The following is a 57,671-nucleotide window of genomic DNA, read 5'->3' as shown; positions in this document are numbered from 1 at the left end:
TCGAGTTAGCGCGGCACGGCGCCGGTCAGTTCCAGCGGTCGTGCAGTGGGCGGGCGCCCGCTGCCTGCTCAGCCCACGGCACCCATGCCGCAGCGGCACCGGCAGGGGAGGACCACGGCTCGTCCGCGTACACGAGGCGGGTGCCGGGTTGGTCGAGCCAGCGCAGCACCACGCCGGCCTCCTCGGGTGGGGCGCCTCGCAGCGGGCCTGGGGTCGGCACGACGGTTTCCGCTGAGGCGACCAGGGCGTCGACGACCGGCATCGGGCGGGTGCCCCGGCGGGCCACCCCGGCTGAGGCGAGTCGGCCGTAGCGCACCACGGAGAACTCCCAGCCGCCCTCGCGGTCTGGGCGGGCTGCCACGAGCTGGGGGAGTGCGGCCAGGGCTGCCAGGCGTTGGGCGCGGTCCAGCGAGCGGACGAGGCTCGCTAGGCGGTCGCGGCGGTTTGCCGCCTCCTCGAAGCGCTCGGCTGAGGCCAGGTTGCCCAGTTGTGCGATGAGGGTGCGTAAGGGGTCGGCGCTGCGGCCTACGACGAGGTCGTGCACGGCCACGACTGCGGGGGAGTACTCCTCCACGGTCTGGCGGCCGGCGCATGGTGCCTGGCACTTGCCCAGCTCGGCCAGTGCGCACGGGGATGCCCGCTGGTTCGTTGCCGGGATCTTGATCGTGCACGAACGCAGTGGCACGGCGTCGAGCAGTGCGCTCGCCACCGACTCGGCCGCCTGGCGCGTGCGGAACGGGCCCAGCGCGCCGTCGCGTGGGTTGCGGACCAGCGACAAACGGGGGAAGGGCTCGTCGGTCAGCACCAGCCACCATGCGTGGTGCGGGTTCTTCGACCTTCGGTTGTAGGCCGGGCGGTGTGCGCGCAGCAGGCGGAGTTCGCGCACCTCGGCCTCCAGCGGATGCGCGCATTCCACGGCGTCGACGCGCACCGCGAGAGCCACCATCTCGCGGAGCCTGCGGCGGCCTTCGCTGGCCGTGAAGTACTGGCGGACACGGCGGCGCAGGTCGGAGGCCGTGCCGACGTAGAGCACCTCTTCCTTCGGGCCGCGGAACATGTACACGCCCGGCGTGGACGGCAGGTGCGCTGCCAGCGAGCGCTTGCGGCGTTGTTCTGGCGTCACCTCCGGCAGGTACGCCAGCAGTTCCTCCAGCGAGTGCACGCCTACGTTGCCGACGCGCTCCAGCAGCGAGTGCAGCACCTCTACCGTCGCGCGGGCGTCGGCCAGCGCGCGGTGCGTCGGCCGGGTCGAGGTGTGGAAGAGGTCTGCCAGCGCCGACAGCCGGCACGACGGGGCCTCGTCGCGGCTCAGCACGCGCCGCGCGAGTTTCACCGTGCAGACCACAGACGGTTTCGGCCAGCGGTAGCCGTAGCGTTCGCAGGCCGCCTTGATGAACCCGATGTCGAAGCCCGAGTTGTGCGCTACCAGCACCGCTCCGGCCGCGAACTCCAGGAACGCGGGCAGCACCGTCTGCAGCCGCGGCGCGCCCATCACCATCAGCTGCGTGATCCCGGTCAGCTGCGCCACCTGCGGCGGAATGCCCCGCTCGGGGTCGACGAGCGTGGCGAACTCGCCGAGCACCTCGCCGGCGCGCACCTTCACCGCGCCGATCTCGGTGACGGCGTCCTCCTCTGCGCTGCCACCCGTCGTCTCCAGGTCGAAGACGACGAACGTCGTGTCGCGCAGAGGCGTGCCTAGCTCGTCGAAGGTCAGTTGACCGGTCACCGGAGTGACGTTAGCGACGGGGTCTGACAATTTTCGGCGCTAACCTCGCCATCGTGCGGATCACGCTTCTGGGACCTTCCGGGTTGAGCCTCAGCGTTCGGCAGCGTTCGTTGCTCGCTGCGCTGGCATTGCAACCCGGCCATGTGGTGCGTTCGGAACGGCTGATCGAGTCCATGTGGGGTGCGGAGGAGAAGCCCAGGCACCTCAATGCCTTGCATCAGCACGTGTTCCGGTTGCGGCAGGCGCTGGACGGCATCGTCGTCTCGACCCAGGGCGACGGCTACGTGCTCGAAGCAGGGCCGGATGACGTCGATCTGCACCATTTCCGCCAGCTCGTCACGAACGCGCGCGCATTGACCGATGACGCGGCGGCAGCGCGTTTGTTCGAGGCGGCTCTGGCGTTGTGGCAGGAGGAACCGCTCGCAGACTTACCGGCCACGCCGCCGTGGAGCGACGTGCGCGCCGCGTTGGAGGAGGAACGATTAGAGGTCGTCGAGGACCACCTCGAACGCCGGCTGCGCATGGGAGAAGATGTCTCTGTCGCGCTCAACGACCTGATCGACCGGTATCCGCACCGGCAACGCCCGCGCGAGCTGCGAGCCGGTGTCGCGGTTGAGCCGGCGCAACGCGTTGTGCCGCATCAGCTTCCCGCGGGCCTGCCGGACTTCACCGGCCGCGAGTCCGCGTTGGCCGAGCTGGAGGCCATCGGCCGAACGGTCGTCATCACCGCGATCGACGGCGCGGCGGGCGTCGGCAAGACCGCGTTGGCGCTGCATCACGCGCATCGCGTCGTCGAGCAGTTCCCCGACGGTCAGCTGTACGCGAACCTGCGCGGCTTCGACCCGGACACACCGCCGCTGCCGCCCGGTGACGTGCTGACACGGTTCCTGCGAGCACTCGGGATCGCCGGTCCGCGCATCCCGCAGCGGCTGGACCAGCAGACCGAGTTGTACCGGATGTTGTTGCAGGACAGGCGCATGCTGGTCGTGCTGGACAACGCGGCGAGCGCCGGTCAGGTGGCGCCGCTGCTGCCGGAGAGCGACGGCTGCCGAGTGGTGATCACCAGCCGCAACCGGCTCACCGGCCTGGACGCGTGGCCGCTGCTGCTGGACGTGATGGCACCGGAGGAAGCGATCACGTTGCTGCGCGGCATGCTCGGCGACGCGCCCGAGCTGCCCGAACTGGCGCGGCTCTGCGGACATCTGCCGCTCGCGCTGAGGATCGCGGCGGCGAACGTAGCCGGATCGGTCGCGGATCTCGTCGAGGACTTGCGTGAAGAAGGCAGCAGGCTCGCGGCGTTGAGCGTCGACGAAGACGAACGTCTAGCCGTGCGTGCCGCGTTGGACCTCTCGTTCCGTTCGCTTTCCTCTGGCGCACGGGAACTGTTCCGGAAACTCGGTGCCGTTGCCGGGCACGACTTCACCGCCGAGGTTGCGGCGTTGCTCGTCGACGATCCGGAGCTGGACCAGCTGGTCACGGCGAATCTCGTGGAACGCCAAGGTGATCGCTACCACCTGCACGATCTGGTGCGGCTGTACGCGCGTGACTTGCTGACAGAGGAGGAGATCGACGCACTCCGCACACAGCTCGCGTTGTGGCACAGCGCCTCCGCAGCGAACGCCTCGCGCACGTGTTATTCCGCCGACGACGTGTTGATCGAGACGGAGGGTGGGCGGACGTTCGACACGGCCGCGGAGGCCCTGGCCTGGCTGGACGCCGAGAAGGCGAACCTGGTGGCGGTCGCGGCGACCGGCCCTTCGGCGTGGCGGATGGCCGACGCGGTGCACAGCTTCTTCTCCGCGCGCCGTGACCACGCGAGTTGGACCGTTGTCAGGGAAGCCGGTCTTGCCGCGGCACGGCAGGAAGGAACCGTACGCGGTGAGGCGGCGGTGCTCGCGAGTGAGGCGATCGGGCGGATGTACTCGGGCCGGTCGAGCGAGGCGTTGGTGTTCGCACAACAGGCGCTCGAACTGGCAGAACGTGAGAACTGGCTGGCAGGCACGCTGCGCGCCTTGACGGTGCTCGGGCACGTCTGCCGCGAGATCGGGGACATCGACCGCTCCGCCGAGTGCTACCTGCGGGTGGCGCGGCTGAGCGGAGAGGCGGGCCTGCCGCGCCGGGAGGCCCAGGCGTTGTCGCAGATCGGCTCGACGTGCTGGCTGCAGGGCCGGCTCCTGGACGCCGAGGCGCATCACCGGCGGTCGTTCGCGATCTACCAGCGGATCGGCACCAAGACCGGGCGGCCGCTGGGCGAGCTCGCCTGTGCGCTGCGCGACCAGGGCCGGCTGGACGAGGCGCTGGTGGCGGTGGAGCAGTCGCTGCGGGAGATCAGGGAGCTCGGGCAGCGCGGCCTGGAGTCCTATCTGCTCGACGACCTGTCGGCGGTGCACCGGGAGGCCGGGCGGTTCGCCCTCGCGGTGGAGGCGGGGCGTGAGGCGCTGCGGATCGCTCTGGAGGTGAACGACCCCGGCGGTGAGGTCGACGCGCGGCACAGCATCGGTGCGGTGCTGCTGAGGCTGGGGGATCCGGCGGCAGAGGAGGAGTACCGCCGCGCGGTGTCCATTGCGCAACGTATTGGATATCGGCACGGAGAAGCGCAGGCGCTCGCGGGGCTCGGGCGGGCGACCGGACGTGCCGAGCACCTCCATCAGGCGTTGGCCATGGCGCGTCAGCACGGATATGGCCTGATCGAGGGCACCGCCCTGACCGCACTGGCTGTTCTACACCTCTCCAGCGACGTCGAACGGGCGCTGAAGTTCGCCCGAGAAGCCGTTGACCTGCATCGACGTAACGGCTGCCGCCTCGGTGAGGCCCGCTCACTGGTGGTGCTCGGACACGGGGTCGAGGGTGCCTGGGAGGAGGCGCTGGCGATCTTCTCCGACATCGGTGTTCCGGAGGTCGGAGATGTCCGTGCGCTGCTCAAGCGCGGGGGCTCTAGCCTGTAGCGGTGCCCGACCCGATGCCCGAGCCCGAGTTCGACCAGCCCGCCGAGGAGGTGGGCGAGTCCACTGTGGACTGGTCGGGCCTGCCGGAGCCGTTGCGGGTGAGGCTGGCGGAGCTCGGAGCAGACGCGCTGGGGGAGATGGCGAAGGTCGACGTGCCCCAGCACCTGCGGCCGGTGGCGAAGTTCGCCCCGACCAAACGGGCCCGGCTGGGTGGCGCGCAGGTCGTCGCGGGACTGCGGGACTCCGCGAACTTCCGCACGGCCGTCGTGGAGTGGTTGCGCAAGAACCGGCCGTCCACGCTGGAGGTGACGTCGCCGGATCCGGTGACGGCCGCCGCCGCGGCCGTGCTGACCGGTGACGAGGTCGCGCTGCACTACGTGGAGCTGGTGTCGCGACGGGTCGGCGACGCGACGTTGCGGGCTGAGCGGGACGCCGCGGTGGTGCGGGCGGAACGGCAGGAAGCCGAGCTGGAGCGGTTGCGGACCGAACGCAGCCAGCTCGACGGCGCCGCCGAACGCGTCCGCGCCGATGCCGAGGTTGAGCTGGAACGCCTGCGCAAGCGGTTGCGCGAGCAGGGCGTGAAGCTGCGTGAGGCCAAGGACGCCGCCGAGGCCGCGGCCGCCGAGGTCGAGAAGATCAAGGAACGCACTGCCGACGAGGTCAAGCGCATCACCGCCGAGCGCGACCGGGAGCGGGAACGGGCCGAGACCGAGCGGGGCAAGGCGCAGCGCGCGATCGCGGACGCCGAGGTCGCGCGGCAGTCCGCGCGGGAGGCCCGGCAGGCGGACGAGGTGCGGCTCGCGTTGCTCGTGGACACGCTCGACGGCGCCGTGACCGGGTTGCGTCGTGAGTTGGCACTGGGTGGCACCGGACCACGTCCTGCCGACCTCGTGCGGGGCGCTAGTGCGTCGCAGGGGGCCGTTGGACGCGTGGAGGACCCGGCGGCCCTGGATCGGCTGTTGGCGTTGCCTGCGGTGCACCTGGTGGTGGACGGCTACAACGTCACGAAGACCGGCTATCCGGAGCTGTCGCTGTCGGATCAACGTGATCGGCTCGTGCACCAGTTGGCTGTTCTGGCGGCGCGCACGGGTGCTGAGGTGACGTTGGTGTTCGACGGCGCTGGGGTGGTGGCCGTGCCCGCGGCGGCTCCTCGCGGCGTGCGCGTGCTCTTCAGTGACCCCGGTGTGCTGGCAGATGACGTGATTCGGGCGTTGGTCACCGCGGAGCCCGAGGGGCGGCCCGTGGTGGTGGTGACGTCGGATCGCGCCGTTGCGGATTCGGTGCGCCGGCGTGGTGCACACCCGGTGCCGTCCGCTGTGTTGCTGGCCCGTCTCGGGCGCGTTTGATCACCCGGTAGCCTGACGCCCGTCGATCTTGACGGTCTTGTTCTCGCGAAGGGGATCGGCGACGTGCTGTCGCGCAAACTCACCCGCGGTGTCCTGGTCACTGCGCTGCTGTTCTCCGTTCTTCCGGCCGTGTCGTTCGCGGCACAGCCGGCTGATCCGGCGCGCGCGTACGCCGATCTGACAGCGCAGGCGACAAAGCTGAACGAGGAAGTCCTGCGCGCGCAGGAGGATCTGGTTCTCCGGAGAGCCGAGCTCGAACGCGCGACCGCGGACGTCGCGTCGGCGCAGCAGATCGAGCGGCAGGCCAAGGCCGACGAGGACGGCTTCCGCGGCCAGGTCGACCTCATCACCCAGGCGTCGTTCGAGGGTGCGCGGTTCAACCAGCTGTCGGCGCTGCTCGTGGCGGACTCGCAGCAGGACTTCCTGAACCGGCTGGAGATGATGCGGGTGCTGGCGGCCGACAAGGCCGACTCGCTGGCCCGCCTGTCCAGTGCGGTCGAGAAGGCCCGCCAGGCGCACCAGGTGGCGGAGAACGCGCGCGCTCGGGCCGCTGAGGCCACGTCGTCGGCCGAGCGGCTGAAGAGCGACCTGGACGCGCGGAACCGGGCGTTGCAGGGGCAGATCGCCGAGGTGCGGGCGGCCTTGACGCGGCTGCCGGCGCCGGTCGTCACGCGGCTGCGTGATCCGGGCGACCGTTCCGCGATCAGCGTGCCCGCCGGGACCGCGGGGGTGGCCCTCGCGTTCGCGTTGGCGCGGCGCGGGGACGACTACCAGTACGGCGCTGCCGGACCGGATCGGTGGGACTGCGCGGGGCTGACCATGAAGGCCTACGCGGCGGCCGGGTTCACGATTCCGCGCACTTCCGGCGGGCAGGCCGGGGTCGGGCGCGCGGTGTCGCGGTCCGAGGTGCGTGCGGGCGACCTGATCATTTACTACGCGAGCCGGTCTCACGTCGCCATGGCGGTCGACAACGCGCGTGCCGTGCACGCCTCCACCGAGGGACAGCCGGTGAAGATCGCGCCGATCGACGCCATCGGGCCCATCGCCGTGATTCGGCGCATCGAGGGCTAGCGTTGCGCCGGTGAAGGCTCTCCGGACGTTGCTGGCGCTCTTGGTCGCCGCGACGTTCGTGGCGGGCCTCGGCGTTGCATTGCGTCCGGCCGGTGAGTTGCCGTCGACCGCAACACCTCATTGCAAAGAGGCTGTGGTTGCTGTGTCCGCGGGCACTGTGACCAGCAGTTCTTGCGATGCCGAGCTGGCGTCGCGGGTGTCGGGCCTGGTGGACGAGTCGGTGAGCGCGGTCGCCGATATATTGGATATCGGCTGGTCGCGGCACGTCGACGTCGTCATCCCGGCGTCGGATGCCGAGCTGGTCTCGCTCGTCGGGCCGGCGTTCGCGGACATGGCCGGGGTCGCGATCCGCGACAGCGCCGGGCAGCGCGTGGTGATCAACCGCGTGCGCGCGGCGCCGTTGTCGTCGCTGGAGTTGCGCGTGTTGCTGCGGCACGAGATCACGCACGTCGCGACGCGCGACCTGACTTCGGACACGGCCCCGCTGTGGCTGGTGGAGGGGTTCGCGGACTGGGTGGCGTTCCACGAGCTCGGGTTGTCGCTCCGCCAGGCCGCACCGCTGCTCACCGCTGACGTGTCCGCGCTGCCGGCCGGTTTCAGCGGTCCCGGACGTGATCTGGCTTACCAGCAGTCGTACTCGATCATGGTCTACCTGGAGTCGCGGCTGGGGGAGCGGGGCGTGGTGGACTTCTTCCTGCGGAACGCGTCGTTGTCCGCTGTGGACCCCGCTGCCGTGGACGTGGCGGGCTGGCGCGAGTTCCTGCGATCGAGCATCGGCTAGCGTTGGTTCCGTGCGTCGAACCTTGCTGGTGACCAACGACTTCCCGCCCCGACCCGGCGGCATCCAGTCCTACCTGCACGCTTTGGCGACACGGCTGCCCGCCGAATCCCTCGTCGTCTACGCCCCGAAGTGGAAGGGCGCCGCGGAGTTCGACGCCCAGCAACCTTTCCCCGTCGTGCGGCATCCCACGTCGTTGATGCTGCCGACGCCGGACGTCCTCGCCCGCGCCCGCGACATCGCCCGCGCCGAGTCCTGCGACGCCGCCTGGTTCGGTGCCGCGGCCCCGCTCGCGTTGCTGGCGCCGTCGCTCGGACTGAGCCGCGCGGTGGCGTGCACCCACGGCCACGAGGTCGGCTGGTCGATGCTGCCGGTGGCGCGGCAGGCGTTGCGGGCCATCGGGTCCGGTGTGGACGTCGTGACTTACGTCAGCCGCTACACCCGCTCGCGGTTCGCGGCGGCGTTCGGTCCGATGGCCGCTCTCGAACATCTGCCGTCCGGTGTGGACACCGAGCTCTACCGCCCGGATTCCTCCGCCCGCGCGGAAATCCGCGCCCGCTACAACCTCGGCGACCGGCCGGTGATCGTGTGCGTGTCCCGGCTCGTGCCGCGCAAGGGCCAGGACGTCCTGATCCGCGCGCTGCCGCTGATCCAGCGCTCGGTGCCGGACGCGGCGCTGCTGATCGTCGGTGGCGGCCCGTACCGGGGCACGCTCGAAAAGATGGCCAGTGCGTCCGTCAGCAGCGGCGACATCGTGCTGACGGGGTCGGTGCCGTGGGAGGAACTGCCCGCGCACTACAACGCCGGAGACGTCTTCGCGATGCCCTGCCGGACGCGTGGCCGCGGCCTTGATGTCGAAGGCCTGGGCATCGTCTACCTCGAAGCCTCGGCGACCGGCCTGCCCGTGGTCGCCGGACGATCCGGTGGCGCCCCGGAGACCGTGCGCGACGGCATCACCGGCAACGTCGTCGACGGCCGCAGCGTCGAGGACGTCGCGGAGCGGGTCGCCGGGCTGCTCGCCGACCCCGAGACGGCGGCCAAGATGGGCCGCGCCGGCCGGGAATGGGTGAGCGACCACTGGCGCTGGGACCAGCTCGCACACCGCCTCGAAGGCCTGATCGGCTGACCCACATCCAATATCCCGTATATCGGTCAGCGTGAGCAGCTAACTGATATGCAATATCCGATATATCAGATGGGTGGCCGGTCAGCTGATATCCGATATATCGGTGGGCGCGGTATCCCATGGCCGGTGTCCGGTATCCGATATATCGCTGCACCGAAGCCAGGACGGGATCGTCGGACCCTGGCAGCGGTCGCCACCGATATCGGTTACCAGATATATCGGATGTTGGATATCGGTGCAGGTCAGACGAGTTCGCGGGCGCGGTTCTCCAGGGCGCGCAAACCCAGTTCGGAGCTGCGCCGCATCGCCTGGCCGGCGGCATCGCGGGCGTCGGAGTCGCGGCCGAGATCGCGCCACACCACCGTCAGCCCGATCAACGCCCGGATCTCACCGGAGGCGTAGCCGATCCGCCGCGCCGTCGTCAGCGCCTGCTCGAACAGCTCAGCGGCGACGTCGAAGTCGAACAGCGCCCGCCGGATCTCACCGAGCGTGATCCGCACGGAAGTCGCGACCTGCTGATCACCTCCGTCGGCCACGAGCGACAGCGCGCGAGAGGCCAGGGACAGGGCGGCCTCGACGTTGCCGCAGGCGTGCTCCAGAGCGGCGAGGTTCTCCAGCGCCTCGGCCTCGCCGGCGGGGACGTTGCCGATCTCCAAGGCGCGTTCGAGATGCGCACGGGCCTCCGCGAAACGCCCCTGCAGCCGCAGCGCCATGCCGAGGTAGGCGTGACTGTCGGCGTTCGGCGCGAGAGCCAGCGCCTGGGAGAAGTGGTCGACGGCGCCGTCGATCTCACCGAGTTCCACGGCGAGCTGGCCGAGGTTGTACAGGCCGGTGCTGACGCTGTCGGCGGACCGCAGCATCTCCAGGCAGCGCACGAGGGCGTCCTTCGCGGCGACCAGCTGACCTGATCGGCGGTAGACCAGGCTCAGGTTGTTCAGCACGCCCGCCTCGGCGTCCTTGTCTCCCAGCGCCCGGTACAGCTCGACGGCGAGGTTGTGGTGCTCCACCGACAGCGCGTACTCGCCGAGCCGCAGGTACAGCGTGCCGAGGTTCGCGTGCATCGCGGCCTCGGCCGGCCGGTGCCCGGACGCCTGAGCGGCCTGCAGGCCGTGGTGCGCCGTCGCCATCCATTCGCCGACGTGCTGGCCGATCCACAGGTAGCCGCGCAGTGCGTCGGCCAACTGCCACGCCATCGGCGCCGGGCCCTGCTGGGCGGCACAGCGGATCGCGGCGGTCAGGTTCGGGCGTTCGGCGTCGAGCCACGCCAGCGCCTCCGCCGAGCTGGAGATCCGCGGCGCGGGGCCTGACGCGGAGGACGGCAGCCGCACGATGCCGGGATACAGCAGTTCGGCACAACGCTCCACACCGCGCGCGTAGTGGTTCAACAGCGCCGTCCACGCCGTCTGCTGCTCAGAGGGGCTGTCCGACTCCTCCCGCAACGTCGCCGCGTAGCGCATCAACTCGTCGTGGAACCGGTAGCGCCCCGGCACCACTGACACGACCAGGTTCGCGATCGCCAGCACCGTCAACAAACCATCGGCGTCCACGTCGGCCAGCGCGGACGCGGCCTCCGCCGTGAAGTCCGGCCCCGGCACCAGCGACAACAGCCGGAACAACCGCTGCGGCGCGGGAGGCAGCGCCGCGTAGGCCAGTTCGATCGGCGAACCGGAGATCGTCACGTCGTCGCGTCCCGCCAGGTAGGCCGCCGCCACCCGCAACGCCAGCGGCAGGTGCCCGCACCGCGCCGCCAGCTCCGCGTGGTCACCCGCCCCGAGCAGCTTCGTCAGCAGCGCTTCCGACTCCAGCGCCGTGAACACGTCCACCGGCACGGTCCGCGCGCCGTTCATCGCGATCAGCCCGCGCAGATCGTCCCGCGACGTCACGATCACCCGGCACGACGCGGTGCCCGGCAGCAGCGGCCGCACCTGGTCCGGTGCGGAGGCGTTGTCCAGCACCAGCAACATCCGCCGTCCGGCCAGCAGCGATCGCAGCATCGTGCTCTGCTCGTCCGCGTCCGGCGGGATCTCGTCCGGCGGCACGCCCAGCGCCCGCAGGAACCGCGACAGCACGTCCACCCCGTCCGCGGGCGGCCCCAGCGCATACCCGCGCAGGTCGACGTACAGCTGCCCGTCCGGGAACCGGTCCCGCAGCAGGTGCGCCACGTGCACCGCCAACGTCGTCTTGCCCACCCCTGGCTGCCCGGCCAGCGTCACGATCGGCACCGACCCACCCGCGATCAGCGCGGCGACCCGCTCCACGTGCCACGCCCGGCCCGTGAAATCCGCGATGTCGTCCGGCAACCGCATCGGCGACGTCGGCGCGCGTTCCGGCTCACGCGCGGCAACGGGCGCGGCCAGCGACGGCTCGCCCACCAGGATCGCCTGGTGCAACGACTGCAGCTCGACGGACGGGTCGATGCCCAGCTGCTCGTCCAAGGTCCGGTCCAGCGACCGGAACGCCTCCAGCGCCTCCGCCTGCCTGCTGCTGCGGTACAGCGCGAGCATCAGCTGCGCCCAGAACCGTTCGCGCAACGGGTGGTCCCGCGTCAGCGCGAACAGCTCCGGCACCAGGTCCGCGTGGTTGCCCAGCGCGAGCTCGACGTCGATCCGCTGTTCGTGCACCGTCATGAGCAGCTCGGTCAGCCGCGGCGCGTGCTCGGAGTGCAGCGTCTCGGAGGGCACGTCCGACAGCACCGGCCCGCGCCACAGCTCCAACGCCTCGGCAAACGCTTTCCGCGCCGTGACCAGGTCATCTCGAGCGGCGGCCGCACGTCCGCGAGCAGCCGCGTCAGCGAATCTGTGCACGTCCACGGCCAGCGGGTCGACGCGCATCCGGTATCCGTCGGCGGCGGTCTGGATCAGCGACGGATCACCCAGAGCGGCCCGCAACCGCATCACGTACGTCTGCAACGTTCCACGCGTGCGCGCAGGCGGTGCGTCACCCCACACGTGCTCGACGAGTTCCGTCACGGGTACTACGCGGTTCGGACGCAGCAACAACGCCGCCAGCAACGCCCTGTGCTTGCCCGCCCGCAGCACCACCGGCGAGCCGTCCAGGCGTACTTCGACCGGGCCGAGCAGCCGGAACTGCGGACCCGAAGCCATTGCCTACCCCTCGTGCCGGCTGGATGATCCCCGTCCACCCGACAGCCTATTAGCGCGCTGTCGCGAAGTGACATCGGCGCGTCAGCGATACGTCAGCGTCGTAAGGCAATCTTCTACACGTCCCGGTCGGGGGGCCGGGGCATCAAACTTCTCGGGTTCCGCGGAAAGATCCGCGGATCACGATCGCTGGGGGTCGAAAGGCCCAGGAGCTCTCTCTCAGCTCCTGGGCCTTTCGCGCATTACACCCTCTTACTTCGCGTAGATGGCGTCGATGTCCGACGCGTACGTCGTCGCCACGACAGAGCGCTTCAGCTTCAGCGACGGCGTCATCTCGCCACCCGCCTCGGTGAAGTCCACCGGCAGCACGCGGAACTTGCGAATCGCCTCGGCCTTGGACACCGACTTGTTCGCGTCGTCCACCACGGCCTGGATCTCGGCGATCAGCTGCGGGTCCTCGATCAGGTCCGCGATCTCGGCCGTCGCCGGCTTGCCGTGCTGGTCCCTCCACGTCGGGAAGAACTCCGGGTCGATCGTGATCAGCGCACCGATGAACGGCTGCTTGTCACCGACGACCATGCACTGCGAGATCAGCGGGTGCGCCCGGATGCGGTCCTCGAGCTGCGCGGGGGAGACGTTCTTGCCACCGGCGGTGACGATGATCTCCTTCTTGCGGCCCGTGATCTTCAGGAACCCGTCGTTGTCGAGCTCGCCGATGTCACCGGTGTGGAACCAGCCGTCCTCAAGGGCTTCCTTGGTGGCGGCCTCGTTGTTCCAGTAGCCGGTGAACACGATGTCGCCCTTGATGAGGATCTCGCCGTCCTCGGCGATCCGCACCGACGTGCCCGGCACCGGCAGGCCGACCGTGCCGACCTTCTCCTGACCGCGGAACGTCACGCACGCCGCCGCCGACGTCTCCGTCAGGCCGTAGCCCTCGTACACCGGGATGCCGGCGCCACGGAAGAAGTGCGACAAACGGTCACCCAGCGGCGCACCACCGGACACCGCCGCGATCGCCCGGCCGCCCAGCGCGCCGCGCAGCTTCGCGAACACCAGCTTGTCGAACACCGCGTGCTTGATCCGCAGGCCGAGGCCCGGACCGCCGTTGTCCAGCGCGCTCGAGTACGCGACCGAGGTGGCCTCGGCGGCGTCGAAGATCTTGCCCTTGCCGGCGGCGTGCGCCTTCTGCTTGGCGCCGTTGTAGACCTTCTCGAACACACGCGGCACCGCGACCACGAACGTCGGGCGGAACTGACCGAGGTCGTCGACGAGGTTCTTCACGTCCGCCGTGTGGCCCAGCGTCACCCGCGAGTACACGCACGCCAACGCCAGGGCACGCGCCAGGATGTGCGCGAGCGGCAGGAACAGCAGCAGCGAGTTGCCCGCCGTCAGGATCTCGGGGAACCGCGACAGCGCCGACCGCACCTCGGAGAGCAGGTTGCGGTGCGTCAGCGTGCAGCCCTTCGGACGGCCCGTGGTGCCGGACGTGTAGACCAGCGTGGCCGTGTGGTCCGCCTTCGCCTGCGCACGGCGTTCGTGCACCTGCTCGTCGGTGACCTCGGCGCCCAGGGCGGTCAGTTCGTCGACCGCGGCCGCCGCGCCCTCGATCTGCCACACGTGGCGCAGCTCGGGGAGCTTCCCGACGACCTCGTCGACCAGCGCGCGGTGCGCCGAAGCCTCGACGAACACCGCCTTCGCGCCGGAGTCGGACAGGATCCACTCGATCTGGTCCGACGACGACGTCTCGTAGATCGGCACGACGACGCCGCCGGCCGCCCAGATGGCGAAGTCGAGCAGGGACCACTCGTAGCGGGTCTTGGAGACCAGGCCTACCCGGTCTCCGAGCTCGAGACCCGCCGCGACCAGGCCCTTGGCCACGGCCATGACCTGTGCGGCGAAGTCGCGCGCGGTGATGTCGATCCAGGTGCCGTCGACCTGCCTGCGGAAGCTGACGGCGTTGCCGAAGCGCTCCGCGTTGGCCCACACCATGTCGGTGAGGTTCTCCTCCGGAGCCACTGCGGCCGTGGCGGGGACGCTGAACTCGCGCACGTCAACCTCCGTACGGTGATTTGTTACTGGTGGGGAAACTTAGCGTGTGATTCCGGCGATACAAAGGCTGGTACGCCCTTCCGTTACCTTTTGACCCCATGGCCAGTGTGGACGTCGTCGACGAGACTTTCCTGGCGGTACCACCCAGCGTGGTCGCCGCCGCCTTCGCCGCGCCATCGTCGTGGGGCGAGTTCTGGCCGGATCTCGAGCTCGACGTGTACGCCAACCGGGGTGACGAGGGCCTGCGCTGGACCGTCGGCGGCGCGCTCGTCGGCACCATGGAGGTCTGGCTCGAGCCGATGCTCGACGGCACCCTGCTGCATTACTTCCTCCGCGCCGATCCGCCCGCAGGCTCGCTCACCCCGCGCAACGCGCGTCGTGAGGTGCAACGCCGTCAGCTCGACGCGAAGTCCGTCGCGCTGGGACTGAAGCTGACTCTGGAGGACGGCCGCCCTGCCGGCTGCCCGCCGCACGGGTGATCTTGCTCGACGTCCGTCTCACAAACCACCCCTCGCGTTGAACTAGGTTGGTAGGCGTGCGGGTTCACGTGGTTTCGGATGTGCACGGCAACGCGGAGGCGCTCGCGCGCGCCGGTGACGGGGCGGACGCACTCGTCGTGCTCGGCGACCTCATCGACTTCGTGGACTACCACGACCATTCCAAGGGGATCCTCGGGCGCGTCTTCGGGCCTGAGAAGGTGGGGATCTTCGCCGAGCTGAGACGCGGCACGAAGCGCGCCGACACGGCGAGCTACATCCGGTCCCTCTGGGACGGTCTCGCGGACGCCCGGACCGTGGTGGAAGAAGCGGTGCTGGAGCAGTACCACGCGTTGTTCTCCGCGATGTCCGCGCCGACGTACGCGACACCGGGCAATGTGGACAGTCCGCACCTGTGGCCGCAGTTCGTGCGCGACGGCGTGCACGTCGTCGACGGCGAAGCGGTGGAGATCGGCGGGCTGCGGTTCGGCTTCGCCGGTGGCGGGCTCCTGCCGGCGGGGCACGTGCGCAACCCCAACGCGCCGTGGTTCCCGTACCTCCGAACGGACGAGGACATGGCGGCGGCGCTGGACCGGATGGGGCCGGTCGACGTGTTGTGCACGCACATCCCACCGGCTGTTCCGGAACTCACCTACGACGTCGTCGCGCGCCGTCCCGAGTGGGGATCGCGGCCGGCTCTGGAGAAGATCGTGCGGGAACGTCCGCGCTGGTCGGTGTTCGGGCACGTGCACCAGCCGTTGGCCCGGCGCGTGCGCGTGGGTTACACCGAGTGCATCAACGTCGGGCACTTCCAGCGCAGCGGCAAGCCTCACGTCCTCAATTGGTAAAGACGCGAGTAACCTGCCCGTCATGGCCGACGAGTCCACTCAGTCCATCGTCATCGACGCGCCGCCTGAGAAGATCATGGCGATCATCGCTGACTTCCCGTCGTACCCGGACTGGGCGAACGGGATGAAAGAGGTCGAGGTCCTCGACACCGGTTCCGACGGTCGTGCGGAGCAGGTGCGGTTCGCGATCGACCAGGGTCCCGTCAAGGACGAGTACACCCTGAAGTACGACTGGGCCGCCGACGGCCTCTCGGTGAAGTGGGAGCTCGTCAAGGGCACCATGCAGAAGGCGCAGCAGGGCAGCTACGTGCTGGCGCCTTCCGGCACCGGGACCAAGGTCACGTACACGCTGTCGGTCCAGCTGGTGATCCCGATGATCGGGCTGTTCCGCCGCAAGGCCGAGAAGCTGATCCTCGACACCGCGCTCAAGGAGCTCAAGAAGCGCGCGGAGAAGGCGGCTTGAGCCGCGTCCTGCTCTTCACCGGCAAGGGCGGGGTCGGCAAGACGACGCTGGCCGCCGCGACGGCGGCCTCCCTCGCGGCGAACGGCCGCAAGGCGCTCGTCGTGTCGACCGATCCCGCTCATTCGCTGGGCGACGCCCTGGACGTTCGCCTGGGCGCTTCACCGTCCGAAGTAGACACTGCGGACGGGCTTTTCGCGTGCCAGATCGATCCTCGCGGTCTCGTCGACGAGGCCTGGGGTGAGCTGCGCGGGCACCTGCGGACCGTGCTGGCGGGCGCCGGTGTCGACGAGCTCGACGCCGAGGAGCTCACCGTGCTGCCCGGTGTCGAGGAGCTCCTCGCGCTGGCGGAGGTGCGGCGGCTGGCTTCCAGCGGCCCGTGGGAGGTCGTGGTCGTCGACTGCGGGCCGACCGCGGAGACGTTGCGGTTGCTGTCGTTGCCCGAAGCGTTCGCGGGTTATCTGGAACGGCTCTTCCCGACGCACCGCCGTGTGGTGCGCGGGTTGCTCGCGGGCGTCGCGGGTACCGGGACCGTGGAGAAGTGGGACTCGACAGCCGACGCGCTGAGCAGGCTCGCGGAGCGGCTGGACGCGTTGCGGGTCATGCTGGCCGATCCGTCTTCGTGCTCGGTGCGGCTCGTGCTGACGCCGGAACGTGTGGTGGCCGCCGAGACGCGGCGAACGCTGACCGCGTTGGCACTGCAGGGAATCCGGGTCGACAGCGTGATCGCGAACCGGCTGGTGCCGTCGCCGGGATCCGCGCGTGGTGCCGCCGCGACCTGGTTGCGGACGCGCCGGCACGAGCAGGACGCGGTGCTGGCCGAGCTGACCGGGATCGGCGAGATCCGCACGGTCGACCACCGCGCGTCCGAGCCCGTCGGGGTGCCGGCGCTGCTGGAGGTCGCCTCGCAGCTCTACGGCTCCGAGGACCCGTTGCCCGGTGCCGCGGTGTCGCAGTCGCTGCTGGAGGTGTCGGGCAGCGGACGTGGGCTCGACGCCCGATACTCGCTGCGTATCGCGTTGCCGCTGGCCGACGACACGGAGCTGGACCTCGCGCGCGTGGGCGACGACCTCGCGTTGACCGTCGATGGCCGTCGCCGGCTGGTGGCGCTGCCGTCGTTGTTGAAGCGCTGCATCGTGACCGGCGCGGAGATGGACTCGGGTGGCGTCACGGTCGGGTTCCGTCCCGACCCCTCGCTGTGGCGTTGATCAGGAGCTTGTGATGACCCAGGAGAACACCGGCAAGCTCGCCGAGGAGCTGCGGCTGCTCATCGACGCGGCCGCCGAGCGCATGGAGCCGTGGCTGCAGCGCGTCGCCGAGACGGGCGACGGCTCGCACACGCCCGAGACGTGCGGCTGGTGCCCGTTGTGCAACGGCGTGGCGCTGCTGCGTGGCGACCGTTCCGAGCTGGCCGCGAAGGCCGCTGAGCACGCCGCTGGGCTGGTCGCGGTGCTGCGTGCCGCACTGCGTGAGCCTGGTGCTCCGCCTTCCGGTCCTGAGCCGTCTGCGCCTGCTGACTCGGGTCAGCGGGTGCAGCACATCAAGGTCGTAAGGAAGACCGACTAGTGCTCACGGTCGGAGTGGACATCGGTGGCACCAGCGTGCGCGCGGGCGTCGTGGACGCGCGTGGCTCGGTGCTGGACACCTCACGCGCGCCAACGCCCGCCGGCGAACGCGCTCTCGAAGACGCCATCGTCGCCGCCGTGGAGGAGGTGGCGGACCGGCACGCCGTGAACGCCGTCGGTCTCGCCGTGGCGGGCTTCATCGCCTCCGACCGCCGCACGGTCCGTTTCGCGCCCCACCTGGCGTGGCGGCAGGCCGACGTCGCGGACCGCATGAGCGACCGGCTGGGTATGCCGGTTGTTTTGGAACACGACGCGAACGCCGCCGCCCTCGCCGAACACCGCTTCGGTGCTGCTCGTGGGGCTTCTACGGCCGTGTTGGTGGCGATTGGCACGGGCATTGGCGCCGCGCTGCTGTTGAACGGCGAGGTCTTCCGAGGTGCTCACGGCGTCGCTCCCGAACTCGGCCACCTGCGTGTGGTTCCGGATGGTCGTCCCTGCCCGTGCGGCAAGAACGGCTGCTGGGAGCGCTACTGCAGCGGCACGGCCCTGTCGGCCACCGCTGTCGAGCTGCTGGCCAAGCACCCCGGTGTCTCGACCGTGCTGGCTCGTGAAGCCGCTGGTGACGCGCGCGCGGTGACCGGACGCCGTGTCGCCGGTGCCGCCCGCGACGGTGACCCGCTGGCCAAGCGCGCGATGGCGGACCTGGCTCGCTGGCTGGGTGAGGGGCTGGCGCTGGTGGCGGACGTCTACGACCCCGAGGTGATCGTCATCGGGGGAGGGGTGTCGGGGTCGGCGCCGCTGTTCCTCGACGACGCCCGCGAGCGCTACTCCGCCGTCGTGACGGGTGCGGGCCATCGCCCACTGGCCCGGATCCGGACCGCGCAGCTCGGTGACGACGCCGGGATCGTGGGAGCGGCGACGCTGGCTCGTGAGATGGCCTCGTCGATGGCCAAGAACCACTCACGCCGCTCCTGACCGCGGTTCAGGCAGCTGTTCGGAGCTTCCGCACGTTCCGGAACAGCGCGTTCCTGAACGGCCAGCCGACGAACCAGACGACCGCGACGCCGATCCAGCCGCTGACTCCCGCGTCGTCCTTGCCGGCCATGCCGACCGTCGCGAGAAGCGCGAACAGGAGCCACGCCACGAACACCGTCCAGGTCAGCACCCGGCCCGTGGTCCGCAGCCAGGAACGCGCGGGCGGCCGGCCGGTGGCGGCCTGAGCAGCTGCTTCCACCTGGATCGGCGGCCTCCAGATCATCACCGAGAACGGCGTACCGGCGTCGATCATCGCGGTCGCCCGTGGATCGATGGCGAAGCGGGACGGGTCGACGGAGACGATCATGCCGTCGGCGCCGACAAGCCGGCGTGCGCCATGTGGCCATGCTTCTGCCGCCACGCACTGGTCGTACCGGACCGTCACGGGCCCGTCAGGCGTGAGCAGGCTGACGCCGCCACCACCGACGACAAGACTCACCTCGGTGGACTCCCGTGAGGCGTACCGGATCCCTTCCACCGCGGACGGGGAGAACATCGGGGCCCGTGCGAACCCGGCCCAGTCCGCCGTGTACCCGTCCGGGAGTTGCAGCAGCGCCGACGCCATCGCCTCGACGGCGGTCGCGTGCACGCCGGCCGCGGTCACGGCCTCCGTTTCGGCGCGCCACTGCTCGACGGTCGAGATCGGCCTGCCGGTGAGGAGGTCGGCGGCGTTGCTGGGCAGGATGGCCGCCTCGAAGTCGGGATCGGAGAGCAGGTTCGTCAGTCGCGCCTTGCCCGCGTCGACGTCGGCGACCGCGATGTGGCCGGCCTTCAGCGCGGTCAGCACTTCGAGGAAGCCGTGCACCACGACGTCCTGCTTCTCCGGCAGGGCGTCGGCGAGTGCGGTGATGATCCCGTTCTCGGCGTCGCGGGCGCGGTAGGACGCCGTGGCCGTGTACGACCCGCCCCGTTCCTGTCGCAGGCCCTGGAACAACCGGCGCTCTAGGACTGTCGCGAGCACGTGTGCCGTGACGGAACGCGACACGACCGCGTCCATCGTCACCTGCCCGCTCCCGTCGGCGTAGTAGGCGGGCGTGAGCGGGAGTGCCGACGTCACAGGCGGTGTGGGACGGCGAACTCCGCCGCGCAGTCGCAGACGCAGTCCGCTGGGCACGTCGTCACCGGCGATCCACAACACCGCGTTCTCGCGGGTGAACCACTCCGCGGCCCACTGGAGGACCGTCTCCGGCCGCAGCGTCTCGACCCCGAACTCGCTGCCGCCCACCAGTCCGTAGCCCTGTGCGCCGTAGCGCCAGACCGGCATGTTCCAGTCCGCCCCGGTGCCGCGGCTCGCGGCCTCGGTGCGCACGATCGTCTTCTCCGTCTCCAGCCGGTCGATCGGGAGCGAGGTGAGTGCGTCGCAGGTGCGCGTCAGGAACGTGCTGACGTCGGTCGGCGAGCCCTGCGCGTAGAAGTGGGTGTTGATCATCCGCGTCTCACCGTTGGCGTGGTGGCCTGGTAGCTCGAACCCGCTGAGTGCCAGGTGTTCCACGAGGTGGGTGATGCCGGAGGTGACCAGCGTTTCGTCGGCCATGCCGACGCGGAACACCAGTCCGGCCCGCATCGGGCCCCGGGCCGGCGCGATCACGGTCGGCACGCCGTCCACTTCGGTGTGTCGGATCATGGTCCCAGCCCTCATCAGCGCGGTTGATGCGTCCAACGTGACCGGTGCCGTGATCGACAACCATCCCTTCGAACCACTAATGGCCGGTCGGCCGACAACAACCTGTCTTGTCGGGGGACACGGGCCGCGACCGCGGTCATGAGGAATGCGCCGAAGCCCGCTGCACCTGGGCTTGGCGACCGGGTGCAGCGGGCTTCTCGTGGCTGTGAGGTCTGGCTGACAGCTCGAATGCGGCGGTGACGGACTCAGTCCGGGTCGCCTGGGTTGCGACGGCGTGGGGTTGAGGGACGTCGCGGCGGGCGTGTCGGGGTCTGTTCGCCCGCCGCGAACATCCTGTCTGAAATGCCCGCTTCGGGCCGTCGGGGGCCGCGGGACTGTCGGTCGTCGCGAGGAGAATGAAAGCAAGGGGTCCCCCTTCGCGGGGGACGCCTGCGTCAGCTCGAGCTGGGTGGGAGCGGATCGGTCGAGTGCCGGGAGTGCTCCGGGTGGGGCCTGGGTCAGCGGCCGAGCACGCGCAGGATGCGCGGGCGGCGGCGCTTGGCGCGCTCCGCGTCCTTCTTGCTCAGGGTCGCCATGGCGCGGGCCATCATCAGGTGCTGCATCTGGTCCATGCGGACACGGTAGGCATGACCGAATCGTTATCTGAAGGTTTGAGTGGCCGTTATCACGTTGTTACCAAGTGGGACGTGACGTGTCACACCTGGGCGCCGTCGTCCCATCCGGAGTCGGGCGGCGGGGTGTTGCGCATGCGCAGGATCAGCCAGCCGACGCCCGCGCACAGGGCCACGAGTGAGAGCGGCGTGCCGATGCGCGACTGCAGGCCGAAGACGCCGGGGGCGACGAGCAGCACGATGCCCAGCACGAACAGGCCGAGCGCCGCGATCGTGGACGCGCGCAGCACCGGGAACGGCGGCGGCTCCGGCGGCACGTAATGGCCCTCGTCGTCGCGGTCGCGCCGTTCGGGCTCGTCATCGGGTTCGGAGAGGATGTCGTCGGCCGAGTCGTCCCGTGCCTTGAGATCCGTCGGCCTCAAGTCGTCGTCGAGGTCCTTCGGGCCCGCCTCGTCGAGGTCGAGCCAGTCCTTGCCGACCCCGTCCCGTTCGAGACCCGCGACGATCTCGGCAAAGAGCTCGTCGACGTTCTCCGGGCCGTCGGTCGAGTCGCGCCGGGCGTTCATCCAGAGCCTCTCCATGTGCCGCAACCCTCTGACCCCTCATCGTTGCACGGGCGGGATGTGTTGCGGGTTACGGCAGTCGGCTCAGTCACGGCCGTGACGCACTACCTTGGGACTCGTTGTGTGAGGAGCGGTCGCCTCCGTAGGCTGACTGGTGGGATCAAGGTTCGCGGTGGCTAGGGAGGCGCTTCCCACGGTGCTGTACTGGTTGATGAAGCACGTCCTCCTGGGACCGATTCTCCGGCTGTTCTTCCAGCCGAAGATCATCGAGGGCGCCGAGAACATCCCGAAGGACGGCGGCGCCATCTTGGCGAGCAACCACCTCGCCGTCTCCGACTCCTTCTTCCTGCCGCTGATGTTGTCGCGGCGGGTGACGTTCCCCGCCAAGATCGAGTACTTCACCGGCACGGGGCTCAAGGGCAAGCTGCAGAAGTGGTTCTTCTCCGGCGTCGGCCAGGTGCCGATCGACCGGTCCAGCGCGTCGGCGGCGCAGGGAGCGCTCGACACCGGCGTGCGGATCGTGCGTGAGGGCAAGCTGCTCGGCATCTACCCCGAGGGCACTCGCTCGCCCGACGCCCGCCTCTACAAGGGCAAGGTCGGCGTCGCGTGGATCGCGCTGGAGTCCGGTGCGCCGGTGATCCCGGTGGCGATGTTCGGCACGGACAAGGCGAACCCCATCGGCTCGAGGATGTGGAAGCCGTACCCGATCCGCATCAAGATCGGCAAGCCGCTCGACTTCTCCCGCTACGAGGGGTTGTCCGGCGACCGGTTCGTGCTGCGGTCGATCACCGACGAGATCATGTACGCGTTGATGGAGCTATCCGGTCAGGAGTACGTCGACGTGTACGCGGCGAAGGCGAAGGAACAGCCCGCGAACGTGCCGGAGCAGGCCAAGCCGGCCGACCGGGTGCCCGAGTCGAAGGCGAGCTGAGCGCAACCCCTAGGGTGTCGCGGTGCGGTTCTTCTACGACTGTGAGTTCATCGAGGACGGGGTGACGATCGACCTCGTGTCGATCGGTGTGGTCGACGAGGAAGGCCGCGAGTTCTACGCCGTGTCCACCGAGTTCGACCCTGAGCGCGCGGGTCCGTGGGTGCGGCAGAACGTTCTCAACCAGCTGCCGTCGCCCGCGGACAAGGCGTGGCGCAGCCGCGATCGCATCCGCGAGGACCTGCTCGACTTCCTCGGCGCCCGCAACGCCGCCCGCGACGAGGTGGAGCTGTGGGCGTGGTTCGCCGCCTACGACCACGTCGCCCTGGCCCAGCTGTGGGGTGCGATGCCGGCGTTGCCGCGCGCCCTGCCGCGGTTCACCCGCGACCTGCGCCAGCGCTGGGACGACGTCGGCCGCCCCAAGCTGCCGGCCCCGCCAGCGGACGCGCACGACGCCCTCGCCGACGCGCGGCACAACCTCGCGCGGTGGAAGGTGATCGAGGAACACCGCCGGAAACTCGGGTTTCCCGTCCGGTAAGTGAGACCCGCATTGCTGCACCGATCCAGCTCGTGAAAGTCTGAGTGACACAGGACACGAGAGATTGGGCAAGCAGATGCGCATCGGTGTGCTCACTGGCGGTGGTGACTGCCCCGGTTTGAACGCCGTGATCCGGGCCGTGGTCCGCAAGGGCATCAAGGCACACGGCTGGGAGATCGTCGGGTTCCGCAACGGGTGGCAGGGCCCGATCGAGAACCTCACCAAGCCGATCGGCCTCACGGACGTCGAGGACATCCTCACCCGCGGTGGCACCATCCTGGGCTCGTCGCGCACGAACCCCTACAAGGTCGAGGGCGGCGTCGACCGCATCCGCGAGGTCATCGCGGAGAACCAGATCGACGCGCTGATCGCCATCGGCGGCGAGGACACCCTCGGTGTCGCCAAGCGCCTCACCGACGACGGCATCGGCGTCGTCGGCGTGCCGAAGACGATCGACAACGACCTCGGCGCCACGGACTACACGTTCGGCTTCGACACGGCCGTGCACATCGCGACCGAGGCGATCGACCGCCTGCGCACCACGGCCGAGTCGCACCACCGTGCGCTCGTCGTCGAGGTCATGGGCCGCCACGCCGGCTGGATCGCGCTGCACTCGGGTCTCGCCGGTGGCGCGAACGTCATCCTCGTGCCCGAGCGCCCGTTCAGCGTCGACAAGGTCGTCGACTGGGTCGAGCGCCGCTTCGAGCGCGAGTTCGCGCCGATCATCGTCGTCGCCGAGGGTGCGATTCCCGAGGGCGGCGCCGAGGTGCTGCACTCCGGCGAGCGCGACGCCTTCGGTCACGTCCGCCTCGGTGGCGTCGGCCAGTGGCTCGCGGAGGAGATCGCGGACCGCACCGGCAAAGAGTCCCGCGCGGCCATCCTCGGCCACATCCAGCGCGGTGGCACGCCGACCGCGTACGACCGCGTCCTCGCGACACGCTTCGGCCTGCACGCCGTGGACGCCGTCGCCGCCGGCGACTTCGGCACCATGGTCGCGCTGCGCGGCACCGAGATCGTGCGCGTGAAGCTGTCCGAGGCGACCGCCGAGCTCAAGACCGTGCCGGCGGAGCGCTACGAAGAGGCCGAGGTCTTCTTCGGCGCCTGATCCGCGCCAGGTTCAGCTCGATCCCGGGCCGATATCCGATGTGCAATACATCGGATATCGGCCCGAGTGCGTTGGGCGCGCGATATATCGGATACTGGATATCGGCCACGCGTGGTGCCACGCGATGTATTGGATATCGGATATCGGCATCACGGCGTCGCGCCCGGCTCGGCCTGTCGCAGCCGGGTCGGGTTGGGTGCGAAATCCAATATCTAATATATGGCTCGCCAGCTGATATATCGCCTGCTTCGAGCCGTGTCCTGTGGCGCCCTGTGGCGGTCGTCGCGGGATGTTCATGAGCTGCGGCGATGCCGATATATTGGATACCGGTCGGTCGGCGGGCGATATATTGGATGTGGCATGTGATATATCGCCGCTGAACCATCGGCGGGCTGGCGTCGATGTGCGATATCCGATGTATTGGATATCGCGACGCGGCGTTAGAAGGCCTTCACGTCCAGGTAGGCGGCGAAGGTTCCGAGCCAGTGATCTGCCATGTAGCCGTGCCCGCCGAAAACGTAGGTCCAGCCGGCCTCGCGATGTGCAGCGGAAGCGGTCCGGGCCAGTTCGGAGTACCGGTGCCCGGCCGGCAGTGAGTCCGCGATCGCCCCCCAGTTCCAGGCGCGGGACAGGGCGAGTCCGGCCAGGTGCGAGCCGTAGGGGTCGCTGGGATCGTCGACCGGGAAGGGCTCGCGCAGCACGCGCCACCGTTCCGAGTCGAGCTCGGGCAGGTAGGCGTCCAGCCAGGCGCCGAAGTCGGACGTGTCGAGTGCGCGCCGCATCAGGTCGGCGGTCGTCAGCGCGGGGGAGAGGAAGTCGGCGGCGTCCGGCTCGAACCCGCCGTACCCGGCCTCGTCCCGGTGCCACCGCAGGGCAGCGTCGATGCACGCCGAGGCGAGCTCGAAGTCGCCGTTCACCTGAGCGGCGTCGAACACCAGCCCGGTGGCGAACGCGGTGTTGCTGTGCGTGCCGGTCCGGATCGGCAGCCGCGCCGCCGAGATCCACTCCAGCCACCGGTCGCGCAGCACCTCCGCGATCGGCGCCACCGACCACGGCAGCCCGGAGGTCCGCAGCTCCGCGTCGAGCAGCAGCAGCCACGCCCACCCGTACGGCCGCTCCCAGTACCGCCCCGCCGGCGAGGCGAAGAACGAGGCCTCGACGGCGCAGTTCTCCTCCGTGATCAGCTTTTCGAGGGCGTCACGGGCCAGGTCGGCGCCCGAGAGCGACGGCCGCAGCCGCAGCAGGCGAACGGCGAGCCACGTCTGGTGCACGCACGAGTGCCAGTCGAAGGACCCGGCGAAAACGGGGTGCAGCACCCGCTGCGGTATCAGCCGGTCGTCGCCGTCGATGACGTGCGTCCAATGCACCGGGTGATCGCGCTGGATGTTGTCGATCGCGATGGCCAGCAGCCGGGTCGCGGTGCCGTCATCCAATCGGGTGGCGTCCATGGCCACATCATGCAGGGCGTCGTCTCAATAGGGCAGAGGCCGATAGTTGACAAGTAACAGACTTCACCGCGAAACGCCCTCAGATGGCCGTCAGGTCAACGTGGTCCGAACAGCTGACAGGCCCGACCCGGTCTCTCAGTGTGGGACAACTAGGATGAGCAGCGTGAACTGGACCGTGGACGTGCCCATCGACACGCTTCCCGAGCTTCCGCCGCTGCCTCCCGAGATGCGCAAGCGCCTGGACGACGCCCTGTCGCGTCCGGCCGCCCAGCAGCCCGAATGGCCCGACGCCGAACAGGTGCGTCGCGTGCGGACCGTGCTGGAAAGCGTGCCGCCGATCACCGTGCCCGCCGAGATCGACCGGCTGCACACGCAACTGGCGCAGGTCGCGAACGGTGAGGCGTTTCTTCTGCAGGGCGGTGACTGCGCGGAGACGTTCGCGGACAACACCGAGCCGCACATCCGCGCGAACATCCGGACCCTGCTGCAGATGGCCGTGGTGCTGACCTACGGCGCGAGCCTGCCGGTGGTGAAGGTCGGCCGCATCGCCGGCCAGTACGCCAAGCCGCGTTCGTCGAACATCGACGCCCTCGGCCTGCCGTCCTACCGCGGCGACATCATCAACTCCCTGGTCGCCACTCCCGAGGCCCGCATCCCCGACCCGGGCCGCATGATCCGCGCCTACGCGAACGCCGGCGCGGCCATGAACCTGCTGCGTGCCCTCACCGGCGCGGGGCTGGCGGACCTGCACCGCGTGCACGACTGGAACCGCGACTTCGTGCGCACCTCGCCCGCGGGCGAGCGCTACGAGGCGCTGGCCGGTGAGATCGACCGCGGCCTGAAGTTCATGTCGGCGTGCGGCGTGAACGACCAGTCGTTGCACGGCACGGAGATCTTCGCGTCGCACGAGGCGTTGCTGCTGGACTACGAGCGCGCGCTGCTGCGTCTGGACACCACCGGTGACCAGCCGAAGCTGTACGACCTGTCGTCGCACTTCGTGTGGATCGGCGAGCGCACCCGTCAGCTCGACGGCGCGCACATCGCGTTCGCGGAGATGCTCGCGAACCCGATCGGCCTCAAGATCGGCCCGACCACGTCGCCGGAGATGGCGGTCGAGTACGTCGAGCGCCTCGACCCGCGGGGCGAGCCGGGCCGCCTGACGCTCATCTCGCGCATGGGCAACCAGAAGGTGCGCGATGTGCTGCCGGCGATCATCGAGAAGGTCGAGGCCAGTGGCCACAAGGTCATCTGGCAGTGCGACCCGATGCACGGCAACACCCACGAGTCGAGCACCGGCTACAAGACCCGGCACTTCGACCGCATCGTCGACGAGGTCCAGGGCTTCTTCGAGGTGCACCGGCGCCTGGGCACCCACCCCGGTGGCATCCACATCGAGCTCACGGGTGAGGACGTCACCGAGTGCCTGGGCGGCGCGCAGGAGATCTCCGACGACGACCTCGCCGGCCGCTACGAGACGGCGTGCGACCCGCGCCTGAACACGCAGCAGTCGCTCGAGCTCGCGTTCCTCGTCGCCGAGATGCTGCGCTCGTAGCACTTCTTGGGGAGTTTCCTGAAGACGAGCTGAAGAACGAAGGGCCCCGCGTCGAGAACGCGGGGCCCTTCTGTTCGTCCTGGTCAGAGACCGAAGATGGTGATCTCGGTACCGCGCTTCACCCGCGTGCGCGGCGGGATCGACTGGTTCACGACGGTCGCGTTGTTGCTCTTGTTGAACTCGACCTTCACCTTCAGGCCGGCCCGTTCGAGCTCCTCCTTGGCCTCGCGCACCTTCAGCCTGGTCACCTCGGGGACCTCGACCTCGCGGTTGTCGACGAAGAAGACCGTGACGCGCTTGTTCGCGTTCCCCTCCAGCACTGTGCCCGCCGGCGGGTCCGTCCGCGCCACCCGTGCGTCGTCGCCCTGAGCGGCGTCCTCGCCGGTCGCCTCGACCGGTTCCAGACCGGCGCGCTGCAGTTCCAGGAACGCCTCGTCCTTCGTCTTGCCCTGGACGTTCGGCACCGGACGGCGCGGCGCGGGGCCCTTGCTCAACACCAGGGTCACCGGACTGTTGATCTTGAGCGCCGTGCCGGCGCGCGGGTCCAGGGCGACGACCTTGCCGTTCGGCACAGTGTCGTGGAACGCGTCCTTCGTGGGGTCCGTGACCGCCTTCAGGCCCGCCGCCTCGATCTCCTTGGTCGCGGCGTCCACCTCGGCGCCGACGTTGATGAACGGCACCACCGGCTTGCCGCGCGACACGATGAGCTTCACCTTGTCGTTCTTGCGCACCTCGGTGCCGCTGGCGGGGTCGGAACTGATGACCTGACCGATCGGCACGTCGTCCGACGGCACCTTGTCGATCAACGGCGTGAGGTCGGCGCTGTTCACCAGGCGCACGGCGTTCGTCTCGGACTGTCCGGCGACCTCCGGCACGGCGGTCCAGCGGCCCGCGCCGAGGTACCAGAAGAACAACCCGACGAGCAGCGCCACCACGCCGATGATCGAGCCCCAGATGATGAAGAGCTTCTTGCGGCGCTTGCGCTCCTCCTCGACCGGGTCGACCTTCGGCTTGCGCTGCGCGGGACGACGACGCGGCTGTTCCGGGCGCGCCATCGTGCGCGTGCCGGAAATGCCTGGTGGCGGCGTCGGCGGGCCGGTGTTGATCGTTGTCGGCATCGCCGACTTGCTGACCGGCCCGGTCGCCTCGGCGACCGAGGGCGGAGTCGCGCCGACCGCGACCGGAACCGGTCTCATGATGACGGTCTTGTCGTTCTCGGGAGCCGTGCCGGGAACCGGCACCGGCTGCGGCGTGAGGCCCAGCTCAGCGCCCACGCGTTCGAGCTCGGAGAGGAACGCGTCGGCGTTCGCCGGCCGCAGCCCCGGATCGCGCCGGGTCGCCTTGCGCACGAGCGTGTCGAGCGCGAGGGGGATCTCCGGGATCGACGGGACGTCCGAGTTCACGTGCTGGTAGGCCACGGAGATGGCCGTCTCGCCGCGGTAGGGCGCCTGACCCGCCAGCATCTCGTAGAGCACGATTCCAGCCGAGTAGACGTCACTGCGCGCGTCCGCGGCTCCGGTCTCCACCTGTTCGGGTGACAGGTAGGCCACTGTGCCGAGGATCTCGCTGTCGCTCGTGACGCCGTTCTCGGCGATCGCACGGGCCAGCCCGAAGTCCGCCACCTTCACCTGGCCACCGGCGCCGATCAGCACGTTCTCCGGCTTCACGTCGCGGTGCACCAGCCCGGCGCGGTGGGCGGCACCCAGCGCCGACAGCACCGGCCCGAGCACGCTCAACGCGATCGCGGGCGGCAGCTTGCCGCGCTGGTTCAGCAGGTCACGGAGGTTGCCGCCGTCGATCAGCTCCATCACCAGGTACACCTGGTCACCGTCGACGCCCTGGTCGTGCACGGACACCACGGCCGGGTGATGCAACTGCGCGGCCGCGCGTGCCTCGCGCTCGAAGCGCGCGACGAACGCCGGGTCCGCCGTCAGGTGCGGATCCATCACCTTGACCGCGACATCGCGGTCGAGGCGGGTGTCGCGACCTCGATAGACGGTGGACATGCCACCGCGCGCGAGCACGGAGTCCACCCGGTAGCGCTGCTCGAGCAGTCCACCCATCACGTTCGAAACCGACCTCTCCACAGTGCGAGATGGTAAAGCTCAGGATGACCCGGTTGGCGGAAGGGCGTTCACAGTTCGGTTATGGCATCGTGACCCCCGTGAGTGCGATTCCTGCCGCTGCGGATGTACTGGCTGCCGACCTGGAGGTTCTTCCTCTCCCCGAGGTGGCCGACCGAATGGGACTTCCGGTCACCCGGGTCCAGCAACTGCTGCGCGACGGGCAACTGCTCGCCGTGCGGCGCGACGGCGTCCTCGTCGTTCCCGAAGCGTTCCTCGCCGCCGGAACGGTGGTGAAGGGTCTGCCGGGCACCATCACGGTGCTGCGCGACCAGAACTTCTCCACGGACGAGATTCTGCGCTGGCTCTTCACGGAGGACGAGAGCCTCCCTGGCACTCCGATCGAAGCATTGCGCGGAGACCGTGGGCGTGAGGTAAAGCGACGGGCGCAAGCCATGGGCTTCTAGTTCACACGATGTGGCGGTTCCGGGCGTCTCCGCAGGCGAGAGGCGTCCGGAACCCCTCAACTGTTGCTCATGATCGCTAAGACTCTTGTCGCCGGTTTCACGGCTTTGGGCTTGCTGCTGTCGCCGGTGGTGGCTTCCGCCGCGCCCGCGGTGAAGGCGAAGCCCACGACGCTCGAACTCGACGCAGGTGGCGCGAAGGTCAAGCTCAAGAAGGGCAACCAGCTCCAGATCAAGGGCAAGCTCGGTGCCCAGGGCGGCGAGCGTCAGCTCACCCTCGGCCTCGACGTGTTCGCGCAGGTCAGGGTCGGTGCGTCGGTGTGGAGCAACATCTACACCAGGAACTGCCAGCCGAACTCGACGTTCACCGCGAAGCTCACCATCGACGCCTCCGCGGATCTGCGCCTCTACTTCCCCGGCACGAGCGTCTACGCGACCGCGACGTCCAACATCGTCGGCGTCGTCGTCATCTGACAACGCAGCTAAAGCCGCCTTCATCTGACCAACGCGCGTGCGAGCAGTGCCCGGCCCACACCGGGCACTGCCACCGCGAGACGTCGCGAGTTCGGCACCGCCACGCGTCGCCACAGCACCTCGCAGCTCACGAGGCCGAGGATGTCGCGATACAGCGTGAACGCCGTCTGCATACAAGGCCTCGACACCGGCGACAGCATGTCGATCCCAGGTCGCGCCGACTGATATATCGCATACGAGTGCGCGACGAGGTCGTCGAGCGCCCTTTGCACCCGGACGTTTGCGCGACGATGGCCACGAACCCATTGCAAAAGGTCGCGGTCGACGCCGTGCGCACCGAGGACGTCCTGCGGCAGGTAGACCCGGCCGCGGTCGAGGTCCTCGCCGACGTCGCGCAGGAAGTTCGTCAGCTGGAACGCGACCCCGAGCTCGGCCGCGTGTGGCGCGGCCTCTTCTCGGGGCACGACGGTGCCGAGCACCGGCAGCATCTGCAGCCCGATGACCTCCGCCGAGCCGTGCATGTAGACGCCGAGCGCGTCGAGGTCGGCGTACTCCGTGACGTCGAGGTCCATCCGCATCGACGCGAGGAAGTCGGTGAACAACACCCTGTCGATGTCGTAACGGCGCATCGTGTCCGTCAGAGCCTGCAGCACCGGGTTCGCGGGCTCCTTGTCCAGAAGCCGCTCCAGCCGGTCGAGCTCACCCGCGCGATCGTCGACCCCTGCGGCGTCGACGATCTCGTCGGCCCATCGCGCGAACGCGTACAGCGCGTGCACCGCCGGCCGCTGTTCGGGCCTCAGCAGGCGCGTGGCCAGGAAGAAGGTCTTGCCGTAGCGCGCGTTGATCCGGCGGCACGCGGCGTACGCGGACGCGATATCCAATGTATTGGCGTTCATTCGCGGCGCAGGGACAGGCCGAACGGGTCCGGCTCCACCAACGACCACGCCGCCAGCGCCGACACACCGAGTGCGAAGGACAGGTAGCTCCAGAAGTACAGGCCCGTGTCTCCGTTCGGGAACGTCACCAGCAGCAGGAAGACCGACGCGAGCGACACCGCCACCACCGCGCGCGTTGTCCACATGAGCCCGGCTGCCAGCGCCAGCGGCCAGCTGAAGTACCACGGCAGCGTGGTGGGGGACAGCAGTACGACGGCCAGCATCGTCACCGCGCCGCGCCGGACGTTGTCGCTCACGTCGCCGTCCCGCGCGGTCCACCACTGCGTCCACGCGACCCAGATGAGCACGACCCAGCCGAGCGTCCGCGCGACGCCGATGAAGATGCCGCCGTCGACGTCGGTGAACCAGCTCACGACCATGCGCACGAAGGCGCCGATCCCGCTCGGGACCGACAGCCAGTTGATGATCACCGACGAGTTGCTCAGCGCGGGGATCCAGCCGACGCCCACCCCGGCGACCAGCGTGCAGGCCGCGAACGTTCCGAGGAACGCCGCCGCACCCGGCACCAGCGCCCTGCCGAACCGGGTGAGCTTGTCGCCGTCCAGCCGTGCCGCCCAGATCCAGACCAGGAACGGCACGATCACGACCGCCGTCGCCTTCACCGAGAACGCGAGCCCGAGCAGCACGAAGCCGAGTACATGCCTGCGGTCGAGCACCAGCAGCACGCCCGCGGCCATCAGCCCGATCATCAACAGGTCGTTGTGCGCGCCTCCGACCAGGTGGATCAGCAGCAACGGGTTCGCCGCCACCAGCCACAGCGCGATCGCGGACTTCCCGCCCAGGTGTCGGCTCAGACCCGGCAGCGCCCGGCACAGCAGCACGAGCCCACCGGCGATCGAGAGACGCATCGCGATGACGCCGAGGACCACGCTGCCGCCGGTGATCCACACGACCGCCTTGGCGACCAGGATGAACAACGGCCCGTACGGCGCGGGCGCGTTCTGCCACACCTCGCTGACGTTCTCGCTGAGCGCGCTCTGCAGCACCGCGGGTCCGACCGCGTACGGGTCGTGGCCGCTCAGCGCGAGCTGGCCCTGCGCGAGATAGCTGTAGACGTCCTTGCTGAACAGCGGTGGCGCGAACAGCAGCGGCAACGTCCAGGCCGTCACCGCCGTGAGCACCGCGGAGCCGCCGGACTCACCTCGCAGCACGAGCCTGCCGAGCCTGATCCACGCCCAGATGACGAGGCCGAGGCCCAGGTACAGCACCATGCCCGCGAGATCGCGCCCGTGGCCGTAGCGCAGCCAGCTCAGCCCGGCCTGGTCGAGCAGGGGGTCGTGCTCGGGGATCGCTCCCGCGCCCAGGCCTCCGAGCGCGATCAGCGTCACGCCCAGCAGACCGAGCACGGTCGTGCGGACGGGGAGGGCGGCGGCGTTCGCGCGTACGGCAGGTGAGGGCTCCGGTGGAGACACCTCGGAGCTCGAGCGGAGGAGTGACTGAGTTGCTGCCATCGCGCGAACATCGTTGCACAGGGCGCGAAAGCCCCGGCAATCCAAAGCCCGCACCGGTCGAGAGGAGCTGATCAAGCTTTAGAAGGCTCGTTTGGTCGAGCTGATCGCGAGGTCGGCGAGCTTCGTCGCGGCCGGTTCGGCCACCGGGGCGGCGTCGAGCGCGGCCAGTGCGCTCTTCGTCAGCTCCTCGATGCGCTCCTCGACGGCGTCGACGGCGCCGACCTTCACCAGTGCCCGCCGGACCTCCTCGACGGTGTCGAGGTCGAGGTCGGGCTTGCCCAGAGTGATATCCAATATATCGGCGCCGAACTGCATGCCCAGGGCCACGAGCAACGTGCGCTTGCCCTCGGCGAGGTCGTCACCGGCGGGCTTGCCGGTGACCTCCGGGTCGCCGAACACGCCGAGCAGGTCGTCGCGCAGCTGGAACGCGACGCCGATGTCGGCACCGAACGCCCGCAGCCCGTCGATGAGCTCCGGTGAGCCGCCCGCCATCGCCGCACCCATGTGCAACGGCCGTTCGACGGTGTACGCCGCGGTCTTGAGCCGGTCGATCCGCAGCGCGGCGTCCGTGGACGAGTCGCCCTGCGCCTGCGTCAGCACGTCGAGGTACTGGCCGGCGAGCATCTCGGTGCGCATGTCCCGCCACGGCTCGCTCATCCGGCGCAGCACCTCGGCCGGCAGCCCGGCGGCGAAGAGCATGTCGTCCGCCCACGCCAGGGCGATGTCGCCGATCAGGACCGCCGCCGACATGCCGAACCGCTCCGACGAGCCGAGCCAGCCCTGCTCGCGGTGCCGCGCGCCGAACGCGATGTGCACGGTCGGCTTGCCCCGGCGCACCGAGGAGGAGTCCATGAGGTCGTCGTGGATCAACGCGCACGCCTGGATCAGCTCCAGCGAGCTGACCGCCGTGAGGACCTCGCCGGCGAGCTCACCGTCCGGGTCGCCACCCGCCGCGCGCCAGCCCCACCACGCGTAGGTCGGGCGGATGCGCTTGCCACCGCCCAGCACGAAATCGGAAAGCGCGTCCACCGCGCTCGCGAAGCTCGGGTCCATCGCCTCGCCGGACGCGCGCCGGGAGGCCAGGTACGTGGTCAACGCTTCTTCGACGTGCTGGGGCAGGGCAACGTCGATCGGGTGGTGGGACACACCCCCATGGTCCGCTGTGTCGGGGACCACCCGCATGCCGGGGCCCGCGTACCACATCGTGAGCTGATGTCTCACCTAGCGGAAGTACCACTAGGGTTGGTCGCATGACGTCGGTGGTGGAGCGGCTGCGGGGCAATTCAAGCCTCTCGGCCCCCAGATTCTCGGTCGAGTTCCTGCCGCCGCGGGACGCCGAGGACGAGAAGATCCTGTGGAAGGCCGTCCGCGAGCTGGAGGGTCTCGACCCCGCGTTCGTGTCGATCACCTACGGAGCCGGCGGGTCGCGCCGGGACCGCACGATCCGCGCCACCGGCCGCATCGCGCAGGAGACGACGCTGCTGCCGGTCGCGCACCTGACCGCCGTCGACCACTCGGTGGCCGAGCTGCGCAACGTGATCGGCTGGTACGCGGCGATCGGCGTGCGCAACATCCTGGCGCTGCGCGGCGACCCTCCCGGCGACCCGATGGGCGAGTGGGTCGCGCACCCCGAGGGTCTCAACTACGCCGACGAGCTCGTGCGGCTGGTCCGGGAGCTCGGCGACTTCTGCGTCGGCGTGGCGGCGTTCCCGTACGGGCACCCGCGTTCGGGCGACCTCGACATGGACCTGAAGTACTTGCTGCGCAAGCTCAACGCCGGCGCGGACTACGCGGTGGCGCAGCTGTTCCACGAGCCGGAGCCGTTCCTGCGACTGCGTGACCGGGTGGCGGACGCGGGCTGCTCGGCGGCGATCCTGCCGGGGATCATGCCGATGCTGTCGCCGCGCGGGTTGTCCAAGATCGTGGAGCTGTCCGGCGCCGACCTGCCGGTGGAGATCGCGCGCAGGCTGGAGCCGTACGCCGACGACGTGGCCGGTTTCCGGGCGACGGGCATCGACATCGCGACCGAGATGTGTCAGCGGTTGCTCGAAGAAGGCGTTCCGGCGCTGCACTTCTACACGATGAACCGGTCGAAGGCGACGCGGGAAGTGTTGGGGCGCTTGGGTTTGGTGACGCGCGCCTAGACCGTCACGTTCCGCTTGTGCGCGATGAGGGCGAGCACGACGACGATCAGCGCGGCACCGCCGGTGAGCCCGGCGACGAGCAGTGCCCAGCCGAAGAACGACTCCGAGTTCTCGCCCGCGTACTGCACGGTGGCCTGGAGCATCGACGCCTGACCGGGTTTCGGAGACCACGCGATGGTGTTGTTCTCCTCCTCGCGGCCGTTGGTGTTCACGACCTTGCCGGGGAAGCTGACCTTCACCTGGATGTCCGCGCGTTCCACGGGCACCTGGGTGAGGTCGACGGACCCCGAGAGCGTGACAAGATCACCCGACCGGCGGAAGTTCAGGCTGTACCGGCTGTTCGACGAGCTGGTGGCGGTGGAGAGCGTGCGCATCTCCTCGAACGACAGGCCGTTGAAGAACAGCTGCGTGCCCGCGTACGACTCCACCCGGTACGGCTTGGTGGTGACGCGGCTCGCGAGTTCCGGCGGCACCTTCAGCTGAGGGCCGGGGTCGTTGTCCTGCGTGGGTGGCGTGGCCGCGACGATCTCACCCGAGATGCGATCGTCGTCGGACACGGCCATGGCCGCGTACACGCGAACGCAACCGCTCAACGAGAACAAGGTGAGCAGCAGGAAGACCGGAACGAGCAGGGCCCGGGATCGACGCACGGCGGACATCCTGCCAGCACGGTCCAAACGACGCAGTTCCCCGCCATTGGTCGTGAGCTTGACTAACTACCTTTTGGCGTCGCGAGGCGCGAGGTAGCGTCTCGGCACATGTCATCCGTGCACCTCATCAGCAACAAGTTCGTCAGCGACTACGTGGCGCTGGACCCGATCACGGCCACCACGATGGGCTTCGCGGGTTCCGATGACCAGCTGACCGACTTCTCGCCGGAAGGGCACGCGGCGCGCGACGAACTCGCCGTCCGCGCGCTCGCCGACGTCGCGGCGGCCCAGCCCGCGGATGCCTCGGAGGACGCGGCGCGCGCCGTGTTCCTGGAGCGGGTGGGCCTGGAGCACGAGATCTACGAGGCGGGGCTCGTCGAGTCGTCGTTGAACGTGATCGCGAGCCCGATTCAGTCCGTGCGCGACATCTTCGACCAGATGCCGACGGACACACCTGAACAGTGGGCCACGATCGGTCGCAGACTTTCTGCCGTGCCCGCTGCTTTGGAAGGCCTCCAAGCTTCTCTCTCGCACGCCGCTTCCCGTGGTCACGTTTCCGCGCTGCGTCAGGTGACCAGGGTCGCCGAGCAGTGCGACGTCTGGGCTTCGACGTTCTTCAGCTCGTTCGTGAAGTCGTCCGGTGCCGAGGGCGCGCTGCGTTCGTCGCTCGACGCCAGTGCTGCCGCTGCTTCTTCTGCGTACGCGGAGTTCGCTTCGTTCCTGCGGACTTCGCTGGCTCCCCAGGCGCCCACGAAGGACGCCGTCGGCGAGGAGCGGTACCGGCTCGGTTCGCGCTACTTCACCGGGTCGAAGCTCGACCTGGCCGAGGCCTACGCGTGGGGCTGGGAGGAGTTCCTCGGCATCGAGGCCGAGATGAAGGAGGTCGCGGCGCGGCTGAAGCCGGGTGCTTCGCTCGCGGAGACCGCTGCCTATCTCGACCAGCACCCGCGCTACCAGGTGCACGGGCAGAGCGGGCTGCAGGCGTGGATGCAGGAGCTGTCCGACAAGGCGCTGCTCGACCTGCGCGACGTGCACTTCGACCTGCCGGACGCGTTGATGAACCTCGAATGCCGCATCGCGCCGCCCGGCGGTGGTGTCGGCGCGTACTACACGCCGCCGACCGCTGACTTCGCGCGGCCCGGTCGCATGTGGTGGTCGATCGCCGAGGGCAAGTCGGTGTTCCCGACCTGGCGTGAGACGTCGACGGTCTATCACGAGGGTGTGCCGGGGCATCACCTGCAGTGCGCGACGGCGGTGTATCAGTCGGAGACGCTCAACGACTTCCAGCGCCTGATGTGCTGGGTGTCGGGTCACGGCGAGGGCTGGGCGCTGTACGCGGAACGTCTCATGCGCGAGCTCGGCTACCTCGACGACGACGGCGACCTGCTCGGCATGCTGGACGCACACCTGTTCCGCGCGGCCCGCGTCATCATCGACATCGGCATGCACCTGGAGCTGGAGATCCCCGCCGGCACCGGCTTCCACCCCGGCGAGCGCTGGACCCCGGAGCTGGGCCTGGAGTTCATGATGACCCGGACGCTCTCCGAGCCCGCGCACATCCGCGACGAGATCGACCGCTACCTCGGCTGGCCGGGCCAGGCGCCGGCCTACAAGATCGGCGAACGGCTCTGGCTCGCCGCCCGTGAGGACGCGCGGGCTCGCAAGGGCGCGGACTTCGACCTCAAGCGCTTCCACAAGGAGGCCCTGGAGATGGGTTCGATGGGCCTCGACACGCTGCGGGAGCGCCTCGCCGCCCTCTGACCCACGGCCGGCAACCAGGCAATACGCAATATCCGATACGCGATATCCGATATATCGCCGCAGGTCGCGGTGGTATATCGGATATCGCCGTGTCCAGGGCGCGATATATCGGATACCGCCGTGCGATGGCCTGATATATCGGATACCGGGGTCGACGCGGTCCGGTGGGCCATATATCGGATATCAGTTGGGCGACCGCTGGCTGATGTAGTGGATATCGGTTCGTTGGCGCTGGTCAGCGCTACGAGGGGCGCCGCAGGCGGAACATCGGGACGTCGAAGCCCACGCCTGTGAGGCGGATGAGACGGACGGCCTGTCGCGGGATTGTCGTCAGTCGTTGAGCAGTGGCGCAGGCTCCCACCGCACGCGCACGCGGTTGGTGATCGGCTCCGGGTCGTCGGTCCGCACGAACTCCAGCCACGGTCCGGGCTCCGGTCGCACCGATGCCCACCCGTCGCCGCTGCGCACCACCGGATGCCCGGTCGCCTGAGCCGAGGCCAGCGGATCCCGTGAGTCGACGACCACGGCCGCGATCACACCGGTGTACTCGGGTCGCGGCTCCAGGACGCAGAACTCGTTGCCCTGCGGATCGCGCAGCACCACCCACGGCACGTCGCGCTGTCCGACGTCGGCGTGTTCGGCGCCGAGCTTCAGGGCGCGCGCGACGATGTCCGCCTGGTGTTCGAGCGACGACGAGGCCAGGTCGAGGTGCACCCGGTTCTTCTCGATCTTCGGGGCGTCGCTCCACACGAACGTCAGCTCGATCTCGTCACCGGCGAACTCGGACCAGAACCCGGCCAGCGCGGAGGGATCGGCTGCCTCGAACGTGATTTCCACGCGTGCGAGGGTACTGTCTCGCGGGTGGCGAAGCTGGTGCTCGGACCGCTCCTCAGGCATGTGAACGAGACTTCCGCGACCGTGTGGGTCGAGACGGACGTGTCGTGCGACGTCACGATCGCGGGGCACACCGCGCGGACGTTCCAGGTCGGCGGCCAGCACTTCGCCCTCGTCAGGCTTGAGAACCTGGGCCCGCGCACCGAGTACGACGTGAAGCTCGGCCAGGAAAAGGTCTGGCCGGAGCCCGACAGCAAGTTCCCCAAGCCAGTGATCCGCACCGGTGAGGTCACCAGGATCGCCTTCGGGTCGTGCCGCGCCGCACCGAGCCAGCCGGTCGGCCCCGACGCGCTCGACGCCTTCGCGCAACGCCTCATGAGCGCGCCGGAAGAAGAGTGGCCGCAGGCGCTGATCCTGTTGGGAGACCAGGTCTACGCCGACGAACCCACCGAGGCCACCAAGCAGTGGCTGCGCGACCGCCGGCGCGACACGGACGAGCCCGACGGTGAAGTCGTGCACTTCGCCGAGTACGCCCACCTCTACCACGAGACCTGGGGCGACCCGGAGATCCGCTGGTTGCTGTCGGTCGTCCCGAGTTCGATGATCTTCGACGACCACGACGTGCGCGACGACTGGAACACCTCCGCCGTGTGGCGCCAGGAGATGACGGACAAGCCCTGGTGGCGCGACAGGATCCGCGGCGCCATCGCCTCCTACTGGGTGTACCAGCACCTCGGCAACCTCGGCCCGAACGAGCTCGCCAGGGATCCCTTGTACGCCAAGGTGAAAGCTCAGGGCACCGACGTTCTGCCGTTGCTGGAGGAGTTCGCCGAGGAAGCGGACAAGGAGACTCAGGGCCGCAAGTCCACGTGGTGGAGCTACCGCCGCGACTTCGGCCGCGCCAGGCTGCTGATGGTCGACACGCGCTGCGGCCGCATCCTCGAAGGCGACAAGCGGCAGATGGTCAGCGACGAAGAGTTCGAGTGGATCGAGCGCAACGCCGAAGGCGAGTACGACCACCTGCTGATCGGCTCGTCGCTGCCGTGGCTGATGCCGCACTCGCTCAGCCACTTCCAGTCCCTCAACGAGGTCGGCGCGCGCAAGAAGGGCTGGCAGGGCCGGGCCGCGGAGAAGATCCGGCAGGCGGCCGACCTGGAGCACTGGCCGGCGTTCCGCGAGTCGTTCGACCGGCTCACCCGGATGATCGAGAAGGTCGCGAACAACGGCGCCGCAACGGTTTCCGTGCTCTCCGGCGACGTCCACCACAGCTACGTCGCCGAGGCCGAGTTCCCCACACCCACCAAGGCCACGGTCACGCAGCTCGTGTGCTCGCCGGTGCACAACGAGCCGCCGAAGGTGTTCCTGCCGATCTTCCGGCTGTCGTGGTCCCGCGCCGCCGCGTGGATCTTCCGCGGCCTCGCGACCCTCGTCGGCGTGCCGAAGGACCTGATGCGCTGGCGCAAGACCAGCGGCCCGCACTTCGGGAACTCCGTGGCACTGCTGGAACTCGACGGCCGCCGCGCCCGCTACCGGCTGTTGTCGGCAGCGGGCGGGGAGACGGCGTCGGTGTTACTTGGTCGCGAGCCGCAGTAGCGCCCACAGCTGCGCGATCGCGTCGTGGTCGCCGACCACCTCGACCAACCGGTCGGGCAGTCGTCCCCACAACCAGCGGTACATCGTCATCGGATCGGCCGTGACCTGTGCATCGGCGCGGTGGGCGTCCTCCGGGTCGACGACCTGCCAGGCCGACGCCCCTTGCGGACCACAGCGCGTGAGCCACAGGTGATCCTCGACCTGGACCGCGACCAGGCTGTCCCGCGACCCGCGCACCCCGAGCACGTCCAGCTTGTGCCCCAACCACAACGCGAGCACCTCGTCGACGCCGTCGATCGCGACCTCGTCGGTGACGACACCGACCTCCATACCCGCGGCGCCCTGAACGTCCATGCGGTGCAAGGTGGTTTCGTGCGCGAGCCGCCGCCGCCAGAACCCGTAGGTCTCCTGGACGGGCCACCACGTCGCGCACGGCTCGTGCTCGTCGTGCGCGGTGAGTTCGGCGAGCACGGCCTCCGCGCCCGTCCGCATGAAGTCCAGCGGGTCCTGGCCCTCCTCGGGATACTCCTGCCACTCGCCGGGTTGGGGCTCCCGGCCGAGCGTCATCCACCCCAGGGCGATGCGATAGCCGCTGCCGACGTGCCGGACCGTCTCCCCGAGGTTGAGACCGGGACAGGCCGGCACGCCCTTGTGCGGTGGCTGGCCGATCGCGGACATGGCGAGCAGGTCGGCTTCGCGCTGCAGGACTTCCAGAGCGTTCACCGCCTGGCCTCGTTCATCACGCGGTCGACGAGCGTCACGAACTGACCGGTCTGGCGCACCAGGTCGTCGGCCGTGCGCGCGGTGACGTGCCGGGTGATTCCCGCGAGCACAGCGGCCCGCGTCGACGACCACGACGCGAAGAAAGCGGCCCACTCCTGCATTTCCGGCGCGATCGCGGCGAGCAGCACCCACGCGCTGGTCGGCCTCGAACGCCCGCGGTGGGGCCGTCCGCGCAAGGCGAGCACCGCGGCGGCGGCCCGCAGCGCGGCGAGGTAGGCGGTCGCGAACCGCTCGGACGGCTCAGGTGTGCGTTCCGACTCGGCGAGCGAGTCGCGAGCCTGCCGCAGCAGTGCGAGCGCGGATGCGGGTGGCAACGGGATGGGGAAGGCTGCCGGATTCGAAATCTCAGCTGTCATCTCGGCCTCCTCGTGGCGTCGGTGAACGACGTCTCCGCCGAGGGGAAGCCGGCGGCTCTCGGAGGTGGGGTGCTTCCCCCACCCCACCTCCGAGGCATGGTGCGACTCGAACACATGTTCGAGTCGCTCTCAGCGTAGCCGCAGGCCGATGGATTCCTCAACCCGCCCCACCACGTGGGGGCCAGTCGTGGTCTGATGGTGATGTGAGTGCGCTCGAACACCCCGGAATCCGCAAAGTCGCGGAAGCCCTGCCACCCGCCACGGCCGAACGCATCGTCGTGTTGCCGGACGCGGTGCGGACCGCGGCAGCCGCGGCAGAGGCGGTGGGTGTGCAGGTAGGCGCGATCGCGAACAGCCTGTTGTTCGCCGCGATTCGCGACGGCGTGGCGGCCCCGCTGCTGGTGCTGACCTCCGGCGCGCACCGGGCGGACACGTCGCTGGTGGCCGAAATCGTCGGTGCGGACGCGGTGAAGCGCGCAGACCCGGAGTTCGTGCGTGAGCACACGGGTCAGGTGATCGGCGGGGTGTCGCCGGTCGGCCACCCCACGCCGATCGAGACCGTGGTGGACGAGACGCTGGCCGGCTACGAGGAGATCTGGGCCGCCGCGGGACATCCACACGCCGTGTACCCCACGACCTTCGCGGAACTGGTGTCGCTCACGGGTGGCCGCGTGGCGGTGGTGTCGGCATGACGGCCTCGCCGCGCCTGGAGCGCATCGTCGAGATGTCCGCCGCCGAGCTGAACGTCCGCCTCGGCGAAGCACTCTCGCTGTACGTGACCGCGATGAACTACCCGCCCGGCACCGTCGAGCAGCGCGCCCCGATGTGGCTCGCGCACATGATGCGCGAGGACTGGCGCTGCGTCGTGGCGGTGGGGGAGCACGACGAGCTCGTCGGCATCGGCTACGGCTACCGCGGCGCCGCTGGTCAGTGGTGGCACGAACAGGTCCGGCGCGGACTGACGGCCGTCGCGCCGCCCACCGTGGTCGACGAATGGCTTGAGGACTACTTCGAGCTGACCGAACTCCACGTGCTGCCGCGCGCCCAGGGTCGTGGCCTCGGCGAGGACCTGTTGCGCCGCCTGATGGAGGGTGTGCGTTCGTCCCACGTGCTGCTGTCCACGCCCGAGGGGCCGAGCAAGGCGTGGAAGCTCTACCGCCGCGTCGGCTTCGTCGACGTGCTGCGGCACTACCAGTTCACCGGCGACCCGCGCCCGTTCGCGGTCCTCGGCCGCGCCCTGCCTCTCGCCTGACCTGCGAAAACCTGACTCCCGAGCTGCTCGCGGCTCGGGAGTTTTTGGTTTGTCCACAGTTCCTCAGTCGCCAGTTGCGATCACTCAGGTCCGCCCCTACCCTCACTGATATGCAATATATTGGATATGGGTCACTGAAGGAGCGGGCCGCCGCCGAGATCAGGACGGCGATCGTGCGCGGCGACCTGGAACCGGGCACCGCGATCAAGGACGTCGAACTGGCCGAGAAGCTCGGCCTCTCCCGCACCCCGGTGCGCGAGGCTCTGGCGACGCTCACCGACGAGGGCCTGGTCGAGACCAAGCCGCACGCGTACACCCGCGTCACCGCGCTGGAAGCGGAGCCGGTGCGCGACGCTCTCGTTGTCGTGCAAGCGATGCACGCCCTGGCCGCGGGCCTCGCCGTGCAGTCGGGCCTGATGACGGCCGAGGACATCGCCGCGATGCGCACCGCGAACAAGGCCTTCAAGAAAGCCCTGGACGCCAACGACGCCGTCGCCGCCCTGGCCGCCGACGACGAGTTCCACGCCGTGGCCGTCCGCTGCTGCAACAACTTCGCGATCGCCGCGACCATCGACCGCTACACCCCGCTCGTCCGCCGAGCCGAGCACAGCCGCTTCTCCTCACCCGCCGCCCGCCACTCGGTCACCCAGCACCAGCAGATCATCGAGGCGTGCGAGCAAGGCGACTACGCGAAGGCCTCCAACCTGGTGGACAAGAACTGGGGCACGCTCCTGGAGGAACTGTGAACAGATTCCCGCTCCTCTTCGGCCCTTCACCGGTCCACCGCCTGGACCGCCTGTCCACACACCTCGGCGGCGCCTCGGTCTGGGCGAAGCGCGAGGACTGCAACTCCGGCCTCGCCTACGGCGGCAACAAGACACGCAAACTCGAATACCTGGTCGCCGACGCCCTGGCCACCGGCTGCGACACCCTCGTGTCGATCGGCGGCATCCAGTCCAACCACACCCGCCAGGTAGCGGCCGCCGCGGCACGAGCGGGCCTGAAAGCCGTGCTGGTGCAGGAAAGCTGGGTCGACTGGACCGACGTCGGCAGTGACCGCGTGGGCAACATCCTGCTCAGCCGCATGATGGGCGCCGACGTCCGCCTGGTGAGCGCCGAGTTCGGAATCGGCGTCAAACCAGCCTGGGAACAGGCAATCGAGGAAGTCCGCGCCGCAGGAGGCAAGCCCTACCCGATCCCGGCCGGCGCCTCCGACCACCCGCTGGGCGGCATGGGCTTCGCGAACTGGGCGGACGAGGTCCGCCAGCAGGAAGCCCAACTCGGCGTCTTCTTCGACACCATCATCGTCTGCTCGGTCACCGGCAGCACCCAAGCCGGCATGGTCGCCGGCTTCGCGAACGACCCCAACCGCCGCGTGCTGGGCATCGACGCCTCCGCCAAACCGGCCGAAACCCTCGCCCAGATCACCCGCATCGCGCACAACACAGCCAAGCTCCGCGAGGTCGAGGTGTCCGAAAAGGACATCCTTCTCGACGACCGCTTCCACGCCGGCACCTACGGCATCGCCGACGAGTCCACGGTGGACGCCATGCGCCTCGGCGCGAGCCTCGAAGGCATGATCACCGATCCTGTCTACGAGGGAAAGTCGCTGGCAGGCCTCATCCACCTCGTGTCGTCAGGAGAGATCGCCCGCGACTCCACGGTTCTCTACGCCCACCTTGGCGGCCAGCCGGCGTTGAACGCCTACAGCTCACTCTTCCCGGCTTAGTTCACGCTCGTAGTCGCGGTCTTTTGGTGCGGCGCGGAAGCCTGCTTCCTGCAGCATTGTCGCGAGGTGCGAGGTCGGGGCGATCTCGCCGACAGGGCCACGGCGACTCCACGGTTCTCCACACCCACCTCGGCGGCCAGTCCGCCCTGAACGCCTACAACTCGATCTTCGAGGTCTAGACCTCGTCCCTCCGAGTGTCACTTGAACGGGTGAACCTCGTCCTGATCGTCCCAGGTCAGCGTCTTGTTCTGCAGGTCGGGTGAAGAAAGACGTCCTGATTCGCTGGTTCGTCCCTCCCGCAAATATGCGGAGCGCGGGCGTGCGGACCGGGGAACGGGGTCGAGGAACCCGGCGAGTGCGTACTGACGACGCCTGAGCGCGTCAGTCCGTGGAGAGAGAGTCGAGGAGGTGCTCCGTGGAGAGAGAAGAATGAGGTGCACGGTCAGGCTCGCAGTCGCTGGCCGTTCGGTGGGGCGCGAAGGCCCGCTTCTTGCAGCACCGTCGCGAGATGTGAGGTCAGGGCGACATCGCCGACATCGATGAGTCCGCGGTCCTGTACGCCCAGCTTGGTGGTCAGCCAGCGTTGAACGCCTACAGCTCGCTCTTCCCTGCCCAGTGGTGTCGACTTGGCCAGTGGTGTGACTCGACGAGTTGGCTGGGCAGCGCCACGCTCAGCAGTACGAGGGCGTTGGAGCGCCCAGCGATGCACCTGTCCGCAAACCTGAGGCGCTGCTGTGCTGGGTTCGGTGGTTGGCCTGGCCTGGGTTCGGTGGTTGGCCTGGCCTGGGTTCGGTGGTTGGCCTGGCCTGGGTTCGGTGGCTGGCCTGGCCTGGGTTCGGTGGCTGAGCTGGTCAGGGGTCCGGTCGCGGACCTGGCCAGCCATCACGGATGGCGTGGCTCTGCGCGCGTTCGCGGTCGTGTGCGACGGGGTGTGGGGATGCCGGGTCAGGCTCGCAGGCGCAGGCCTTTCGGGGTGGCGCGGAAGCCTGCTTCTTGCAGCACCGTGGCGAGGTGTGAGGTCAGGGCTACTTCGCCGTCTGCCCGTTGGACCGCGAGTTGGCCCAGCCAGCCGTCGCGGACTGCGCGGCTCAAAGCGTTCGCGGCTATGCGTAGCGTTGGGTCGTCGTCGGTGAACGAGAGCAGGGATTTGCCGCCGCGCTCTACGTACAGCGCTGGGGTGCCGTCGACCAGGACGGCCAGTGCGCCGGCCTTGCGGGCTGGGCGGTGTTTGCCTTCTCCCAGCGGATCTGGCCACGGTAGGGCGGCGCCGTAAGGCTGGGCTGGGTCGGCTGCGGCTAGCACCACGGCTGACTGGTCGGCCTGTGGCGGTTGGCCGGGTGGGCGGGACAGCGTGCGTAGGCGGTCCACCGCGCCTCGTGCGGCGAACTGGGCGGCGCCTAGGCCTTCGACCACGTAGCCGCGGATCACCTGGCCCGATTCCTCCATTGCTCGCAGCACCTTGTAGACGCCGCTGAAGCCGCCGGTCACGCGTTCGGTGTCCAGGGCGCCGCGGGTCAGGACGCCGTGGCGTTCCAGGAATGCTTCGGCTCGGGCGTGTGCTCGGCGGGTTGGGTCCGAGGCCGGGGGTACGGCTAGCGACCAGCGGCCGGCTGCTGTTGGTGGGCCCGTGCGGGAAGGCATGTCCGGGCGGGCGGCTCGCAGGCGGGCGTAGCGGCCACGAGGGGCGCTGCGGCGGGGTTTGTGGGCCGCGCCGCCGCCGGACACCAAGGCGCGCAACGGGGACAGGGTGTCGTTGGTGATCAGGCCCGCCCAGACCAGGTCCCACAGCGTGCCGACTACTTCGGCGTCTGTGCATGTCACGGACAGCGAGGCGCGGTCGACTACCTGGCGGAAGAACAGCGCGCCGCCGGACAGTGCTTCCAGGACCGCTGTGTGCAGCGGTGACTCCGGGATGGACTCCGGTACCAGGTCGGGTAGGAGTAGGTCTGCCACATCTGTTGGCGCCAAAGCGATCCAGCCGTCGCCGCCGGCCAGGGCGCCGCAGCCCGTCCACGTCACCTCGCCGGACGCCGTCAGCTCGTCCAGGAGTGCCGGGTAGTAGCCCGGTAGGCGGGAGGGGAGTAGCAGGGATTCCAGGGCGCTTGCCGGAAGTGGTGCTCCCGCTAGCTGTTCCACCACGGAGAAGACGTCGTCGACCGTTGGGGCCGAGCGCAGGCGGCGGCCTAGACCGTGCCACGACGGGAGGAAGCGGCCCAGTGCGGCGGGTTCGACCGGCTCCACCTCGGAGCGCAGGCGGGCCAGCGAGGCGCGGCGCAGGCGGCGGAGCACGTCCGCGTCGCAGTACTCGGTGTGGGTGCCGCCGGGGCGGAGTTCGCCGCGGACCAGCCTGCCCGTGGCGGCCATGCGTTCCAGGACGCCCGTCACCACGGCCACGCCCAGGCCGAAGCGGGTGGCGGGTTCCGTGGCGGCGAACGGGCCGTGGGTGCGGGCGTAGCGGCTCAGCAGGTCGCCCAGCGGATCTGGCACGGGTTCGGTGAACGCCTCTGGGACGCCTACCGGCAGGGCTACGCCGAGTGCGTCGCGGACTCGGCCGGCGTCCTCGATCGAGAGGGTGCGTTCCTCGCCGGCGATCCGGACTCGGATCGCGCGGCGTTGGGCTACCAGTTCGTCGAGCCATTCGCGAGGGACGCCGCGTTCTAGAGCCTCCGCGTCGGAGAGATCTCCCAGGAACCGCAACAGGTCCGCGGTGTCCTCGGCGTGACGTGGGCGGCGGTCCTCGGACAGGCGCTGCAGGCTGCGTTCGACCTCGGCCACTACCTCCGGGTCCAGCAGCTCCCGGATCGCCTCGGAGCCGAGCAGTTCTGCGAGCAGCGTCGAGTCGAGAGAGAGCGCGGCCGCGCGGCGTTCCGCCAGAGGAGCGTCCAGCTCGTAGAGGAACATGCCCACGTAGCCGAAGAGCAGGCTGCGGGCGAACGGCGACGGAGACGGCGTCTCCACCTCGACCACGCGCACCCGGCGTGCGCGGACGTCCGACATCAGCTCGCGCAGGCCCGGCACGTCGTAAACGTCCTGCAGGCACTCGCGCATCGCCTCCAGGACCACCGGGAACCGCTCGTACTTCGCGGCCACCGACAGCAGCTGGGCGGAGCGCTGACGCTGTTGCCACAACGGAGTGCGGCGTTTCGGATCCCGGCGGGGGAGCAACAGCGAGCGTGCGGCGCACTCGCGGAACCGGGCCGCGAACAACGCCGAGCCACCCACCTCGGCCACCACGATCTGCTCGACCTCGTCCGGATCGAGCAGCACGTCCTCGGCGCCCGCGGTCACCTCCACGCCCTCGTAGTCGAGAGCGTCCGGCAACCGCAGCACGATGCCGTCGTCGGAGTGCGCCGCCTGCACCTCGACGCCACGGCGTTCGCGCAGCCGGGCGGCGATCGCGAGCGCCCACGGCGCGTTGACCTGAGCACCGAACGGTGAGTGCACGACCAGCCGCCAGTCGCCCAGCTCGTCGCGGAACCGTTCCACCAGAACGGTTCTGTCGTTCGGGACGTGCCGCGTCGCCTCCCGCTGCTCGCCCAGGTACGCCAGCAGGTTGTCCGTCGCCCACTGGTCCAGCCCAGCGGAAGCAGCGCGAGAGCGAGCCGCCGAATCCTCCATTGTGGACACTTCGCGGAGGAACTTGCCCATCGCCCGGCCCAGTTCCAGCGGCCGGCCCGGGGCGTCGCCCTTCCAGAACGGCATCCGCGCGGGCTGGCCCGGAGCAGGCACCACGATCACACGATCGTGTGTGATGTCCTCGACCCGCCACGACGACGTGCCGAGCAGGAACGTGTCGCCGACGCGCGACTCGTAGACCATCTCCTCGTCGAGCTCGCCGACGCGCGAACCAGGACCGTTCTCCGAAGGCGGCGTCATCACGGCGAACAACCCGCGGTCCGGGATCGTGCCGCCGGACGTCACCGCCAGGCGCTGGGACCCAGGCCGGCCGCGCAGCTCGGAGTTCACCCGGTCCCACGTGATCCGCGGCCGCAGCTCGCCGAACTCCTCGGACGGGTACCGGCCCGACAACATGTCCAGCACCGCCTGCAGAGCCGAGTCCGGCAGACCCGCGAACGGCGCTGCCCGCCGCACCAGGGCCGTCAGGTCCTCGACCGTCCACGTCTCCATCGCCACCATCGCGACGATGTGCTGCGCCAGCACGTCCAACGGGTTGCGCGGGAACTTCACGGCCTCGATCGCGCCGTTCTGCATCCGCTCCGCCACCACCGCGCACGACACCAGGTCGCCGCGGAACTTCGGGAACATCACGCCCCGCGAGATCGCACCCACCTGGTGACCAGCACGGCCGACGCGCTGCAGCCCCGAGGCGACCGACGGCGGCGCCTCCACCTGCACCACGAGGTCGACCGAGCCCATGTCGATGCCGAGCTCCAACGACGAAGTCGCCACCACGCAGGGCAAACGCCCGGACTTCAGATCTTCTTCGACCGCGGTGCGCTGCTCCCGCGACATCGACCCGTGGTGCGCGCGGGCCACCGAGGCCGAAGTCTGGATCGTCACGCCCGACTGGCCGACCGCCTCAGCCGGGAACGACGACATCTCCACTGCTTCTTCCGCGAGCTCGTTCAGCCGCGCCGTCAGCCGTTCGGCGAGACGGCGCGAGTTCGCGAACACGATCGTCGACCGGTGCGCCCGCACGAGCTCCAGCACCCGTGCCTCGACCGACGGCCAGATAGACGTGCGTTGCTCGGCTCCAGCAGCCGATCCCGACACCTCACCAGTCGGCTGGCCGAGCAGCGTCATGTCCTCGACCGGCACCTCCACCTCGACCTGGATGGTCTTGGGGGTCTTCGGCTGCACGACCGACACCGGCCGCCCACCGGCGAGGAACGTGCTGATCTCCTCGACCGGCCGCACCGTCGCCGACAGCCCGATCCGCTGAGCGGGCTTCTCCAGCAGCGCGTCCAGCCGTTCGAGTGACAACGCCATGTGCGCGCCGCGTTTGGTGCCCGCCACCGCGTGCACCTCGTCGATGATCACCGTCTCCACGCCGCGCAACGACTCGCGCGCCGACGACGTCAGCAGCAGGAACAACGACTCCGGCGTGGTCACCAGCACGTCCGGGGGAGTGCGCCCGAACGCCCGCCGTTCTTCCGGAGACGTGTCGCCTGTCCGCATGCCGACCGTGATGGAAGGCTCGGTCAGACCCAGCCGATGCGCGGCCTGCCGAATACCGGCGAGCGGCGCGCGCAGATTTCGTTCGACGTCCACCGCCAGCGCTTTCAACGGTGAGACATAAAGCACCCGGCACCGGCGACGAGGTTCGGAAACAGGAGGAGAAGAAGCCAGCCTGTCCAGCGCCCACAGGAACGCGGCCAGCGTCTTGCCCGAGCCCGTCGGGGCGATGACCAGCGCGTGCTCGCCCGCCGCCGCAGCGGCCCACGCACCCGTCTGCGCCTGGGTCGGAGCGGCGAAGGCTCCGGCGAACCACTGCCTGGTCGCCGGTGAGAATGCCTTCATCACGTCCATGGCGACCATCATGACAACCGGGTCTGACAATTTCTGATTGCGCAGGTCCGAGTACCCGGCGAAGGCCTCTGTGGCACGATCACCGCAGAACGTCCTGCGAGGGGAGCACGGTGCGCGTCCTGTCCGTCGACCTGGGCACCGCCAACACGGTTGCGGTGCTGTCCGACCACGGTGTGGTGGATCTGGACGGAGGGCCGACCATGCCCTCGTCCGTCTACCTCGACGAGGACGGCACCCTGCGCGTCGGCAGAGAAGCCGAGCGGCGCTCCCGCCAGGACCCGTCGCGCTACGAGGCGAACCCCAAGCGCCACATCGACAAGGCGACGATCAAGCTCGGCGAGACGAACCTCCCGGTCAACGACGCGCTCGCGGCGATCTACGCGCGCGTGATGGAAGCCGTGACCCCGTTGCTGCAAGGCGCGCAGCTCGACGAGATCCGGCTCACGCACCCGGCCGAATGGGGTCCGAGCAGGCGCAACAAGCTGCTGTCCTCGGCCAGGCTCGCGGGCATGACCGGTGAGCTCGTGCCGGTCCCCGAGGCCGTCGCGGTGGCCTCGCTCGGCGGCGGCCGCCCGCTCGCCATCTACGACTTCGGCGCCGACACGTTCGACGTCTCCGTGCTCGACGCCGAGCACCGGATCCTCGCCGACGGCAGCCTCAGCGACGTCGGTGGTCTCGACATCGACCAGGCACTGCTGGAGCACATCGGCCGCAGCGTCTCGCACAAGGACCCGGCCGGCTGGCAGCGGCTGCTGCGCCCGACCACGATCGACGACCACCGCGCCCGCCTCGGCCTGCGCGAGGAACTGCGGCTCGCCAAGGAGGACCTCTCCGAGCTGCCTCAGGTCGAGGTGATGATGCCGGAGCCGTTCGAGAAGGTCGTCATCACGCGCGCGGAGCTCGAAGCGCTGATCCGGTCGAGCCTGATCCGCAGCACCGAGCTGCTGATCACCACCGTGCACAAGGCCGGTGTCACGCCCGAGCACGTCTACCTCGTCGGCGGCTCCTGCCGGATGCCGCTGGTCGCGCAGATCATCGCGGAGAAGGTCGGCATCGTCCCGACCAACCCCGACAACCCGGAGACGATCGTCGCGTCCGGCGCACTCGCCGTGGACAAGACGAAGATCACGCTCAAGGCCGAGGACGACAAGCCCAAGTACGTCGAACCGCCCACCGTCGTGACCGCGCCGGTCAGCCCCGCCGTGACCGGGCCGCACCCGGTGAACCCGAACGTCAGCGGCCCGCACCCCGCGGTCAGCGGGCCGTACGCGGTCAACCCGAACGTGAGCGGCGCGTACTCGACCAGCGGCACGTACCCGGTGACCGGCCCGTTCCAGGCGAACCCGGCGGTCAGCGGCAGCTACCCGATGAACTTCCCGCAGCAGGCGCCGAAGAAGGACAACAAGAAGGTCTTCATCAGTGTCGGCGCCGCGATCGTGGCGGTGGCCGCGATCATCGGCTCGGTGATCGCGTTGTCCGGCCCCGACCTGCCGTCCGCGGACGAGTGCAAGGACGACGTCGCGCAGGACGGCCAGGGCTTCACGAAGTGCCTGCGCCAGCTCGCGGGCACCGTGCCGGACGGCGGCGGCTGCGAGCACGCGGACTCCGCGCAGATCACCGGCATGGAGGAGATCAAGGGCACGGTCGTCAGCTGCACGATCCGCGACGGCTACGCGGTCCAGTACATCCTCACCGACAGCGTCACCGGCGCCGAGAACAACGCCGACGCCATCGTGAAGTCCTTCCAGACCGACCGCGTCGAGGCCGACTGGGCCGGAAACGGCCTGGAGGGCAACTACCGCGCGGCCACCTCCAGCGGTACCGGCGTGCTGGTGTTCACCGCCAAGGGGCGCCCGATGTTCGGCATCCTCACCAAGACCGCCGAGGAGAACGCCGACGAGCTCAAGCCGGACGAAATCGCCGACTTCTTCGAGCAGACGGTGCTGCCGGGGGAGTAACCGCCCCTGATGGACCTGTCGGCCCGCGCCGAACCATGCCACCATCGCGATCATGGTGACCGTCGCGCCGCAGGTCGAACGCGTGCAGCGCAAGGTCGTTCGCGTGCTGACCGGCACCCAGATCCTGGGTTCGGCGGCGGTGACGATCGGCCTCGCGATCAGCACGTTGATCGCCGCGTCGTTGTCCGGGTCCGATGCCGTCGGCGGGCTCGCGCAGACCGCGGCCGTCGCCGGGGCCGCGCTGCTCGCCTTACCCGCGGCCCGTCTCGCGCAACGGCGTGGGCGCCGGCCCGCGTTGATCCTCGGCTACGGCGTGGGCGCCATCGGTGCACTGGTGGCCGCGGTCGCCGTTGGTGCCGGTTTGTGGCAGGTGTTGTTGGTAGGGCTTCTTCTGTTCGGAGGGGCGTCCAGCGCGAACTACGCGGCTCGTTATGCCGCAACGGATCTGGCGGATCCCCAACGGCGTGCGCGTGAGCTCTCGCGCGTCGTGTGGGCGGCCATGATCGGCGCGATCATCGGCCCCAACCTGGCCGATCCCGCCGGGCGGCTCGCCGGTTCTCTGGGGCTGCCGGTGGGTTCCGGGCCGTTCCTGCTGGCGGCCGTCGTGCTCGCGGCCGCCGCGCTGGTGATCCAGTTCGGGCTGCGGCCGGACCCGCTGGTCGTCGTGAAAAGCACCCGACCGGTTGAATCTCTGCACTGCACCGGAGGTGGCTCGCCCGGTGGTCTGAAGATTTGGGGATCGCTCGGCTCGATGGCACGACTTGCACTCGTTGGAGTGATGTTGTGCCACACCGCGATGGTCGGGCTGATGTCGATGACGCCGGTGCACATGAACCACTCCGGGTCGTCGTTGCGGGTCGTCGGCATCGTCATCAGCCTGCACGTCGCCGCGATGTACGCCGCGAGTCCCCTGTTCGGGTGGATGGCGGACCGGCTGGGCCGCGTGCCGGTGCTCGCGATCGGCGCGTCGCTGGTGGTGGCGGCGTCCGGGGTCGCCGGGATGGCGCCGTCGCACGACGCTCCGCAGCTCGCCGCGGGACTGGCGCTGCTCGGGTTCGGCTGGTCGGCGGGACTCGTGTCGGGCTCCGCACTGCTGACCGAGTCCGTGCGGGTCGAGGACCGGCCGGCCGCGCAGGGACTGTCCGATCTGGTGATGAACGTCGGTGGCGCCGTTGGGGGAGCGGTGTCGGGGATCGTCGTCACGGCGTGGTCGTACGCGGCGCTCGGGCTGATCGTCGGGTTCACCGCGCTGCCGCTGCTGATCGTGTGCCTCTTCGCATCACTGCGCAGGCCCGTTCGTTAATGTCTGCGGGTGCGCATCACCGTGTTCCGCAAACTCATGACAGGGGAGTTCGGCCAGGTCAGGGCCGAGATGATCGCCCGCGACCACGTGCTGTCGTCGCTCGGCGGCCGCACCGCCGACCAGGCGCTGGAGGCCGGGATCGGCGCCAAGGAAGTCTGGGGCGCGGTCTGCGACGCGTTCGAAGTTCCCGAAAATCGACGCTGAGCTGCCGGTTCGGAGTGTCACGTGTGCTCGAACACGTGTTCGGCTACAGTGGCCCCGACCCCGGCTTCGCAAAATTGTCAGACCCCGCCAGTAGCGTCTGATCCAACATGACGAAGCAACGGCAGACGACAAAAGGTGGATCCAAGATGGCACCCGCAGCACCCGACCGGGACAAGGCGCTCGAGCTGGCCCTGGCGCAGATCGACAAGCAGTTCGGCAAGGGCTCCGTGATGCGCCTCGGCGAGGAGGGTCGCGCCCCGATCGAGGTGATCCCGACCGGTGCGATCGCGCTGGACGTGGCGCTCGGCATCGGTGGTCTGCCGAAGGGTCGTGTCGTCGAGATCTACGGTCCTGAGTCCTCCGGTAAGACCACCGTCGCCCTGCACGCCGTCGCGAACGCCCAGAAGGCCGGCGGTATCGCCGCGTTCATCGACGCGGAGCACGCCCTCGACCCGGAGTACGCGAAGAAGCTGGGTGTCGACACCGACGCGCTGCTGGTGTCCCAGCCCGACACCGGTGAGCAGGCGCTCGAGATCGCGGACATGCTGGTCCGCTCCGGCGCGCTCGACATCCTGGTCATCGACTCGGTCGCCGCCCTCGTGCCGCGCGCCGAGATCGAGGGCGAGATGGGCGACAACCACGTCGGTCTGCAGGCCCGCCTGATGAGCCAGGCGCTGCGCAAGATCACCGGTGCGCTGAGCGCGTCCAACACCACCGCGATCTTCATCAACCAGCTGCGCGAGAAGATCGGCGTGATGTTCGGCTCCCCGGAGACCACGACCGGTGGTAAGGCGCTGAAGTTCTACGCCTCCGTGCGTCTGGACGTCCGCCGCATCGAGACTCTGAAGGACGGCGGCGAGCCCGTCGGCAACCGCACCAGGGTCAAGGTCGTGAAGAACAAGGTCGCGCCGCCGTTCAAGCAGGCCGAGTTCGACATCCTCTACGGCAAGGGCGTCTCGCGCGAAGGCTCGCTCATCGACATGGGCGTCGACCAGGGCATCCTGCGCAAGTCCGGTGCCTGGTACACCTACGAGGGCGACCAGCTGGGCCAGGGCAAGGAGAACGCCCGCAAGTTCCTGCTGGACAACCCGGACATCGCGAACGAGATCGAGAAGCGCATCAAGGACAAGCTCGGCATCGGCGCCACCCTCGACGCCGAAGAGGCGGCCCCGGCCGCGCCCGTCGAGTTTTAGTGGCGTGGCCCGAAACCTTGGCGGTGAATTCACGCTCAGCAGGGCGCCTCGCGGCACGATGCGCCCGTCTGACCGCGAATTCGCACGTCAACGTTCCGGTCCACACCACTAGGAGGTACCTGGTTTGGACGAGGCTGAGGAGCAGCGCAAAGCGCGGGACATCTGCTACGCGCTGCTCACCGCTCGCGCCCGATCGCGGCAGGAACTGCACGACGCGTTGCTGCGCAAGGGAATCAGCGCCGGTGCGGCCGAGGTCGTGCTCGGCAAGTTCGACCGCGCCGGTCTGATCGACGACGCCCAGTTCGCCGAGATGTGGGTGCGTTCCCGGCACACCTACAACGGGCTGGGCCGTCGTGCCCTCGCGATGGAACTGCGTCGCAAGGGCGTCGCGGACGAGGTGGTGGCCGAGGCCGTCGCCGCGGTCGACGGCGAGGCCGAAGAGGAACGGGCCCGCGAGCTGGTCCGCAAACGCCTGCGCACACTGTCCGGTGTGGACGAGACGACGAAGATCCGCCGGCTCGTGGGTGCGTTGGCGCGCAAGGGTTATGCGGAAGGGCTCGCGTACCGGGTGGTGCGTGAAGAGCTGCGTGCCGCCGGGGACGAGGCTTCGGCGTTGGACGAGCCCTGGTCGTGAAGCCGTTGTCGAGTGCGCTGATCGGCCGGGCTTCCCAAGCTCACGCCGTCTGCTGACGTCGGTAACCGATCTCGCCGCGAATTACATCGTGCGCGAGTAGTCTGGGTGGTGTGAGCACTACTCCCGACACGCCGTCCACCGTCACGCCCACGGTCTCCGACCTGCTCTGCTTCGACCTCTACACGACGTCGCGAGCGGTCACCGGGTTCTACCGGCCGATCCTGGACAAGGCCGGCATCACCTACCCGCAGTTCCTGGTGATGCTCCTGCTGTGGGAGCGCGACTCGCGACCGATCAGGGAGCTCGTGCACGAGCTCGACCTCGAATACAGCACGCTCTCGCCGTTGATCAAGAGGCTGGAGAAGAGCGGCCTGCTGGTGCGCGTCACGCATCCCGACGACGAGCGTTCGGTGCTCGTGCAGCTCACCGACAAGGGTCGTGACCTGCGGTGGATCGGTGCCGAGATGACCAACCAGCTGGGACAGGCGCTCGGCATGGACGAGCAGGAGATCGCCGTCCTGCGCAAGGCCCTGCACCGGGTCAAGCACGGTGCCGAGCGCTAGCCGAAGCCTTGTGAGCTGAATTACATCGCGTACGAGGCATCTCGTCCGGTAACTTACATCGTGCACGACCTAATCGAGCACGATGCACCACCGCCAAGGTGCCTGACGAGAGAGTGAGAGAGCAATGCGAGTTCGCAAGGTGTTCGCCGTTCTTGGAGCCCTGCTGGCCCTGGCCGCTTCCGTTCCGTCGGGTGCCGGCGCCGTGGAGGAGACCGAGAAGCCCGGCGCCAAGAAGCCGACCATCGTGCTGGTGCACGGCGCGTTCGCCGATGGAGCCAGCTGGAACGGTGTCGTGGAACGCCTGCAGCGCAAGGGATTCCCGGTCGTCGCGGTCGCGAATCCGTTGCGGAGCCTGACCTACGACTCGAACTACCTGCGCAAGGTGCTGGCCTCGATCGAGGGGCCGATCGTGCTGGCCGGGCACTCCTACGGCGGCATGGTCCAGTCGAATGCCGCGCTCGGGAACCCGAACGTGAAGGCGCTGGTCTACATCGCGGCGTTCGCGCCGGAGAAGGGTGAGAGCGCGCTGGAGCTGTCGAACAAGTTCCCCGGCAGCACGCTCGGCGACACGCTGCAGGTCATCGACCTCGGTGACGGCACCAAGGACCTGGCCATCCAGCAGGACAAGTACTGGCAGCAGTTCGCGGCGGACGTTCCCCGCAACGAGGCGAAGCTGGCGGCGGCGACGCAGCGTCCGGTCAACGACAGCGCGCTGACCGAGGGTGCTGGCGACCCGGCGTGGCACAGCATCCCGTCGTACTTCGTGGTCGCGGGCAAGGACAAGAACATCCCGATCGCGGCGCAGAAGTGGATGGCCGAGCGCGCCAACGCCCGTGCCGTCGTCGAGGTCCGCAGCGCCTCGCACTCGGTGGCCGTGTCTCAGCCGGAAACTGTGACCGACCTGATTGTGCGTGCGGCACGTTAGTAAGAGCAGGAAGCCGGGGCGCGGCAGGGGCGCCCCGGCTTTCGCCATGTCTCAGGGCTTGGCGACCTTGCAACCCGGCAGCGACAGGTTCAGCGTCGTGCGCGGGCCGAAGCAGGCGACGAAGTCGTACGTCTGCTGGCCGTAGTTGATGCCCTTGCGGACGGTGACGTTGCCGGCGGTGTCGACCTCGCACGGGTTGTTCATCGTGCAGCGGCCGCCGCTCTCGTTGCCGGTGTTGTTGACGCCGACGACCTTGCCGCTCGCGTTGTCGATGATCGGCGAACCCGAGGTGCCGCCGATGGTGTTGCACGACGGCGTGTAGCGCAGCGAGTCGCGCCAGGTCCAGTTGGCTTCCTTGAGCTGGTGCACGAAGCCGTCGATCTGGCAGGAGTAGATCCGCTTCCAGTAGCCGGAGACGACGCGGATGTCGGTCTTGGCCACGGGATGCGAGCCCGACAGCTCCAGCGCACGGCTTCCGTACTGCTGCTGGATCTGCCCGTAGGTCGTGTTGAGCTGGTAGAGCGCGGCATCGGTGCCGGTCATCGTGGCGTAGAGGAGCTTGGTCGCGCTCAGCTTCGCGAGGTCCGCCGTGCCGGAGCTGTTGAGCAGCCTGAACGTGCGGGTGTCCGGCTTGTTGACGATCACCTGACCGGGCTTCATGAGCTCGACGCAGTGCCCGTTCGTGAGCACGAGCGCGTTGTCGGAGGCGGTCGAACTCGCCAGCCGGACCAACGAACCGGAGCAGTTGCTGAGTGCCACGATGCCGGTGAAGTCGACGGCCGCTTGTGCCGGTGCCGCCGTCACACCGAGTGCGGCGATCGCCGCGAGCAGGGATCCAACGAGTCGTCGTGCCATGTGCAGGGTTCCTTTCAGGGATGGCATCCAACGCCAAGCCTGTACGGATCGTAGTTGTCTCGCTACCTTCGGAAGTCGGCTGACAGGCAGGCCGTAACTCGATCGAGTGACAGGGCGGTAGGGCGCTAACAGGTAAAGCGGACCAATCGACGTGGTGGTCACACATCGCAACCGCCAGGAGCCGTGATGACCTACCCGCAGCAGCCCGTCTACGCCCCGCCTCCGGTCGCACCGCAGAAGCCCACGAAGTTCGGCGCGCTGGCGTGGACAGCGGTGATCCTCGGGATCGTCGGGGTTGTCTGCTCGTGGGTCATCTTCTTCAACAACCTCACCGCTATCGCCGCGTTCGTCGGGGTTGTGCTCGGCGTCATCGCGTTGTTCGGCACGCGCAAGATCCTCGCGGCCGTCGGCGTCGTGTTGTGCGTTCTGGCCATCGTCTTCACGGTGGTGGCGCAGCAGGCGGCGGTCGAGGAGCTCGACAAGATCTTCGACGGCACCACGAACCAGGGCCAGGTCGGCGTCGCCGGCGAGACCCCTAAGCAGGAGGCGCTCGCCGAGACCCCGACCTGGGGCAAGCAGTACACGTGGGCGAACGGGCTCGCGGTCGTGGTCGCCGCGCCCGTCGCGTGCACGCCCGGTCAGTTCTCCGCGCCGTCCAACATCGTCCGCGCGGTGAAGTTCAAGGTCACCATCACCAACGGGACGAGCGCCGCGTTCGAGACCGCGCTGCTGTCGATGGGCAACGACGCGCAGCACAACGGGCAGAAGGCCGAGCGGATCTTCGACAGCAGCGGCGAGTGCGGTGGCGGCTTCGAGGCGGTGACCGTGTTGCCGGGCAAGACCTACACCTTCGAGATCGCGTATTCGGTCGGCGCGCAGCCCGGCGAGATGCAGCTCGTGTTCGAGCCGAGCTTCAACTCCGACAAGGCCGCGTTCGTCGGTCAGGCGTAAACCGTTCGCTAGCGGGCGCTCGGACGGGTTACAAATCGGGGCATGTTGCGCAAGTATCCGCGAACGCCCCACCTCGAGGGCTCGCGCCTGCAACCGGGCGACGAGGATCTCGACCAGGTGCCGTTCCGTGCGATCGCGGGACGGCACCTAGTAGTACTTTGTTAGGTCTCGGCGTGTCGTGGGGACGCGG

Annotated in this window: 48 protein-coding genes; 32 read left to right on the top strand and 16 right to left on the bottom strand. The window is 69.3% G+C overall.

The genetic code is table 11. The features are described from left to right. Window positions 1–25: 25 nt before the first annotated feature. Window positions 26–1,726 (bottom strand): DEDD exonuclease domain-containing protein, encoded by a 1,701-nt coding sequence (locus LFM09_RS23510; RefSeq protein WP_414098686.1) that lies wholly within the window; start codon window positions 1,724–1,726, stop codon window positions 26–28. A 53-nt stretch (window positions 1,727–1,779) separates the two neighbouring features. Here LFM09_RS23510 and LFM09_RS23505 point away from each other — a divergent pair, with 53 nt between their 5' ends. The 5 genes from LFM09_RS23505 (at window position 1,780) to LFM09_RS23485 (ending at window position 8,992) form a co-directional block, all read left to right on the top strand. Further along, the gene (locus tag LFM09_RS23505) at window positions 1,780–4,671 is read left to right on the top strand and encodes a tetratricopeptide repeat protein (RefSeq protein ID WP_414098685.1); all 2,892 of its coding nucleotides are present in this window, start codon (window positions 1,780–1,782) and stop codon (window positions 4,669–4,671) included. 14 nt (window positions 4,672–4,685) lie between these two features. Further along, window positions 4,686–6,017, top strand: a complete 1,332-nt coding sequence (locus LFM09_RS23500; protein ID WP_414098881.1) for an NYN domain-containing protein — start codon at window positions 4,686–4,688, stop codon at window positions 6,015–6,017. 63 nt (window positions 6,018–6,080) lie between these two features. Further along, window positions 6,081–7,088 carry an NlpC/P60 family protein gene (locus LFM09_RS23495; protein WP_414098684.1) on the top strand — a complete coding sequence of 336 codons (1,008 nt, stop codon included), beginning with the start codon at window positions 6,081–6,083 and terminating at the stop codon, window positions 7,086–7,088. A 10-nt stretch (window positions 7,089–7,098) separates the two neighbouring features. Continuing rightward, window positions 7,099–7,869, top strand: coding sequence for a hypothetical protein (locus tag LFM09_RS23490; RefSeq protein WP_414098683.1), 771 nt, complete (start codon window positions 7,099–7,101; stop codon window positions 7,867–7,869). A 10-nt stretch (window positions 7,870–7,879) separates the two neighbouring features. Then, on the top strand, window positions 7,880–8,992 hold the full coding sequence (locus LFM09_RS23485; RefSeq protein ID WP_414098682.1) for a glycosyltransferase family 4 protein: 1,113 nt from the start codon (window positions 7,880–7,882) through the stop codon (window positions 8,990–8,992). Window positions 8,993–9,234: 242 nt separating this feature from the next. Here LFM09_RS23485 and LFM09_RS23480 read toward each other — a convergent pair whose 3' ends face one another. Both LFM09_RS23480 and LFM09_RS23475 read right to left on the bottom strand, forming a co-directional pair. Next, entirely contained in the window at window positions 9,235–12,096 is a 2,862-nt protein-coding gene (locus tag LFM09_RS23480) for a BTAD domain-containing putative transcriptional regulator (protein ID WP_414098681.1), read from the bottom strand. A 249-nt stretch (window positions 12,097–12,345) separates the two neighbouring features. Continuing rightward, window positions 12,346–14,142, bottom strand: a complete 1,797-nt coding sequence (locus LFM09_RS23475) for an AMP-dependent synthetase/ligase (RefSeq protein ID WP_414098680.1) — start codon at window positions 14,140–14,142, stop codon at window positions 12,346–12,348. 98 nt (window positions 14,143–14,240) lie between these two features. Between LFM09_RS23475 and LFM09_RS23470 the strand changes: the two genes are divergently transcribed. Genes LFM09_RS23470 through LFM09_RS23445 form a run of 6 tightly spaced genes read left to right on the top strand, consistent with a single transcriptional unit; the run spans window position 14,241 to window position 18,466 of the window. Continuing rightward, entirely contained in the window at window positions 14,241–14,621 is a 381-nt protein-coding gene (locus LFM09_RS23470) for a polyketide cyclase / dehydrase and lipid transport (RefSeq protein WP_414098679.1), read from the top strand. A gap of 56 nt (window positions 14,622–14,677) precedes the next feature. Continuing rightward, a complete protein-coding gene (locus tag LFM09_RS23465) occupies window positions 14,678–15,466 on the top strand; it encodes a metallophosphoesterase family protein (RefSeq protein ID WP_414098678.1) in 789 nt (262 codons plus the stop codon). Between the two features lie 22 nt (window positions 15,467–15,488). Beyond that, window positions 15,489–15,929: an SRPBCC family protein gene (locus LFM09_RS23460; protein ID WP_086667148.1), complete on the top strand. Its 441-nt coding sequence runs from the start codon at window positions 15,489–15,491 to the stop codon at window positions 15,927–15,929. Then, entirely contained in the window at window positions 15,926–17,134 is a 1,209-nt protein-coding gene (locus tag LFM09_RS23455; protein WP_414098677.1) for an ArsA family ATPase, read from the top strand. The genes LFM09_RS23460 and LFM09_RS23455 overlap by 4 nt, the downstream gene beginning before the upstream one ends. Window positions 17,135–17,147: 13 nt before the next feature. After that, window positions 17,148–17,492, top strand: a complete 345-nt coding sequence (locus LFM09_RS23450) for a hypothetical protein (RefSeq protein ID WP_414098676.1) — start codon at window positions 17,148–17,150, stop codon at window positions 17,490–17,492. 14 nt (window positions 17,493–17,506) lie between these two features. Next, window positions 17,507–18,466, top strand: coding sequence for an ROK family glucokinase (locus LFM09_RS23445; protein ID WP_414098880.1), 960 nt, complete (start codon window positions 17,507–17,509; stop codon window positions 18,464–18,466). 7 nt (window positions 18,467–18,473) lie between these two features. On the opposite strand, the gene LFM09_RS23440 is transcribed toward LFM09_RS23445, so the two are convergent. Together LFM09_RS23440 and LFM09_RS23435 are read right to left on the bottom strand one after the other, a co-directional pair. Beyond that, window positions 18,474–20,150: a M16 family metallopeptidase gene (locus LFM09_RS23440; protein ID WP_414098675.1), complete on the bottom strand. Its 1,677-nt coding sequence runs from the start codon at window positions 20,148–20,150 to the stop codon at window positions 18,474–18,476. Between the two features lie 694 nt (window positions 20,151–20,844). Further along, the gene (locus LFM09_RS23435; protein ID WP_414098674.1) at window positions 20,845–21,342 is read right to left on the bottom strand and encodes a hypothetical protein; all 498 of its coding nucleotides are present in this window, start codon (window positions 21,340–21,342) and stop codon (window positions 20,845–20,847) included. Window positions 21,343–21,520: 178 nt separating this feature from the next. Between LFM09_RS23435 and LFM09_RS23430 the strand changes: the two genes are divergently transcribed. The 3 genes from LFM09_RS23430 (at window position 21,521) to LFM09_RS23420 (ending at window position 23,895) form a co-directional block, all read left to right on the top strand. Continuing rightward, the gene (locus tag LFM09_RS23430) at window positions 21,521–22,255 is read left to right on the top strand and encodes a lysophospholipid acyltransferase family protein (protein ID WP_414098879.1); all 735 of its coding nucleotides are present in this window, start codon (window positions 21,521–21,523) and stop codon (window positions 22,253–22,255) included. A 22-nt stretch (window positions 22,256–22,277) separates the two neighbouring features. After that, window positions 22,278–22,790, top strand: coding sequence for a polyadenylate-specific 3'-exoribonuclease AS (locus LFM09_RS23425; RefSeq protein WP_414098673.1), 513 nt, complete (start codon window positions 22,278–22,280; stop codon window positions 22,788–22,790). A gap of 76 nt (window positions 22,791–22,866) precedes the next feature. Beyond that, window positions 22,867–23,895: a 6-phosphofructokinase gene (locus tag LFM09_RS23420; protein WP_414098878.1), complete on the top strand. Its 1,029-nt coding sequence runs from the start codon at window positions 22,867–22,869 to the stop codon at window positions 23,893–23,895. A gap of 440 nt (window positions 23,896–24,335) precedes the next feature. Here LFM09_RS23420 and LFM09_RS23415 read toward each other — a convergent pair whose 3' ends face one another. Continuing rightward, window positions 24,336–25,343: a DUF2891 domain-containing protein gene (locus LFM09_RS23415; protein WP_414098672.1), complete on the bottom strand. Its 1,008-nt coding sequence runs from the start codon at window positions 25,341–25,343 to the stop codon at window positions 24,336–24,338. A 163-nt stretch (window positions 25,344–25,506) separates the two neighbouring features. On the opposite strand from LFM09_RS23415, the gene LFM09_RS23410 reads away from it, so the two are divergent. Beyond that, window positions 25,507–26,895: a class II 3-deoxy-7-phosphoheptulonate synthase gene (locus LFM09_RS23410; protein ID WP_414098671.1), complete on the top strand. Its 1,389-nt coding sequence runs from the start codon at window positions 25,507–25,509 to the stop codon at window positions 26,893–26,895. Between the two features lie 83 nt (window positions 26,896–26,978). On the opposite strand, the gene pknB is transcribed toward LFM09_RS23410, so the two are convergent. After that, the gene (pknB, locus tag LFM09_RS23405) at window positions 26,979–28,982 is read right to left on the bottom strand and encodes a Stk1 family PASTA domain-containing Ser/Thr kinase (RefSeq protein WP_414098670.1); all 2,004 of its coding nucleotides are present in this window, start codon (window positions 28,980–28,982) and stop codon (window positions 26,979–26,981) included. A 77-nt stretch (window positions 28,983–29,059) separates the two neighbouring features. On the opposite strand from pknB, the gene LFM09_RS23400 reads away from it, so the two are divergent. After that, window positions 29,060–29,425 (top strand): Rv2175c family DNA-binding protein, encoded by a 366-nt coding sequence (locus LFM09_RS23400; protein ID WP_414098669.1) that lies wholly within the window; start codon window positions 29,060–29,062, stop codon window positions 29,423–29,425. Between the two features lie 69 nt (window positions 29,426–29,494). Next, entirely contained in the window at window positions 29,495–29,896 is a 402-nt protein-coding gene (locus LFM09_RS23395) for a hypothetical protein (RefSeq protein ID WP_414098668.1), read from the top strand. A 20-nt stretch (window positions 29,897–29,916) separates the two neighbouring features. Here the strand turns inward: LFM09_RS23395 and LFM09_RS23390 are convergent, their stop codons facing one another. The 3 genes from LFM09_RS23390 to LFM09_RS23380 form a co-directional block, all read right to left on the bottom strand. After that, a complete protein-coding gene (locus LFM09_RS23390) occupies window positions 29,917–30,792 on the bottom strand; it encodes a phytoene/squalene synthase family protein (protein ID WP_414098667.1) in 876 nt (291 codons plus the stop codon). Continuing rightward, window positions 30,789–32,303, bottom strand: a complete 1,515-nt coding sequence (mptB, locus tag LFM09_RS23385) for a polyprenol phosphomannose-dependent alpha 1,6 mannosyltransferase MptB (protein WP_414098666.1) — start codon at window positions 32,301–32,303, stop codon at window positions 30,789–30,791. The genes LFM09_RS23390 and mptB overlap by 4 nt, the downstream gene beginning before the upstream one ends. A 78-nt stretch (window positions 32,304–32,381) precedes the next feature. Further along, window positions 32,382–33,485 carry a polyprenyl synthetase family protein gene (locus tag LFM09_RS23380; RefSeq protein WP_414098877.1) on the bottom strand — a complete coding sequence of 368 codons (1,104 nt, stop codon included), beginning with the start codon at window positions 33,483–33,485 and terminating at the stop codon, window positions 32,382–32,384. A gap of 68 nt (window positions 33,486–33,553) precedes the next feature. Between LFM09_RS23380 and metF the strand changes: the two genes are divergently transcribed. Continuing rightward, window positions 33,554–34,447, top strand: coding sequence for a methylenetetrahydrofolate reductase [NAD(P)H] (metF, locus tag LFM09_RS23375; RefSeq protein ID WP_414098665.1), 894 nt, complete (start codon window positions 33,554–33,556; stop codon window positions 34,445–34,447). Here metF and LFM09_RS23370 read toward each other — a convergent pair. Beyond that, window positions 34,444–35,106, bottom strand: a complete 663-nt coding sequence (locus tag LFM09_RS23370; protein ID WP_414098664.1) for a DUF3153 domain-containing protein — start codon at window positions 35,104–35,106, stop codon at window positions 34,444–34,446. The genes metF and LFM09_RS23370 overlap by 4 nt on opposite strands. A gap of 99 nt (window positions 35,107–35,205) precedes the next feature. Between LFM09_RS23370 and LFM09_RS23365 the strand changes: the two genes are divergently transcribed. Continuing rightward, window positions 35,206–36,858, top strand: a complete 1,653-nt coding sequence (locus LFM09_RS23365) for a DUF885 domain-containing protein (protein ID WP_414098663.1) — start codon at window positions 35,206–35,208, stop codon at window positions 36,856–36,858. A gap of 330 nt (window positions 36,859–37,188) precedes the next feature. Here LFM09_RS23365 and LFM09_RS23360 read toward each other — a convergent pair whose 3' ends face one another. Beyond that, complete coding sequence (locus tag LFM09_RS23360) at window positions 37,189–37,695, bottom strand: VOC family protein (RefSeq protein WP_414098662.1); 507 nt, start codon at window positions 37,693–37,695, stop codon at window positions 37,189–37,191. A gap of 24 nt (window positions 37,696–37,719) precedes the next feature. Here LFM09_RS23360 and LFM09_RS23355 point away from each other — a divergent pair, with 24 nt between their 5' ends. Continuing rightward, on the top strand, window positions 37,720–39,285 hold the full coding sequence (locus LFM09_RS23355) for an alkaline phosphatase D family protein (protein ID WP_414098661.1): 1,566 nt from the start codon (window positions 37,720–37,722) through the stop codon (window positions 39,283–39,285). On the opposite strand, the gene LFM09_RS23350 is transcribed toward LFM09_RS23355, so the two are convergent. Beyond that, complete coding sequence (locus LFM09_RS23350; protein ID WP_414098660.1) at window positions 39,262–40,008, bottom strand: maleylpyruvate isomerase N-terminal domain-containing protein; 747 nt, start codon at window positions 40,006–40,008, stop codon at window positions 39,262–39,264. The genes LFM09_RS23355 and LFM09_RS23350 overlap by 24 nt on opposite strands. Then, on the bottom strand, window positions 40,005–40,424 hold the full coding sequence (locus tag LFM09_RS23345; RefSeq protein WP_414098659.1) for an SAV_6107 family HEPN domain-containing protein: 420 nt from the start codon (window positions 40,422–40,424) through the stop codon (window positions 40,005–40,007). The genes LFM09_RS23350 and LFM09_RS23345 overlap by 4 nt, the downstream gene beginning before the upstream one ends. A 203-nt stretch (window positions 40,425–40,627) precedes the next feature. Here LFM09_RS23345 and LFM09_RS23340 point away from each other — a divergent pair, with 203 nt between their 5' ends. The 4 genes from LFM09_RS23340 to LFM09_RS23325 all read left to right on the top strand — a co-directional run bounded on the left by LFM09_RS23340 (window position 40,628) and on the right by LFM09_RS23325 (window position 43,405). Beyond that, window positions 40,628–41,116 (top strand): YbaK/EbsC family protein, encoded by a 489-nt coding sequence (locus LFM09_RS23340; RefSeq protein ID WP_414098658.1) that lies wholly within the window; start codon window positions 40,628–40,630, stop codon window positions 41,114–41,116. After that, the gene (locus LFM09_RS23335; protein ID WP_414098657.1) at window positions 41,113–41,676 is read left to right on the top strand and encodes a GNAT family N-acetyltransferase; all 564 of its coding nucleotides are present in this window, start codon (window positions 41,113–41,115) and stop codon (window positions 41,674–41,676) included. Before LFM09_RS23340 ends, LFM09_RS23335 begins: the two co-directional genes overlap by 4 nt. A gap of 110 nt (window positions 41,677–41,786) precedes the next feature. Continuing rightward, window positions 41,787–42,422 carry a GntR family transcriptional regulator gene (locus LFM09_RS23330; RefSeq protein WP_414098656.1) on the top strand — a complete coding sequence of 212 codons (636 nt, stop codon included), beginning with the start codon at window positions 41,787–41,789 and terminating at the stop codon, window positions 42,420–42,422. After that, on the top strand, window positions 42,419–43,405 hold the full coding sequence (locus LFM09_RS23325) for a 1-aminocyclopropane-1-carboxylate deaminase (protein ID WP_414098655.1): 987 nt from the start codon (window positions 42,419–42,421) through the stop codon (window positions 43,403–43,405). The genes LFM09_RS23330 and LFM09_RS23325 overlap by 4 nt, the downstream gene beginning before the upstream one ends. Window positions 43,406–44,350: 945 nt before the next feature. On the opposite strand, the gene LFM09_RS23320 is transcribed toward LFM09_RS23325, so the two are convergent. Then, a complete protein-coding gene (locus LFM09_RS23320; protein WP_414098654.1) occupies window positions 44,351–48,895 on the bottom strand; it encodes an ATP-dependent helicase in 4,545 nt (1,514 codons plus the stop codon). Window positions 48,896–49,005: 110 nt separating this feature from the next. On the opposite strand from LFM09_RS23320, the gene LFM09_RS23315 reads away from it, so the two are divergent. The 7 genes from LFM09_RS23315 to LFM09_RS23285 all read left to right on the top strand — a co-directional run bounded on the left by LFM09_RS23315 (window position 49,006) and on the right by LFM09_RS23285 (window position 55,675). Further along, window positions 49,006–50,853 (top strand): Hsp70 family protein, encoded by a 1,848-nt coding sequence (locus tag LFM09_RS23315; protein WP_414098653.1) that lies wholly within the window; start codon window positions 49,006–49,008, stop codon window positions 50,851–50,853. 52 nt (window positions 50,854–50,905) lie between these two features. After that, the gene (locus tag LFM09_RS23310) at window positions 50,906–52,156 is read left to right on the top strand and encodes an MFS transporter (protein ID WP_414098652.1); all 1,251 of its coding nucleotides are present in this window, start codon (window positions 50,906–50,908) and stop codon (window positions 52,154–52,156) included. 9 nt (window positions 52,157–52,165) lie between these two features. Further along, complete coding sequence (locus LFM09_RS23305; RefSeq protein ID WP_414098651.1) at window positions 52,166–52,360, top strand: DUF3046 domain-containing protein; 195 nt, start codon at window positions 52,166–52,168, stop codon at window positions 52,358–52,360. 146 nt (window positions 52,361–52,506) lie between these two features. After that, window positions 52,507–53,553 carry a recombinase RecA gene (gene recA / locus LFM09_RS23300; RefSeq protein ID WP_414098650.1) on the top strand — a complete coding sequence of 349 codons (1,047 nt, stop codon included), beginning with the start codon at window positions 52,507–52,509 and terminating at the stop codon, window positions 53,551–53,553. 124 nt (window positions 53,554–53,677) lie between these two features. After that, complete coding sequence (locus LFM09_RS23295) at window positions 53,678–54,187, top strand: regulatory protein RecX (protein ID WP_414098649.1); 510 nt, start codon at window positions 53,678–53,680, stop codon at window positions 54,185–54,187. A gap of 110 nt (window positions 54,188–54,297) precedes the next feature. Further along, window positions 54,298–54,750 carry a MarR family winged helix-turn-helix transcriptional regulator gene (locus LFM09_RS23290; RefSeq protein ID WP_414098648.1) on the top strand — a complete coding sequence of 151 codons (453 nt, stop codon included), beginning with the start codon at window positions 54,298–54,300 and terminating at the stop codon, window positions 54,748–54,750. A 124-nt stretch (window positions 54,751–54,874) separates the two neighbouring features. Beyond that, a complete protein-coding gene (locus tag LFM09_RS23285) occupies window positions 54,875–55,675 on the top strand; it encodes an alpha/beta fold hydrolase (protein ID WP_414098647.1) in 801 nt (266 codons plus the stop codon). Window positions 55,676–55,726: 51 nt separating this feature from the next. Here the strand turns inward: LFM09_RS23285 and LFM09_RS23280 are convergent, their stop codons facing one another. Then, window positions 55,727–56,530: a S1 family peptidase gene (locus LFM09_RS23280; RefSeq protein WP_414098646.1), complete on the bottom strand. Its 804-nt coding sequence runs from the start codon at window positions 56,528–56,530 to the stop codon at window positions 55,727–55,729. A 186-nt stretch (window positions 56,531–56,716) separates the two neighbouring features. Here LFM09_RS23280 and LFM09_RS23275 point away from each other — a divergent pair, with 186 nt between their 5' ends. After that, entirely contained in the window at window positions 56,717–57,481 is a 765-nt protein-coding gene (locus tag LFM09_RS23275; protein WP_414098645.1) for a hypothetical protein, read from the top strand. Window positions 57,482–57,671: the final 190 nt, after the last annotated feature.

This window comes from Lentzea alba, from assembly GCF_047445655.1.
Taxonomy (GTDB): Bacteria; Actinomycetota; Actinomycetes; order Mycobacteriales; family Pseudonocardiaceae; genus Lentzea; species Lentzea alba_A.
Note: the sequence above shows the minus strand (reverse complement) of the source record. Positions and strands in the feature narration are given on the sequence as shown.

Coding starts and splice junctions, on each gene's coding strand:
- LFM09_RS23310 (WP_414098652.1), top strand. CDS start 50,906: ATGGTGACCGTCGCGCCGCAGGTCGAACGCGTGCAGCGCAAGGTCGTT.
- LFM09_RS23330 (WP_414098656.1), top strand. CDS start 41,787: ATGCAATATATTGGATATGGGTCACTGAAGGAGCGGGCCGCCGCCGAG.
- LFM09_RS23395 (WP_414098668.1), top strand. CDS start 29,495: ATGATCGCTAAGACTCTTGTCGCCGGTTTCACGGCTTTGGGCTTGCTG.
- LFM09_RS23275 (WP_414098645.1), top strand. CDS start 56,717: ATGACCTACCCGCAGCAGCCCGTCTACGCCCCGCCTCCGGTCGCACCG.
- LFM09_RS23335 (WP_414098657.1), top strand. CDS start 41,113: ATGACGGCCTCGCCGCGCCTGGAGCGCATCGTCGAGATGTCCGCCGCC.
- LFM09_RS23390 (WP_414098667.1), bottom strand. CDS start 30,792: ATGAACGCCAATACATTGGATATCGCGTCCGCGTACGCCGCGTGCCGC.
- LFM09_RS23365 (WP_414098663.1), top strand. CDS start 35,206: ATGTCATCCGTGCACCTCATCAGCAACAAGTTCGTCAGCGACTACGTG.
- LFM09_RS23415 (WP_414098672.1), bottom strand. CDS start 25,343: ATGGACGCCACCCGATTGGATGACGGCACCGCGACCCGGCTGCTGGCC.
- LFM09_RS23320 (WP_414098654.1), bottom strand. CDS start 48,895: ATGGACGTGATGAAGGCATTCTCACCGGCGACCAGGCAGTGGTTCGCC.
- LFM09_RS23370 (WP_414098664.1), bottom strand. CDS start 35,106: ATGTCCGCCGTGCGTCGATCCCGGGCCCTGCTCGTTCCGGTCTTCCTG.
- LFM09_RS23345 (WP_414098659.1), bottom strand. CDS start 40,424: ATGACAGCTGAGATTTCGAATCCGGCAGCCTTCCCCATCCCGTTGCCA.
- LFM09_RS23460 (WP_086667148.1), top strand. CDS start 15,489: ATGGCCGACGAGTCCACTCAGTCCATCGTCATCGACGCGCCGCCTGAG.
- LFM09_RS23450 (WP_414098676.1), top strand. CDS start 17,148: ATGACCCAGGAGAACACCGGCAAGCTCGCCGAGGAGCTGCGGCTGCTC.
- LFM09_RS23480 (WP_414098681.1), bottom strand. CDS start 12,096: ATGGCTTCGGGTCCGCAGTTCCGGCTGCTCGGCCCGGTCGAAGTACGC.
- LFM09_RS23420 (WP_414098878.1), top strand. CDS start 22,867: ATGCGCATCGGTGTGCTCACTGGCGGTGGTGACTGCCCCGGTTTGAAC.
- LFM09_RS23500 (WP_414098881.1), top strand. CDS start 4,686: ATGCCCGAGCCCGAGTTCGACCAGCCCGCCGAGGAGGTGGGCGAGTCC.
- LFM09_RS23435 (WP_414098674.1), bottom strand. CDS start 21,342: ATGGAGAGGCTCTGGATGAACGCCCGGCGCGACTCGACCGACGGCCCG.
- LFM09_RS23470 (WP_414098679.1), top strand. CDS start 14,241: ATGGCCAGTGTGGACGTCGTCGACGAGACTTTCCTGGCGGTACCACCC.
- LFM09_RS23440 (WP_414098675.1), bottom strand. CDS start 20,150: ATGATCCGACACACCGAAGTGGACGGCGTGCCGACCGTGATCGCGCCG.
- metF (WP_414098665.1), top strand. CDS start 33,554: ATGACGTCGGTGGTGGAGCGGCTGCGGGGCAATTCAAGCCTCTCGGCC.
- LFM09_RS23280 (WP_414098646.1), bottom strand. CDS start 56,530: ATGGCACGACGACTCGTTGGATCCCTGCTCGCGGCGATCGCCGCACTC.
- LFM09_RS23285 (WP_414098647.1), top strand. CDS start 54,875: ATGCGAGTTCGCAAGGTGTTCGCCGTTCTTGGAGCCCTGCTGGCCCTG.
- LFM09_RS23380 (WP_414098877.1), bottom strand. CDS start 33,485: ATGCGGGTGGTCCCCGACACAGCGGACCATGGGGGTGTGTCCCACCAC.
- recA (WP_414098650.1), top strand. CDS start 52,507: ATGGCACCCGCAGCACCCGACCGGGACAAGGCGCTCGAGCTGGCCCTG.
- mptB (WP_414098666.1), bottom strand. CDS start 32,303: ATGGCAGCAACTCAGTCACTCCTCCGCTCGAGCTCCGAGGTGTCTCCA.